The sequence below is a fragment of the Streptomyces sp. NPDC033270 genome, assembly GCF_055576575.1.
In genome coordinates, this window is sequence record NZ_JBVIRA010000035.1 from 26,356 (window position 1) to 77,073 (window position 50,718).

Annotated in this window: 46 protein-coding genes and 1 pseudogene; 27 read left to right on the forward strand and 20 right to left on the reverse strand. The window is 71.8% G+C overall.

The window, feature by feature from the left end; all coding sequences use genetic code 11:
• Nucleotides 1-109: 109 nt before the first annotated feature.
• From mmpB to ACZ5XZ_RS34800, 5 genes are all read left to right on the forward strand, one after another.
• Entirely contained in the window at nucleotides 110-238 is a 129-nt protein-coding gene (gene mmpB / locus ACZ5XZ_RS34780; RefSeq protein WP_468985634.1) for a morphogenic membrane protein MmpB, read from the forward strand.
• A gap of 213 nt (nucleotides 239-451) precedes the next feature.
• Nucleotides 452-1,936 (forward strand): peptidoglycan D,D-transpeptidase FtsI family protein, encoded by a 1,485-nt coding sequence (locus tag ACZ5XZ_RS34785; protein WP_468985636.1) that lies wholly within the window; start codon nucleotides 452-454, stop codon nucleotides 1,934-1,936.
• 35 nt (nucleotides 1,937-1,971) lie between these two features.
• A complete protein-coding gene (locus tag ACZ5XZ_RS34790) occupies nucleotides 1,972-2,607 on the forward strand; it encodes a nucleoside triphosphate pyrophosphatase (RefSeq protein ID WP_384492200.1) in 636 nt (211 codons plus the stop codon).
• A 20-nt stretch (nucleotides 2,608-2,627) separates the two neighbouring features.
• Nucleotides 2,628-3,458, forward strand: coding sequence for an MOSC domain-containing protein (locus ACZ5XZ_RS34795; protein WP_468985639.1), 831 nt, complete (start codon nucleotides 2,628-2,630; stop codon nucleotides 3,456-3,458).
• Between the two features lie 71 nt (nucleotides 3,459-3,529).
• Complete coding sequence (locus ACZ5XZ_RS34800; RefSeq protein WP_468985642.1) at nucleotides 3,530-4,096, forward strand: DJ-1/PfpI family protein; 567 nt, start codon at nucleotides 3,530-3,532, stop codon at nucleotides 4,094-4,096.
• A gap of 146 nt (nucleotides 4,097-4,242) precedes the next feature.
• Here the strand turns inward: ACZ5XZ_RS34800 and ACZ5XZ_RS34805 are convergent, their stop codons facing one another.
• The 4 genes from ACZ5XZ_RS34805 to ACZ5XZ_RS34820 all read right to left on the reverse strand — a co-directional run bounded on the left by ACZ5XZ_RS34805 (nucleotide 4,243) and on the right by ACZ5XZ_RS34820 (nucleotide 10,229).
• The gene (locus tag ACZ5XZ_RS34805) at nucleotides 4,243-6,351 is read right to left on the reverse strand and encodes a protein kinase domain-containing protein (RefSeq protein ID WP_468985643.1); all 2,109 of its coding nucleotides are present in this window, start codon (nucleotides 6,349-6,351) and stop codon (nucleotides 4,243-4,245) included.
• 98 nt (nucleotides 6,352-6,449) lie between these two features.
• Nucleotides 6,450-8,678 carry a protein kinase domain-containing protein gene (locus ACZ5XZ_RS34810; RefSeq protein ID WP_468985646.1) on the reverse strand — a complete coding sequence of 743 codons (2,229 nt, stop codon included), beginning with the start codon at nucleotides 8,676-8,678 and terminating at the stop codon, nucleotides 6,450-6,452.
• A 7-nt stretch (nucleotides 8,679-8,685) separates the two neighbouring features.
• Complete coding sequence (locus ACZ5XZ_RS34815; RefSeq protein ID WP_468985648.1) at nucleotides 8,686-9,627, reverse strand: protein kinase family protein; 942 nt, start codon at nucleotides 9,625-9,627, stop codon at nucleotides 8,686-8,688.
• Nucleotides 9,628-9,764: 137 nt separating this feature from the next.
• Nucleotides 9,765-10,229 carry a hypothetical protein gene (locus ACZ5XZ_RS34820; RefSeq protein WP_468985651.1) on the reverse strand — a complete coding sequence of 155 codons (465 nt, stop codon included), beginning with the start codon at nucleotides 10,227-10,229 and terminating at the stop codon, nucleotides 9,765-9,767.
• Nucleotides 10,230-10,666: 437 nt separating this feature from the next.
• Between ACZ5XZ_RS34820 and ACZ5XZ_RS34825 the strand changes: the two genes are divergently transcribed.
• Nucleotides 10,667-12,436, forward strand: a complete 1,770-nt coding sequence (locus ACZ5XZ_RS34825) for an acetyl/propionyl/methylcrotonyl-CoA carboxylase subunit alpha (protein WP_468985653.1) — start codon at nucleotides 10,667-10,669, stop codon at nucleotides 12,434-12,436.
• 98 nt (nucleotides 12,437-12,534) lie between these two features.
• Here the strand turns inward: ACZ5XZ_RS34825 and ACZ5XZ_RS34830 are convergent, their stop codons facing one another.
• Nucleotides 12,535-13,719, reverse strand: coding sequence for an alpha/beta hydrolase (locus tag ACZ5XZ_RS34830; protein ID WP_468985655.1), 1,185 nt, complete (start codon nucleotides 13,717-13,719; stop codon nucleotides 12,535-12,537).
• A 437-nt stretch (nucleotides 13,720-14,156) separates the two neighbouring features.
• On the opposite strand from ACZ5XZ_RS34830, the gene ACZ5XZ_RS34835 reads away from it, so the two are divergent.
• The gene (locus ACZ5XZ_RS34835) at nucleotides 14,157-14,717 is read left to right on the forward strand and encodes a TetR/AcrR family transcriptional regulator (RefSeq protein ID WP_468985736.1); all 561 of its coding nucleotides are present in this window, start codon (nucleotides 14,157-14,159) and stop codon (nucleotides 14,715-14,717) included.
• A gap of 59 nt (nucleotides 14,718-14,776) precedes the next feature.
• Here ACZ5XZ_RS34835 and ACZ5XZ_RS34840 read toward each other — a convergent pair whose 3' ends face one another.
• Both ACZ5XZ_RS34840 and ACZ5XZ_RS34845 read right to left on the reverse strand, forming a co-directional pair.
• Nucleotides 14,777-15,730 carry a DeoR/GlpR family DNA-binding transcription regulator gene (locus tag ACZ5XZ_RS34840; RefSeq protein ID WP_468985739.1) on the reverse strand — a complete coding sequence of 318 codons (954 nt, stop codon included), beginning with the start codon at nucleotides 15,728-15,730 and terminating at the stop codon, nucleotides 14,777-14,779.
• 344 nt (nucleotides 15,731-16,074) lie between these two features.
• Nucleotides 16,075-17,520, reverse strand: coding sequence for an NAD(P)H-quinone dehydrogenase (locus tag ACZ5XZ_RS34845; RefSeq protein WP_393489535.1), 1,446 nt, complete (start codon nucleotides 17,518-17,520; stop codon nucleotides 16,075-16,077).
• 140 nt (nucleotides 17,521-17,660) lie between these two features.
• On the opposite strand from ACZ5XZ_RS34845, the gene ACZ5XZ_RS34850 reads away from it, so the two are divergent.
• The 3 genes from ACZ5XZ_RS34850 to ACZ5XZ_RS34860 all read left to right on the forward strand — a co-directional run bounded on the left by ACZ5XZ_RS34850 (nucleotide 17,661) and on the right by ACZ5XZ_RS34860 (nucleotide 21,144).
• Entirely contained in the window at nucleotides 17,661-18,098 is a 438-nt protein-coding gene (locus ACZ5XZ_RS34850; RefSeq protein WP_468985658.1) for a gamma-glutamylcyclotransferase family protein, read from the forward strand.
• Between the two features lie 201 nt (nucleotides 18,099-18,299).
• The gene (locus ACZ5XZ_RS34855) at nucleotides 18,300-19,121 is read left to right on the forward strand and encodes a purine-nucleoside phosphorylase (protein ID WP_468985661.1); all 822 of its coding nucleotides are present in this window, start codon (nucleotides 18,300-18,302) and stop codon (nucleotides 19,119-19,121) included.
• 328 nt (nucleotides 19,122-19,449) lie between these two features.
• Nucleotides 19,450-21,144 carry a phospho-sugar mutase gene (locus tag ACZ5XZ_RS34860; RefSeq protein ID WP_468985663.1) on the forward strand — a complete coding sequence of 565 codons (1,695 nt, stop codon included), beginning with the start codon at nucleotides 19,450-19,452 and terminating at the stop codon, nucleotides 21,142-21,144.
• Nucleotides 21,145-21,222: 78 nt separating this feature from the next.
• On the opposite strand, the gene ACZ5XZ_RS34865 is transcribed toward ACZ5XZ_RS34860, so the two are convergent.
• Nucleotides 21,223-21,432 carry a DUF397 domain-containing protein gene (locus tag ACZ5XZ_RS34865; RefSeq protein WP_468985665.1) on the reverse strand — a complete coding sequence of 70 codons (210 nt, stop codon included), beginning with the start codon at nucleotides 21,430-21,432 and terminating at the stop codon, nucleotides 21,223-21,225.
• Nucleotides 21,429-22,316 (reverse strand): helix-turn-helix domain-containing protein, encoded by an 888-nt coding sequence (locus ACZ5XZ_RS34870; protein WP_468985667.1) that lies wholly within the window; start codon nucleotides 22,314-22,316, stop codon nucleotides 21,429-21,431. Before ACZ5XZ_RS34870 ends, ACZ5XZ_RS34865 begins: the two co-directional genes overlap by 4 nt.
• A 157-nt stretch (nucleotides 22,317-22,473) precedes the next feature.
• Here ACZ5XZ_RS34870 and ACZ5XZ_RS34875 point away from each other — a divergent pair, with 157 nt between their 5' ends.
• The 3 genes and pseudogenes from ACZ5XZ_RS34875 to ACZ5XZ_RS34885 all read left to right on the forward strand — a co-directional run bounded on the left by ACZ5XZ_RS34875 (nucleotide 22,474) and on the right by ACZ5XZ_RS34885 (nucleotide 24,702).
• The gene (locus tag ACZ5XZ_RS34875) at nucleotides 22,474-22,950 is read left to right on the forward strand and encodes an ATP-binding protein (RefSeq protein WP_468985669.1); all 477 of its coding nucleotides are present in this window, start codon (nucleotides 22,474-22,476) and stop codon (nucleotides 22,948-22,950) included.
• A gap of 229 nt (nucleotides 22,951-23,179) precedes the next feature.
• Nucleotides 23,180-24,065 (forward strand): annotated as a pseudogene (locus tag ACZ5XZ_RS34880) (helix-turn-helix domain-containing protein).
• Nucleotides 24,066-24,114: 49 nt separating this feature from the next.
• The gene (locus tag ACZ5XZ_RS34885; RefSeq protein ID WP_468985672.1) at nucleotides 24,115-24,702 is read left to right on the forward strand and encodes a Uma2 family endonuclease; all 588 of its coding nucleotides are present in this window, start codon (nucleotides 24,115-24,117) and stop codon (nucleotides 24,700-24,702) included.
• A gap of 9 nt (nucleotides 24,703-24,711) precedes the next feature.
• Here ACZ5XZ_RS34885 and ACZ5XZ_RS34890 read toward each other — a convergent pair whose 3' ends face one another.
• The gene (locus ACZ5XZ_RS34890; protein ID WP_468985674.1) at nucleotides 24,712-25,344 is read right to left on the reverse strand and encodes a PH domain-containing protein; all 633 of its coding nucleotides are present in this window, start codon (nucleotides 25,342-25,344) and stop codon (nucleotides 24,712-24,714) included.
• A 129-nt stretch (nucleotides 25,345-25,473) separates the two neighbouring features.
• On the opposite strand from ACZ5XZ_RS34890, the gene deoC reads away from it, so the two are divergent.
• The 4 genes from deoC (at nucleotide 25,474) to ACZ5XZ_RS34910 (ending at nucleotide 29,216) form a co-directional block, all read left to right on the forward strand.
• Nucleotides 25,474-26,478, forward strand: coding sequence for a deoxyribose-phosphate aldolase (gene deoC, locus ACZ5XZ_RS34895; RefSeq protein ID WP_468985741.1), 1,005 nt, complete (start codon nucleotides 25,474-25,476; stop codon nucleotides 26,476-26,478).
• Nucleotides 26,479-26,480: 2 nt separating this feature from the next.
• On the forward strand, nucleotides 26,481-27,917 hold the full coding sequence (locus tag ACZ5XZ_RS34900; protein WP_468985676.1) for an aldehyde dehydrogenase family protein: 1,437 nt from the start codon (nucleotides 26,481-26,483) through the stop codon (nucleotides 27,915-27,917).
• Nucleotides 27,910-28,770, forward strand: coding sequence for an aldehyde dehydrogenase family protein (locus ACZ5XZ_RS34905; protein WP_468985679.1), 861 nt, complete (start codon nucleotides 27,910-27,912; stop codon nucleotides 28,768-28,770). Before ACZ5XZ_RS34900 ends, ACZ5XZ_RS34905 begins: the two co-directional genes overlap by 8 nt.
• A 107-nt stretch (nucleotides 28,771-28,877) precedes the next feature.
• Nucleotides 28,878-29,216, forward strand: coding sequence for a hypothetical protein (locus tag ACZ5XZ_RS34910; protein ID WP_468985681.1), 339 nt, complete (start codon nucleotides 28,878-28,880; stop codon nucleotides 29,214-29,216).
• A gap of 68 nt (nucleotides 29,217-29,284) precedes the next feature.
• Here the strand turns inward: ACZ5XZ_RS34910 and ACZ5XZ_RS34915 are convergent, their stop codons facing one another.
• Entirely contained in the window at nucleotides 29,285-29,716 is a 432-nt protein-coding gene (locus ACZ5XZ_RS34915; RefSeq protein ID WP_468985684.1) for a hypothetical protein, read from the reverse strand.
• A 150-nt stretch (nucleotides 29,717-29,866) separates the two neighbouring features.
• Between ACZ5XZ_RS34915 and ACZ5XZ_RS34920 the strand changes: the two genes are divergently transcribed.
• Nucleotides 29,867-30,496, forward strand: coding sequence for a uridine kinase family protein (locus tag ACZ5XZ_RS34920; RefSeq protein ID WP_468985686.1), 630 nt, complete (start codon nucleotides 29,867-29,869; stop codon nucleotides 30,494-30,496).
• A 215-nt stretch (nucleotides 30,497-30,711) separates the two neighbouring features.
• Here ACZ5XZ_RS34920 and ACZ5XZ_RS34925 read toward each other — a convergent pair whose 3' ends face one another.
• The gene (locus ACZ5XZ_RS34925; protein ID WP_468985689.1) at nucleotides 30,712-31,500 is read right to left on the reverse strand and encodes a SigE family RNA polymerase sigma factor; all 789 of its coding nucleotides are present in this window, start codon (nucleotides 31,498-31,500) and stop codon (nucleotides 30,712-30,714) included.
• 308 nt (nucleotides 31,501-31,808) lie between these two features.
• Between ACZ5XZ_RS34925 and afsQ1 the strand changes: the two genes are divergently transcribed.
• The 5 genes from afsQ1 to ACZ5XZ_RS34950 all read left to right on the forward strand — a co-directional run bounded on the left by afsQ1 (nucleotide 31,809) and on the right by ACZ5XZ_RS34950 (nucleotide 35,757).
• Nucleotides 31,809-32,486: a two-component system response regulator AfsQ1 gene (gene afsQ1 / locus ACZ5XZ_RS34930; protein WP_026169550.1), complete on the forward strand. Its 678-nt coding sequence runs from the start codon at nucleotides 31,809-31,811 to the stop codon at nucleotides 32,484-32,486.
• On the forward strand, nucleotides 32,483-34,222 hold the full coding sequence (locus ACZ5XZ_RS34935; protein WP_468985691.1) for an ATP-binding protein: 1,740 nt from the start codon (nucleotides 32,483-32,485) through the stop codon (nucleotides 34,220-34,222). Before afsQ1 ends, ACZ5XZ_RS34935 begins: the two co-directional genes overlap by 4 nt.
• Complete coding sequence (locus ACZ5XZ_RS34940) at nucleotides 34,219-34,839, forward strand: hypothetical protein (protein WP_468985693.1); 621 nt, start codon at nucleotides 34,219-34,221, stop codon at nucleotides 34,837-34,839. The genes ACZ5XZ_RS34935 and ACZ5XZ_RS34940 overlap by 4 nt, the downstream gene beginning before the upstream one ends.
• Nucleotides 34,840-34,943: 104 nt before the next feature.
• Entirely contained in the window at nucleotides 34,944-35,498 is a 555-nt protein-coding gene (locus tag ACZ5XZ_RS34945; RefSeq protein ID WP_468985695.1) for a VanZ family protein, read from the forward strand.
• Nucleotides 35,499-35,544: 46 nt separating this feature from the next.
• Nucleotides 35,545-35,757, forward strand: a complete 213-nt coding sequence (locus ACZ5XZ_RS34950; RefSeq protein WP_468985698.1) for a PspC domain-containing protein — start codon at nucleotides 35,545-35,547, stop codon at nucleotides 35,755-35,757.
• Between the two features lie 114 nt (nucleotides 35,758-35,871).
• On the opposite strand, the gene ACZ5XZ_RS34955 is transcribed toward ACZ5XZ_RS34950, so the two are convergent.
• Nucleotides 35,872-36,135: a hypothetical protein gene (locus ACZ5XZ_RS34955; protein WP_468985700.1), complete on the reverse strand. Its 264-nt coding sequence runs from the start codon at nucleotides 36,133-36,135 to the stop codon at nucleotides 35,872-35,874.
• Nucleotides 36,136-36,280: 145 nt separating this feature from the next.
• On the reverse strand, nucleotides 36,281-37,441 hold the full coding sequence (locus ACZ5XZ_RS34960; protein WP_468985702.1) for an adenosine deaminase: 1,161 nt from the start codon (nucleotides 37,439-37,441) through the stop codon (nucleotides 36,281-36,283).
• Between the two features lie 103 nt (nucleotides 37,442-37,544).
• On the opposite strand from ACZ5XZ_RS34960, the gene ACZ5XZ_RS34965 reads away from it, so the two are divergent.
• Nucleotides 37,545-38,309, forward strand: a complete 765-nt coding sequence (locus tag ACZ5XZ_RS34965; protein WP_468985705.1) for an alpha/beta fold hydrolase — start codon at nucleotides 37,545-37,547, stop codon at nucleotides 38,307-38,309.
• A gap of 42 nt (nucleotides 38,310-38,351) precedes the next feature.
• Here ACZ5XZ_RS34965 and ACZ5XZ_RS34970 read toward each other — a convergent pair whose 3' ends face one another.
• On the reverse strand, nucleotides 38,352-39,380 hold the full coding sequence (locus ACZ5XZ_RS34970) for a LysR family transcriptional regulator (protein WP_468985708.1): 1,029 nt from the start codon (nucleotides 39,378-39,380) through the stop codon (nucleotides 38,352-38,354).
• 62 nt (nucleotides 39,381-39,442) lie between these two features.
• On the opposite strand from ACZ5XZ_RS34970, the gene ACZ5XZ_RS34975 reads away from it, so the two are divergent.
• On the forward strand, nucleotides 39,443-40,762 hold the full coding sequence (locus tag ACZ5XZ_RS34975; protein ID WP_468985710.1) for an MFS transporter: 1,320 nt from the start codon (nucleotides 39,443-39,445) through the stop codon (nucleotides 40,760-40,762).
• A 79-nt stretch (nucleotides 40,763-40,841) separates the two neighbouring features.
• On the opposite strand, the gene ACZ5XZ_RS34980 is transcribed toward ACZ5XZ_RS34975, so the two are convergent.
• The 5 genes from ACZ5XZ_RS34980 to tgmA all read right to left on the reverse strand — a co-directional run bounded on the left by ACZ5XZ_RS34980 (nucleotide 40,842) and on the right by tgmA (nucleotide 47,703).
• Entirely contained in the window at nucleotides 40,842-43,637 is a 2,796-nt protein-coding gene (locus ACZ5XZ_RS34980; RefSeq protein WP_468985712.1) for a type 1 periplasmic-binding domain-containing protein, read from the reverse strand.
• A gap of 162 nt (nucleotides 43,638-43,799) precedes the next feature.
• Entirely contained in the window at nucleotides 43,800-45,077 is a 1,278-nt protein-coding gene (locus tag ACZ5XZ_RS34985; RefSeq protein ID WP_468985714.1) for a thymidine phosphorylase, read from the reverse strand.
• A 150-nt stretch (nucleotides 45,078-45,227) separates the two neighbouring features.
• Nucleotides 45,228-46,403 carry a methyltransferase domain-containing protein gene (locus ACZ5XZ_RS34990; protein ID WP_468985718.1) on the reverse strand — a complete coding sequence of 392 codons (1,176 nt, stop codon included), beginning with the start codon at nucleotides 46,401-46,403 and terminating at the stop codon, nucleotides 45,228-45,230.
• Nucleotides 46,400-47,368 carry an ATP-grasp ribosomal peptide maturase gene (gene tgmB / locus ACZ5XZ_RS34995; protein WP_468985721.1) on the reverse strand — a complete coding sequence of 323 codons (969 nt, stop codon included), beginning with the start codon at nucleotides 47,366-47,368 and terminating at the stop codon, nucleotides 46,400-46,402. The genes ACZ5XZ_RS34990 and tgmB overlap by 4 nt, the downstream gene beginning before the upstream one ends.
• On the reverse strand, nucleotides 47,368-47,703 hold the full coding sequence (gene tgmA / locus ACZ5XZ_RS35000) for a putative ATP-grasp-modified RiPP (protein ID WP_468985723.1): 336 nt from the start codon (nucleotides 47,701-47,703) through the stop codon (nucleotides 47,368-47,370). Before tgmA ends, tgmB begins: the two co-directional genes overlap by 1 nt.
• Before the next feature lie 896 nt (nucleotides 47,704-48,599).
• Here tgmA and ACZ5XZ_RS35005 point away from each other — a divergent pair.
• Nucleotides 48,600-49,961, forward strand: a complete 1,362-nt coding sequence (locus ACZ5XZ_RS35005) for a tetratricopeptide repeat protein (RefSeq protein WP_468985726.1) — start codon at nucleotides 48,600-48,602, stop codon at nucleotides 49,959-49,961.
• A gap of 1 nt (nucleotide 49,962) precedes the next feature.
• Nucleotides 49,963-50,496, forward strand: a complete 534-nt coding sequence (locus ACZ5XZ_RS35010) for an NUDIX domain-containing protein (RefSeq protein ID WP_468985744.1) — start codon at nucleotides 49,963-49,965, stop codon at nucleotides 50,494-50,496.
• Nucleotides 50,497-50,718 lie beyond the last annotated feature (222 nt).

Here is a 50,718-nt window from a genome sequence, read left to right on the forward strand (position 1 = left end):
GCCTCTTTCTGGATCGCTGTTTGCGTCACTCCTCCTCCCCTCCCCCCCCCCCCCCCCCCCCCCCCCCCCCCCCCCCCCCCCGCGGGCGCGACGGGCACAGGATCGATACATGCTGTGGTCCGACCCGCCCGATGAGCCGCCCGAGGAGCTGCGTGATGTGCAGGCCAAGCTCCGCCGGATGGGCATCGTGCTGGCCGTGGCCGTGGTGGTGCTGATGTTCCTGCTCTCCGGGAGATGACGGCGCCGCGCCACTCCCGCCGGCCGCTCCCGTAGGCCGCCCCCATCCGCTGTTCCCGTGCCGCGCGAGGCAACCCTCACAGTTCCCGTCTGCAACCACAGCCGCCGGAATCTCATCTTTCACTCTCGAAGAGCCGCAATTCGGGCGTAGCGCGGTCGGGGCGCCGATCCGCCCGGACCGGCGCAGCCGATGGGGAGTGGGAGTGGGAGAGCGATGAACAGGCCGCTGAGGCACATAGCCGTCTTCTGCGGGGTGCTGGTACTGGCCCTGCTGGCCCGCGCGACCTGGGTCCAGTTCGTCCAGGCCGACGAGCTGGCCAACGACCCCCACAACCGCCGGGTGAAGATCGAGGCGTTCTCCTACCCCCGCGGCAACATCATCGTCGGCGGACAGCCGATCACCGGCTCCGTGGCGACCTCCGGCGACTTCAAGTACAAGCGGACGTACAAGGACGGCCCCATGTACGCCCCGATCACCGGCTTCGCCTCGCAGGCCCAGGGCACGACCCTCCTGGAGGGCATCTACAACAAGGTGCTCAGCGGCAAGGACGACCGGCTCGCGCTCAAGCGCGCCCAGGACATCCTGACCGGTGAGAAGCCGCGCGGCGGCGATGTGATCACCACCATCGACCCCAAGGCGCAGAAGGCCGCCTACAAGGGCCTGACCGACCTCAACGCCAAGGGCGCGGTGGTCGCCCTCGACCCGCGCAACGGCAAGGTCCTCGCGCTGGCCTCCACCCCCTCCTACGACCCTTCGGTCTTCGCCGGCATCTCCAACGCCGAGAGCCGGAAGTTCAAGGCGCTGGACGACGACAAGACCAAGCCGCTGAGCAACCGGGCACTGCGCGAGACCTACGCCCCCGGCTCCACCTTCAAGATCCTCACCGCGGCCGCCGCCCTGGAGCACGGCGTGGTCAGCGACATCGACGCCCCCTCGGGCGCCCCCGCCCCCTACCAGCTGCCGCTGAGCTCGACGAAGATCGGCAACGACGTCGTGGGCGCGCCCTGCGACAAGGCCTCCCTCAAGACCGGCATGCAGTGGTCGTGCAACAACGTCTTCCTCGACACCGCGCTGAAGGTCAGCAAGGACAAGATGCGCGAGACCGCAGAGAAGTTCGGCTTCAACTCCGACGTCTACGACAAGGACTTCGGCGACCTGCTGGCCACCAAGAGCCTCTACCCGGACAAGCTCGACAAGCCGCAGACCGCGCTGACCGGCATGGGCCAGGGCAGCCTGACCAGCACGCCGATGCAGATGGCGATGGTGGTCGCGGCGCTCGCCAACGACGGCAAGCTGATGATGCCGCACCTCGTCGACGAGGTGCGTGGCTCCGACCTGTCGACGATCGAGAAGATCGAGCCGAAGGTGAAGTCCCAGGCCGTCTCCGCCGACACCGCGAAGAAGGTGCAGGAGATGATGGAGTACACCGTCGAGAAGGGCACCGCCGACAAGGCCAAGATCGACGGCGTGACGGTCGGCGGCAAGACCGGCACCGCCCAGCACGGCGCCAACGTCAACGACGAGCGCCCCTACGCCTGGTTCGTCTCCTACGCCAAGCAGAGCGACGGCTCCTCCCCGGTGGCGGTCGCCGTCTTCGTCGACCCCAAGGACATGGACATCCCCCGCTCCGAGATCGCCGGCGGCAAGCTGGGCGGCCCCATCGCCAAGCAGGTCATGCAGGCGGTCCTGGGCAAGTAGTCCGGCCGCACCCGGGCCGGCGGCGGCTCCGTACGATGGCGCCCATGACCGAAGAGCAGCCCCACTCCCCCGCCCGCCCCCGCCGCCTCGTCCTCGCCTCCCAGTCCCCGGCCCGGCTGGCCCTGCTGCGCCAGGCCGGGCTGGCGCCCGAGGTCATCGTCAGCGGCGTCGACGAGGACGCGCTGACCGCGGCCACGCCCGGCGAGCTGGCCCGCGTCCTGGCCGAGGCGAAGGCCGCGGCCGTCGCCGCCCGCCCGGAGGCCGCGGGCGCACTGGTCGTCGGCTGCGACTCGGTCCTGGAGCTGGACGGCCGGGCGCTCGGCAAGCCCGCCGACGCCGAGGACGCCACCGCCCGCTGGAAGTCCATGCGCGGCCGCTCCGGCGTCCTGCAGACCGGCCACTGCGTCATCGACACCGCGACCGGCCGCGAGGTGTCGGCCACCGCCTCCACCACGGTCCGCTTCGGCGAGCCCACGGACGACGAGATCGCCGCGTACGTCGCCAGCGGCGAGCCGCTCTTCGTCGCCGGCGCCTTCACCCTCGACGGCCGCTCCGCCCCCTTCATCGACGGCATCGACGGCGACCCCGGCAACGTCATCGGCCTCTCCCTGCCGCTGCTGCGCCGGCTGCTCGCGGACCTGGACGTGGCGATCACCCAGCTGTGGACCTGAGTCCCTCATAGGCTGCCCGCATGGCAACCGTCGTCGAACTGATCAGCTACCCCGTCAAGGGCTGTGCCGGCACTCCGGCGCCCTCGGCGGAGCTCACCCGGGCCGGCCTCGCCCACGACCGCAGCTTCATGGTCGTCGGCGAGGACGGCGTCTTCCGCAGCCAGCGCACCGCCCCCGCCCTTGCGGTCATACGCCCCGAGGTCGGCCCCCAGGGCACCGAACTCACCCTGTCCGCACCGGGAATCGCTCCCCTGACGTACGAGATCGCCCACGGCGCCGGGTCCGCGGCCCGGTCCGACGTCGAGATGTTCGGCGCGCCCTACCGCGCCGTCGACCAGGGCGAGGCGGCCGCCGGCTGGCTCTCCGAGGTGCTCGGCACGCCCAGCCGGCTCGTCCGGGTACCGCCGGAGCACGACCGGATCACCGACGGCCACACCCCCGGCACCTCCGGCTTCGCCGACAGCAGCCCTGTCCACGTCCTGTCGCTGGCCTCCCTCGCCGACCTCAACGCCCGTATCACCGCCGCCGGACGCGCCCCGGTCCCGATGGAGCGCTTCCGGCCGAACATCGTCGTCGGCGGATGGGACGAACCCCAGACCGAGGACCGGGCCCGCCGGATCACCATCGGCGACGGCGAACTGGGCTACGCCAAGCTCGCCGTCCGCTGCGCCGTCACCCTCGTCGACCAGCGCACCGGCACCAAGGCCGGGCCCGAGCCGCTGCGCACCCTGGCGTCCTACCGCCGCATCCCCGAGGGCGGCGTCGCCTTCGGCGCGAAGTTCTCCGTACTGCGCACCGGAAAGCTCGCCGTCGGCGATGCATTCAACGTCACGGCGTGGGGAACCGATTGATCCGATACGGCCTGATCGACCGGATCAGCCCGATCACACCGGTCCGCCCTGCCCCACGAGGAGTGCGCAGCATGCCCAAGATCCTGCTCATCGCCGGCGACGCCACCGAGGACCTGGAGTTCTTCTACCCCTACCAACGGCTGCTGGAGGAAGGCTACGAGGTCCACATCGCCGCCCCGTCGCGCAAGAAGCTGCAGTTCGTCGTGCACGACTTCGTCGACAACTTCGACACCTACATCGAACGCCAGGGCCACTCCTGGCCGTCCGACCTCGCCCTGTCCGAGGTCGACCCGGCCGAGTACGCCGGGCTGGTGCTCCCGGGCGGCCGGGCCCCCGAGTACCTCCGCAACGACGCCGACTACCGCCGCCTCGTCACCCACTTCTTCGACGCCGACAAGCCGGTCGCCCACATCTGCCACGCGGCCACCACCCTCGCCCCCCTCGGCGTCCTCAAGGGCCGCCGCACCGCCGCCTACCCGGCGTGCGCACCGGACGTGGAGATGGGCGGCGGCGAGTTCGTCGACGACTCGGCGGTGGTCGACGGCAAGGTCGTCTCCGCCCGCGCCTGGCCCGACCACCCGGACTGGATGCGCGCGTTCATGGAGGTGCTGCGGGCGGACGGTGCGGTGAAGGGCTGAGGCCCCGGGCCCGGGGCAGACGTCCCGGGCCCGCTGACTGCTCATCGCCGTCAGCAATGAGCAGCCGATGTGTGCGGGTTGGATCTACGGATGATCAATTCAAGATACCCGCGTAGCGCCACTGAGGGCTCGCGAAATACCCCGGATCAGAACACCGGCAGGGCGTACAGCGATGTTCCGTTCATGATGAAGACCCGGTTGCCATCGGCCGCCAGCCAGCGGCGCTCCGCTTTGGGCAGCGCGAAGGACCAGGCGGGGTAGCCGGTGCGCTGATCCACCGCGTTGACCTGGTTCCAGATGTCCTCGTCGATGAACCACACCCCGTTTCCCTGGACGAGCACCGGGCGGGTGAGGTCGGCCGTCCCGCGGCACTCCAGGATCTTGCTGCCGTCGCTGCGCTTGATCTTGCGGGCCCAGTTGCCGTGCGTGGCGTAGAGCAGATCGTCGTCGTAAGGGGTCGCAGGGCCCCAGTCCTGGTGTCTGTGCCAGGCCGCGTCCCGCGCCTCGACCTTCCACAGCTCCTTGCCGTCGGCCAACCTCAGGGCCCTGAGCGTGCTGCCGTTGAGGTAGACCGTCGAGCCGTGAACTGCCGGGCGGATCGCGCCGTCCCACTGCTTGCGCACATTCCAGACCCGGTGCCCGTCAGAGGTGGCAAAAGCCAGCACATCGCCCTTGTCGGTGGAGACGACCAGCCGGCCTTCGGCAGCGACACCGGGCGGGGTGAGGGCGCCGCGGAAGTCGCCGGTAGGCCGTACCGTCCACCGGACCCTCGCGTCCGAGCGCCCCACCGCGCGCAGTCGGTGGTCCTTGGTCACGAGGTAGACCGCCTCGTCGTCGGCGGCCAGCAGTTGCTCGGCGTCGGCGGCGGCGGTCCAGCGGGGTTCGCCGGTGGAGGCGACGAAGGTGCGAAGGGTGCCGCCGGCGTCGACGGCGGCTATCAGGCGGTCGGAGAGGGAGAGGTAGCGGCCGGTCGCCTTGATGTCGCGGACGGCCCAACGGCGTTTGCCGTCCACCACGTTGTGGGCCGCGATCCCGCCGCCGGCTGCGCCGAAGACGATGACGTCCCGTACGGGCAGCGGCGCCGGGGTCTGTGCGTCGAGCACCTCGATCGGGCCCCAGAGCTCCTTCGGCGACCCGCCGACGATGAAGTCGCCGTCGTCCGCGTTCAGCACGTGCGCCGTCGGGGTCTTCACGGCCGGCGGGAAGGCGAAGAGGTCGGTCTTCTTCTTCGCCGTCGGGGTGCGGGTGGGCGGCCACAGCGCGACGGCCGCGCCGCCGCCCGCTGCGAGGACCACTCCGCCCGCGGCCAGGCCCATCAGGAGCCGGCGCCGGGTCACCGGGTTCGGGGAGCCGGCGGCCTCCCCCGCGATCAGCGTGGTCAGCTCGTGGATCCGGGACTCCCGCTCCTTGATCGCGGCAGCCACCCGGCCACGCCGCCAGGCTCGTTCGGCGCCCTTGGGCGCGGCGAAGGCCGCGGCGATCTGGGCGGGCGTGGGGCGGGCGGCCGGGTCCTTGGCGAGGCAGGGGGCGATGAGCGGCCGCAGCTGCTCCGGGACGCCGTCGAGGTCGGGCTCGTCGTGGACGACCTTGTACTGGAGGGCGGCGATGTGGGTGGCGTCGAACGCGCGGTGGCCGGTGGCCGCGTACACCAGGACCGCGCCGAGGGAGAAGACGTCGGCGGGGGAGGCGACCCGGCGGCCCAGGACCTGTTCGGGGGCGCCGTAGCCGGGCGTCACCGGGACCTGCCCGGTGGTGGTCAGGGTCAGGCCGTGCTCCGGGCGGGCGATACCGAAGTCGATGACGCGCGGTCCGGTCGAGGTCAGGACGATGTTCGGGGGCTTGAGGTCGCGGTGGATCAGGCCCGTGGCGTGGATGTCCCCCAGCGTGCGGGCGATCGAGGCGGCGAGGGCGCGTACGGCCGCGTCGTCGAACGGGCCGTACGCCTCGACGGCCTCGTCGAGGGTCGGTCCGGCCAGGAACTCGGTGGCGATCCACGGCCGGCCGCCCTCGGTCTGCGCGCCGAGCACCCGCGCGACGCCCTTGCTGGTCACGGCCTGTGCCGCCTGCGCCTCGCGAACGAAGCGCTGGACGAGGTTGGTCTCGCCGGTGAGTTCGGGCCGGAGCACCTTGACCGCGGCGACGGTGCCTTCGGCGTCCTGCCCGACGTAGACCTTGCCCATCCCGCCTTCGCCGAGCACGCCGAGCAGGCGGTACGGGCCGAGGCGGAGCGGGTCGCCGGTGCCGAGGGGGTTCATGGTGGCGGCTTTCTGCGGAGGTCGAGGGGGGCGAGGGCGGTGTGTGAAGTGGGCTGTCCGAGGGGGCCGAGGGGCCGGCGGGTGGTCCGGCCCTGGCCTTACTGAAGGGGGAAGCCGGCGAGGAAGTGCTCGCCCGACGCCATGATCATCTTGCTCTGCTCGACGGCGGTGAAGCGGTCCCCGTTGGCCTTGTAGAGGTGGGCGGTGGTGCGCGAGGCGAGATCGATCGCCCGCAGCGCCCCCTCGCTCTTGCTGTACGTGTACGCGTACCGGGAGCCGATGACGGGGCGGGAGGTCGCCGACGCCTGCGCGCCGTCGCCGCCCTTCTCCGTCCAGCGCGGTTTCCCGCCGGCGGCGTCGGTCCCGACGAGACCGAGGCCCTTCTGCACCGCGTAGACCACGCCGTCCTTCAGCACCGGCGGCCCGTAGCTCTTGCCCGCGGCCGATTCCCACGCCTGCCCACCGTCGCTCAGCCGCAGCGCCCGCAGCCGTCCGGCGCCCAGGTACAGGTGCTTGCCGTCGGCCGTCAGCGGGTGGTGCGCGGCGGCCGGCTCGACGTCCCAGGGCTTGTCCCAGACGACCTTGCCGGTGCGGGTGTCCCGGGCGACGACCCGGACCTTGCCGTCGTTCATCTCCTGCAGGAGCAACAGGCGGTCGCCGACGACCTTGGCGGCGAGGAAGTGCCACTGGTCGGACTTCGCCGACCGGAACGGCAGCGGCTCGGTCCACGGCCGGCGCGCCGAACCGAGATCCACGGCGGTCACGGCCCAGGGGATCTGCCGCTGGTACATCTTGACCTTGCCCTGGGAGATGGCCAGGTAGGCGGTGTCGCCGGCGACCGCCAGCAACTGGCTGTCGATACCGCCGAAGTTCGCGTCGGTGATCTCGGCGAGGTGCTTGCCGGCCTTGCCCGTGGCGAGGTCGACGCGGGCGAGGAACCGGTCGACGGTGCGCGGGATCCCGCTGTTGGCGTCGTCGTAGTGCGCGACCCTGACGTTCTGGTAGAGGCGCTCGCCGTCCGAGGCGACCTGCCAGGTGCCGTCGATGTCGGCGGTCCACTTCACCGCGCCGGACGCCGGGTCCATGCGGTAGATCTGCGTGTTGCCCACGACGACGGGCACGCCTCCGGGGACGAAGGGGGCATCGGGCGACTCGTCGTCATAGGTGCCGCCGTTCTGGATCTGCCACACCGAGTCCAGCTTTTTCTTCTTCTGCGCGCTGACGCTCGGACCGGGCGTCGGCTTCTTGTACGGCGCCGCCGGCCCCGGCGCGGATGAGTCACCCTGCCCCAGCCACGCCCACACCCCGGCCCCGGCCCCGGCCACGCCGAGCACCGACCCCGCGCCGGCCATCAGCAGCCCCCGGCGGGAGAGACCCCGCGCCGCGGGCACGTCGGCGGACGGCACGGTCGCCGGCACATCGGCCGGCGGGGCCAGCCGCTGCGGCACGATCTGCCAGACCTCGCTCGCCCGCCGCCCGATCTCGGCGAGCACCGTGTCCGGCAGCAGGTCGGCGAACTCGCCGCCGCCGTCGTGCAGCTGGGCGGACAGCTCGGCGGTGGTCGGGCGCCGGGCGGGGTCCTTGGCCAGGCAGCGGGCCAGGATCGGGGCGAGGGCGGCGGGGGTGCCGGTGAGGTCGGGTTCGCCGTAGGTGACCCGGTACAGCAGGTCCGCGGGCCGGCCGTCGCCGAAGGGGCCGTGGCCGGTGGCGGCGAAGACCAGGACCCCGGCGAGCGCGAAGACGTCCCCGGCGGGGGTGTGTTCCCCGCCGGTCGCCTGCTCCGGCGACATGAACGCGGGGGTGCCGACCGCGGCGCCCGTGTGCGTCAGCCGGTCGTCGCCCAGCGCGCGGGCGATGCCGAAGTCGATGACCTTGGGGCCGTGCGCGGTGACCATGATGTTCGACGGTTTGAGGTCGCGGTGCACGACGTCGGAGTGGTGCAGCTGGCCGAGCGCGGCACACAGCGCCGCCCCCAGGGCCCGTACGGATGCCTCGGGCAGCGGGCCGGCCAGCTCCACCGCCTCGTCCAGCGGCGGGCCGAGGACGTACTCGGTGGCGATCCAGGGGGTTTCGGCGAGCGGATCGGCCTCGACGACCTGGGCGCCGTGGCGTGGGCCGATGACCCGGGCGGCGTCCGCCTCCAGCCGGAACCGGGTGCGGAAGGCGGTCTCGGTGGCGATCCGGGCGTGCATGGTCTTGACCGCCACGGTCCGGCCGCCCGGCGAGCGCGCCAGGTAGACGGTGCCCATACCGCCACTGCCCAGCCGGGCGATGAGGCGGTAGGGGCCGAAGCCGTGCGGGTCGTCGTGGGTCAGGGCGGAGGGCATGGCGGCATTAGTCCTGGCGTGCGGCGGGCGGAGGCGGAAGGGTCGCGGCGAGCAGGCCGGCCGACTGGCGGGCCAGGGCCGCGATGATCCGGCCGGGCAGCCAGCCGGGGCCGAGCGCGGCGGCGGCCCGCTCGGCGGGGTTGCCGGCGGTGTCGGGGCCCGCGCCGGGGTGCGCGGCGATCGGGCTGAGCGCGTCCAGCAGCTCGGCCGGGCGCGGCCGGGCGGCCGGATCCCGGGACAGGCAGGCCGTGATGACGGACCGCAGGGCGGCCGGCAGTTCCTCCCGTTCCGGCACGGTGTGGCCGGTCGCGGCGTAGGCGAGGGTCGCGCCCAGGGCGTAGACGTCACCCGCCGGCTGCGGGTGCCCGCCGCTGGCCTGCTCCGGCGGCAGGCTTCCGGACTCCAGGCCCGGCAGCCCGGAGCGCGCGGTGCCGTCGGCGGCCGCGGCGCGTACCGCCCCGAAGCAGGTGAGCCGGGGCCCGTCCGCCGCCAGCAGTACGGCCGCCGGCGAGATGCCGGCGTGCGTCAGTCCCTGCCCGTGGCCGATGATCACGGTCTCCACGAGGGCCGCGCCCAGGGCCCGTACGGTGCGTTCGGGCAGCGGGCCGCCGTACACGGCGAGGGCGGACGGCATCGGGAGCACCGGGAGGTAGGGGCGGGCGTGCCAGGCAACGTCACCGGGCGCGGCCAGCTCGGCGACCGGGGCGGACCACGGTCCGAGCAGATAGCGGGAGGCCTCCGCCTCGGCCAGGAACCGGCCGGGGTCGGCCCCCGCGAGCGGCAGCCCGATCAGCACCGTGCGGTCGCCGTCCGCGCTCCGCCCGATGAACCGCTGCTCGGGTACGGGTACCGGGGACGCCTCGTCGTCCAGCCGGCCCAGCACCGTGTACGGGCCGATCGCGACCGGCGCGCCCGTTCGCGCTCCGGCACCGGCAACTGACGCCTGCATGCGCACCATCCCCCGTCGACGACACAGCGCGCAGAGCCTAACCCGGGCGTGTCGGGGGGCCTTCGGCGGAGTCGACCGGGGTCGGGGAGCGGGGAGTTCGGGTGGGGGGGCGGGTGCCGGTGCGGGTGCGGGTGCTTTCAGACCGTGCCGGGCGCCGCCGCCGGACCGTTCGGCGCGCCCTCGGGGGCGCCGTCGCTCTCCTGCCCGCTACGGCCCTCCCCGTACGCCACCAGCGTCAGCACGATCAGGCCCAGCACGACGCTCATCGCGAGGAAGGCGATCCAGCCGACCAGGCCGACGGCGAAGGCGCCCAGCAGGCCGTGGACCACGGCGGCGCTGATCAGGGCGATCCGGGCGAAGCCGCCCGGGGCGCGGTCGACCGCCGCGGTGCGGATCAGAACGGCGGCGCAGAACAGGAGATAGAGCCCGAAGAGGATGCCGCCTATCCAGGAGCCGGCGGACATCGCGCGGGGCTCCAGACCGGCCAGCGACATCTGCTGCCGGTCCACGACGATGCTCAGGATCCAGTTGAGCAGCACGATCCCGAAGGCCTCCAGGATCAGTACCACCGCCGCGGCCGCCGCCACCGGTCGTCGTGCCATCACCCCGCCCACCCACTTCCGGAAGACATCCGTTACCGCGAGTACAAAGACATCGGGCACGCTACTAATGGGTAACAGCAAGGGCAAGGGTTCTGCGCGAGTGGGTGCGGACATCTGCGGGCGACGGTCCGGCGGCACGCCGACGGACGGAGCCGGCGGCAAAGTTTTCTTCGCCCATTCGTAGGGACTCCACAAAGAATTGACGATCCACTGGATGCCGGAAGTGCGAGACCTAGGCCACACCGCGTCTCGAGCCGGAGCCCGTGAATCCGGGCCTACCCTGGGATACCAGGGGGCTTAGGTCCCTCACTGGCGCTCCGGGCACACTCCGTGTGGGAAAGCTCACCCCAGGGAACGGGTCGGCACGCGGTGTCGCCAGTCCCTAAAATCGCCGCATCCCTATTGTTGCGGCGAAGCGCCAAGGAAGGACCCCCATCGTGCGCAAGGTGCTCATCGCCAACCGTGGCGAAATCGCTGTTCGCGTTGCCCGTGCATGCCGGGACGCGGGGATCGGCAGCGTAGCCGTCTACGCCGACCCCGACCGGGACGCTGTGCACGTACGCGCGGCAGACGAGGCTTACGCCCTGGGCGGTGACACTCCTGCCACCAGTTACCTGGACATCGCCAAGGTCCTGGCCGCCGCCGCCGATTCGGGCGCGGACGCCATCCACCCCGGCTACGGCTTCCTCTCCGAGAACGCCGAGTTCGCCCAGGCCGTCCTGGACGCGGGGCTGACCTGGATCGGCCCTCCCCCGCATGCCATCCGCGACCTCGGCGACAAGGTCGCGGCCCGGCACATCGCCCAGCGCGCCGGTGCGCCGCTGGTCGCCGGCACCTCCGACCCGGTCTCCGGCGCGGAGGAGGTCGTGGCCTTCGCCAAGGAGCACGGCCTGCCGATCGCGATCAAGGCGGCCTTCGGTGGCGGCGGCCGCGGCCTGAAGGTCGCCCGCACCCTCGACGAGGTCCCCGAGCTGTACGACTCGGCCGTCCGTGAGGCGGTCGCCGCCTTCGGCCGCGGCGAGTGCTTCGTCGAGCGCTACCTGGACCGCCCGCGGCACGTCGAGACCCAGTGCCTGGCCGACAAGCACGGCAACGTGGTCGTGGTCTCCACCCGCGACTGCTCGCTGCAGCGCCGCCACCAGAAGCTGGTGGAGGAGGCCCCCGCGCCGTTCCTGACGGACGAGCAGAACGCCGAGCTGTACCGCGCGTCCAAGGCCATCCTCAAGGAGGCCGGCTACGAGGGCGCCGGCACCTGCGAGTTCCTCGTCGGCCAGGACGGCACGATCTCCTTCCTGGAGGTCAACACCCGTCTGCAGGTCGAGCACCCGGTCACCGAAGAGGTCACCGGCCTGGACCTGGTCCGCGAGATGTTCCGGATCGCCGACGGCGAGGAGCTCGGCTACGACGACCCGGCGGTGCGCGGCCACTCCTTCGAGTTCCGTATCAACGGTGAGGACCCGGGCCGCAACTTCCTCCCGGCGCCCGGCACGGTCACCCGCTTCGACGGCCCCAGCGGCCCCGGCGTCCGCCTGGACGCGGGTGTGGAGTCCGGCTCGGTCATCGGCCCGGCCTGGGACTCCCTGCTGGCCAAGCTGATCGTCACGGGCGCCACCCGCGAGCAGGCGCTGCAGCGCGCCGCCCGTGCGCTGGCGGAGTTCCAGGTGGAGGGCATGGCCACGGCCATCCCCTTCCACCGCGCGGTCGTCAAGGACCCGGCGTTCGCCCCCGAACTGACCGGCTCCGCGGACCCGTTCACCGTCCACACCCGCTGGATCGAGACCGAGTTCGTCAACGAGATCGCGCCGTTCGCCGCGCCCGGTGCGGAGGAGGCCGAGGCCGACACCCGTGAGACGGTCGTCGTCGAGGTCGGCGGCAAGCGCCTGGAGGTCTCGCTGCCGTCCTCGCTCGGCATGCCGCTGGCCCGCGCCGCGGTCGCCGGTGGCGCCAAGCCCAAGCGCAAGGCGGCCAAGAAGGCCGGCAGCGCCGCCTCCGGCGACGCGCTCGCCTCGCCGATGCAGGGCACCATCGTCAAGGTCGCCGTCGAGGAGGGCCAGCAGGTCACCGAGGGCGAGCTGGTCGTCGTCCTGGAGGCGATGAAGATGGAGCAGCCGCTGAACGCGCACCGCTCCGGCACCATCAAGGGCCTGACCGCCGAGGTCGGCGCGGCGCTCACGTCCGGCGCGGTGATCTGCGAGATCAAGGACTGACCCGGTAGTTCCGAAACCTTCGAGGGGCTCGTGGCGGTGGACCGCCGCGAGCCCCTCGAACATGTCCGGGACCTTCCGCGCCGCAATCGGCGCACCCGCTACGAGTTGCCCACCACGTCCTCCGGGAACGTCAGCCGCTTGCCCATCCACTCCAGCGCGGAGGGCACCTCGCGCCGCCAGGTGGCGAAGTTGTGGCTGCCGTGGTCGAGGACGACGGCGTCGGCCTTCATCGGCGCTCGCACCGCGGCCAGGAAGGCCTGCGCTGCCGGGTAGTTCTTCTCGCCCGTACGGCTCGTCCCCACCAGGACGCTCACCTGCGGGGCCGGCAGGTGCCGCAGCCGCCACAGCAGATCGTGCTCCTGACGGCGGCGCACCCGGTCCCGGCCGTCGCCGAAGAGGTTGCCGGTCGTGGGGTCGTTGCTGACCTTGTAGTCGGGCGAGAGAGCGGCCGCCGCGGTGTAGGTGCGGTCGTGCCGCATGGCGAGCTGGAGGGCGCAGGAGCCGCCCGAGGAGTAGCCCAGCACGCCCCAGCCGCCGGGGTCGTGGCCGATCCGGTAGTGCGACTTCAGGGCGTCGGGGACGTCGCGGGCGAAGAAGGTCTCGGCCTGCGGGCCGCCGGGCACGTCGACGCACTGGGTGTCGCGCGGCGGCGCGATGGTGGGCCGCAGCATCACGATGACGGTCGGCTGCATCCGGCCGGCGCGGATCAGCCCGGCGGCGGTCTGCGGCAGCCGCAGATGCTGGGCCAGCAGGAACGTGCCGCCCGGGTAGCCGCTGAGCGCGACGATGACGGGGAAGCGCTGGCGGGCGTACTGCGGCTGGAAGTACTGCGGCGGCAGATAGACATAGGCCGGGTCCACCGCCCGGGTCCGCTTGCCGACGATCCGTACCGCCTCGACCTTGCCCGCCTGGTCCGGCGGGCCCTTCGGCAGGCCGTGCACCTTGTCCAGGCCGTCCGGGCCCGAGGTCTGGACCAGGCCCTTGGACGGGTCGCCGGCCGGGCCGGCCATACCGCCCTCGCCCCACTTCCCGGCGGCGGCCGGCGCGTCGTCGTACAGGCCGAGCAGCTCGCGCCAGGAGCCGTAGAACTGGAAGTTGGCGTTCACCGCGAGGCCCAGCGCCGCCACGATGGTCAGCTGGGTGGCGGCGATCGAGCCGAGCCGCCCCAGCAGCGCCCGCGGCCCGCGCCCGGCGAACCGCGGCCACAGCCAGAGCGTGAGTCCTACGCAGACCACGGCGACCGCGGCCATGGCGTACAACAGCGACCGGCTGGTCAGTCCCATGACGTTTTCCCCAGATGTCCGGCGCCGCGCACCGCTCCCCGGCGGCCTGGCACGGCGTCTTCCCGGGTCTCCGGAACAGCCCGGAAGACCTCATTGCGCCAGGTTTGATGTCTCTTGACGGCGCGGCGTTGCGGCCCGCCCGAGGTGTTCGACCGCGCGACCACCGCGGTATGCCGCGACTTCACGCCCAGGCCGCCGGCCGTCCACCGGGCGGGGCGCGGGAGCACCCCCGAGACAACAGGAGGGCACCTCCGGCATTCCTTGCATACCGCACCGGATCACCCCGCGATCGGGCAATGGCATCCTGGATCCACCGGGCCGCAAACCGGCCGGGTCGAGGAAGGACGGCGATGGCGACGGAGACGGCAGGGCAGCAGCGGCAGGCGGTGCGAGGTCCGGTGCCGGCCGCACCGACGCGGGCACATGACGTGCGCCCCATGCGGGCCGACGCCCGCCGCAATTACGACCGGCTGCTGACCGAGGCCCGTACGGCCTTCACCGAACACGGCACGGACACCTCACTGGAGGACATCGCACGCCGCGCCGGTGTCGGCATCGGCACCCTCTACCGGCACTTCCCCAACCGCACCGCCCTGATGGGCGCGGTCTTCCAGAGCGAGGTGGAGGCCCTGCTGACGTACGCCGGCCAGCTGGCCGACGCACCCCAGCCGTGCGCCGCGCTGGTCGACTGGCTGCGTGCGATCATCACCCACGCCAGTACCTACCGTGGGCTGTCGCGGGCCCTGATGACCGCCTCGGCGGACGAGAGTTCGGGCATGGCGCGGTGCAGCGTGCCGATGCGGGAGGCCGGCGGCGCGCTGCTGGCCCGCGCCCAACAGGCCGGTGCGGTGCGTCCGGATGTGAGCATCGGCGATCTGATGCAGCTGACCAACGGCATCGCGCTGGCCGTCGAGGAGTCCCCGGACGATCCGAAGCTCGCCGATCGGCTGCTGAGGCTCACCCTGCGCGGGCTGAAGCCGGAGAGCGGCTCCGGCTGAGAAGGCGCGCTGCCGGCAGGGCGCCTTCCCCGGGCCCGGCCGCCCGCCCGGGCAGCCGCTCAGCGCCGCCGTGGCGCCAGATCGGCGACCCGGCCGCCGCCCGGTGACTCGCTCAGCGACGCCGCCGAGCGCAGCTGCGGCGCACCGCCCGTGGCGCCCGGCGCATGGCTGCGCCGCTGTCCCGGCAGCGGGACGTCCCGCCGCGGGCTCCGGCGGTCGCCGGCGGCACCGTCCAGGCCCGGCTGGCCCGTCGCGTGCCCCGCGCCCGGACCGCCGGCGACGGCGATCTGCACCCCCTGGTCGGCCAGCGCCTGGAGTTCGGTGGCGGCGCGGTCGTCATGGGCCGGTGGCTCGTCCGTGACCAGGCGGGTGATCACGTCCGTCGGCACGGTCTGGAACATCGTGTCGGAGCCGAGCTTGGTGTGGTCGGCGAGCACCACCACCTCCCCCGCCGCCTGGACCAGCGCCCGGTCGACGCTGGCGGAGAGCATGTTGGAGGTGGACAGGCCGCGCTCGGCGGTCAGCCCGCTGCCCGACAGGAAGGCGCGGGAGACCCGCAGGCCCTGAAGGGACTGTTCGGCACCGCTGCCGACCAGTGCGTAGTTGGAGCCGCGCAGGGTGCCGCCGGTCATCACGACCTCGACGCGGTTGGCATGGGCCAACGCCTGGGCGACGAGCAGGGAGTTGGTGACGACGGTGAGTCCGGGGACCCGGGCGAGCCGGCGGGCCAGCTCCTGGGTGGTCGTTCCCGCGCCGACGACAATGGCCTCGCCCTCTTCGACGAAGCCGGCCGCGAGATCGGCGATGGCCGTCTTCTCCGCGGTCGCTAGATGGGATTTCTGCGGGAATCCGGATTCCCTGGTAAAACCTCCCGGCAGGACCGCACCGCCGTGCCGGCGGTCGAGCAGTCCCTCTGCCTCCAGCGCCCGCACATCCCGCCGTACGGTTACTTCGGAGGTCTGGACGACGCGGGCGAGCTCCCGGAGCGAAACCGCTCCGTTGGCGCGCACCATTTCAAGGATCAATTGGCGACGTTCTGCAGCGAACACGAAACTGACAGTAACGCCAACGACCGTCTGTTTTCAGCAGGTTGCACCAATTAACGGAAGTTGTTCACAGCGTGCAGCCCGACGTGGTATGCGGCGCGCATATGTCGCGCATACCTCGAACTGCCGCGCGGCACCGCGCGCTTGCTGCCTGGTCAGCCGCCCTGACGGCCGGCGCGGCGGCGACTCGCCGCCGCAGCCGGGCCGCCGGCCCATGCAGGCACGTTTCATCCCCAGTGCTCACTGGGGGCACAAAGTTTTCAATCGCCAATGGGCGCCGGGGTGTCGCTTCTTTATCGGTTGTCCGCCGGTTACTCGCCCGCGGTCTTACGGGAGTGCAACTGGCGGGCGACCTCGGCGATCGAGCCGGACAGCGACGGGTAGACCGTGAAGGCGCTGGCGATCTGCTCGACGGTCAGATTGTTGTCGACCGCGATCGAGATGGGGTGGATCAGCTCGCTGGCGCGCGGGGAGACCACCACACCGCCGACGACGATGCCCGTGCCCGGACGGCAGAAGAGCTTCACGAAGCCGTCGCGGATGCCCTGCATCTTGGCGCGCGGGTTGCGCAGCAGCGGCAGCTTCACGACCCGGGCGTCGATCCGGCCGCTGTCGACGTCGGCCTGGGAGTAGCCGACGGTGGCGATCTCGGGGTCGGTGAAGACGTTCGCGGAGACGGTCTTGAGGTTCAGCGGGGTCACCGCGTCACCGAGGAAGTGGTACATCGCGATCCGGCCCTGCATCGCGGCGACGGACGCCAGCGCGAAGACGCCGGTGCAGTCGCCGGCCGCGTACACGCCGGGGGCGGTGGTGCGCGAGACCTTGTCGGTCCACACGTGGCCGGAGTCCTTGAGCTTGACGCCGGCCGCCTCCAGTCCGATGCCCTCGGTGTTGGGGATCGAGCCGACCGCCATCAGGCAGTGCGTACCGGAGATCGTCCGGCCGTCGGCGAGGGTGACCTCGACGCGGTCGCCGACGCGCTTGGCGGACTGTGCCCGCGAGCGCGCCATGACGTTCATGCCGCGGCGGCGGAAGACGTCCTCCAGCACGGCGGCGGCGTCCGGGTCCTCGCCCGGCAGCACGCGGTCGCGGGAGGAGACGAGGGTGACGCGGGAGCCGAGCGCCTGGTAGGCACCGGCGAACTCGGCGCCGGTGACACCGGAACCGACCACGATGAGCTCCTCGGGCAGCTCGTCGAGGTCGTAGACCTGCGTCCAGTTCAAGATCCGCTCGCCGTCGGGCAGCGCGTCGGGGATCTCGCGGGGGTGCGCGCCCGTGGCGATCAGCACCGCGTCCGCGATCAGGCCCTCGGACGTGCCGTCGGCGGCGGTCACCGTCACCTTGCGCGAACCGTCCGGCGCCTGGCCCGGCTCCAGCCGGCCGCGGCCGCGCATGACCCGGCCGCCGGCGCGGGTCACGGAAGCGGTGATGTCATGCGACTGGGCGAGCGCCAGGCGCTTGACGCGCCGGTTGACCTTGCCCAGGTCGACGCCGACGACCCGGGCCGGCCGATCGATGTGCGGCGTGTCGTCCTCGACGATGATGCCCAGCTCCTCGTACGAGGAGTCGAAGGTCGTCATCACCTCGGCCGTGGCGATGAGGGTCTTCGACGGCACGCAGTCGGTCAGCACCGACGCCCCGCCCAGACCGTCGCAGTCGACGACGGTCACCTCCGCGCCGAGAGAGGCCGCCACCAGGGCCGCTTCGTATCCGCCGGGTCCGCCACCGATGATCACGATCCGAGTCACGTACTCCATTGTCCCGCACGCCCGAAGCTCCCTCTCGCCCGGGGGCTCCGTGTGCGCCCCGCAGCCGCCCGGACGCCCTCCGCAGCGCCCCGTCGTACGAACCTCCGGTACCACGAGCCCGGCGGGCAACCTCCCGTACCCTCGGAACCATGTCGCTCTACGCCGCGTACGCCGGCAACCTCGACGCGCGGCTGATGTCCCGCCGCGCACCGCACTCGCCGCTGCGCGGCACCGGCTGGCTCAACGGCTGGCGGCTGACCTTCGGCGGCGAGCAGATGGGCTGGGAGGGCGCGCTGGCGACGGTCGTCGAGGACCCGGCATCCCAGCTCTTCGTCGCGCTCTACGACGTCGCCCCCATGGACGAGGAGTCCCTGGACCGCTGGGAGGGCGTCGGCATGGAGATCTACCGGCGGATGCGGGTGCGGGTGGACACCCTCGAAGGCGACGAGACGGCCTGGATCTACGTGCTCAACGGCTACGAGGGCGGACTGCCCTCCGCCCGCTACCTGGGCGAGATCGCGGATGCCGCGGAGTCGGCCGGCGCGCCGCACGACTATGTGATGGAGCTGCGCAAGCGGCCCTGCTGAGGAGCGGCCGGGCGGGCCGGTACCGCGGTGCGCCCGGGGCCGGGGCCCGAATGCGGCCGGGGCCGGTCCCGGAATGCGGCCGTACGGGTGTCGCGACGCGCCCGGGCGACGGGCGTTTGGCAAATGCCACAAGACAACGATCCCAGCACCGTGGGCAGCGACATCTACGCGCGTAGGGGATTACCGGCTACCCTCGTCCGCGTGAACGCATCTGTTACCCCCGACATCGCGCGCGACCCGCAGGGCGCCGCCGCCGACGCCGCCGCCCGCCTGCGGGAGCTGACCGGCGCCGAGACCCACGACGTCGCCCTGGTGATGGGCTCCGGCTGGGCCCCGGCCGCCGAGGCCCTGGGCGCGCCCGAGCACGAATTCCCCGTCACCGAGCTGCCCGGCTTCCCGCCCCCGGCCGTCGCCGGCCACGGCGGCAAGATCCGCTCCTACCAGGTCGGCGCCAAGCGGGCGCTGGTCTTCCTGGGCCGCACCCACTACTACGAGGGCCGCGGCGTGGCCGCCGTCGCGCACGGTGTCCGCACCGCCGTGGCGGCCGGCTGCAAGACCATCGTGCTCACCAACGGGTGCGGTGGTCTGCGCGAGGGCATGCGCCCCGGCCAGCCGGTCCTGATCAGCGACCACCTCAACCTCACCGCCACCTCCCCGATCGTCGGCGCCAACTTCGTCGACCTGACCGACCTGTACTCGCCGCGGCTGCGCGCGCTGTGCAAGGAGGTCGACGCGAGCCTGGAGGAGGGCGTCTACGCCCAGTTCCCCGGCCCGCACTACGAGACCCCGGCCGAGATCAAGATGATCCGCACGCTGGGCGCCGACCTGGTCGGCATGTCCACCGTCCTGGAGGCCATCGCGGCCCGTGAGGCCGGCGCCGAGGTCCTCGGTCTGTCGCTGGTGACGAACCTCGCCGCCGGTATGACGGGCGAGCCGCTCAACCACGAGGAGGTGCTCCAGGCCGGCCGCGACTCCGCGACCCGGATGGGCAGCCTGCTCGCCCAGGTGCTCGGCAAGCTCTGAGCCACCGCGGCGCCGTGAGCGCCACGGCCACGGACACGGCGGGGGGGGGGGGGGGGGGGGGGGGGGGGGGGGGGGGGGGGGGGGGGGGGGGGGGGGGGGGGGGGGGGGGGGGGGGGGGGGGGGGGGGGACGTACGTACGCGTCCGGCTGATCGCGCAGATCAGCCGGACGCACCACCCGCGCACCGCCCGCCTCCGCGACCCGCCGATGGCCGGTTCTGCGGCTCCCTTCCCGCACGTACGGGGTAAGCGTGACGAGCCGGGACCAGCCCCCGCTCACGGGCCCCCCGCAGCGCGCCCCCCACCCGTATCCACCGTCAGGAGCATCACGTGGCTACCGATCCCGCGGAGCTGATCAACCGGGCCCAGGCATGGCTGGCCGAGGACCCCGACCCGGAGACCCGGGAGGAGCTGTCCAAGCTCATCGAAGCCGCCGACGACGCCGACATCGCGACGGAGCTGGCCGCGCGGTTCGCCGGCACCCTGCAGTTCGGCACCGCCGGGCTGCGCGGTGAGCTGGGCGCGGGCCCGATGCGGATGAACCGCTCGGTGGTCATCCGGGCCGCGGCCGGCCTCGCCGCGTACCTCAAGGCCAAGGGCCAGGGCTCGGGACTGGTCGTCATCGGCTACGACGCGCGCCACAAGAGCGCCGACTTCGCCCGCGACACCGCCGCCGTGATGGTCGGCGCGGGCCTGCGCGCCGCGCTGCTGCCCCGCCCGCTGCCCACGCCCGTACTGGCCTTCGCGATAAGGCACCTGGGCGCGGTCGCCGGCGTCGAGGTCACCGCCAGCCACAACCCGCCGCGCGACAACGGCTACAAGGTCTACCTGGGCGACGGCTCGCAGATCGTGCCGCCCGCGGACGGCGAGATCGCCACCGAGATCGCCGCGATCCGCTCGCTGGCCGACGTACCGCGCCCCGAGTCCGGCTGGGAGACCCTCGACGACGCCGTGCTCACGGCCTACCTGGCGCGCACCGACGCCGTGCTGACCCCCGGCTCCCCCCGGGACGTGAACGTCGTCTACACGCCGATGCACGGCGTCGGCCGGGACACCCTCCTCGCCGCCTTCGACCGGGCCGGCTTCCCGGCCCCCGCGGTCGTCGCGGAGCAGGCCGAGCCGGACCCGGACTTCCCGACGGTCGCCTTCCCCAACCCGGAGGAGCCGGGCGCGATGGACCTCGCGTTCGCCACCGCCCGGTCCCAGGGCGCCGGCGAGGTGGACATCGTCATCGCCAACGACCCCGACGCGGACCGCTGCGCGGTCGCCGTCCCGGCCCCCGGCACCCCCGAGGGCTGGCGGATGCTGCGCGGCGACGAGGTCGGCGCCCTGCTCGCCGCCCACCTGGTCGCCAAGGGCGCCTCCGGCACCTTCGCCACGACGATCGTCTCCTCCCAGCTGATGTCCCGTATCGCCGCCGGCGCCTCGCTCCCGTACGAGGAGACGCTGACCGGCTTCAAGTGGCTGGCCCGGGTGGACGGTCTGCGCTACGCCTTCGAGGAGGCGCTCGGCTACTGCGTCGACCCCGAGGGCGTACGCGACAAGGACGGCATCACCGCCGCCCTGCTGATCGCCGAACTGGCCGCGGAGCTCAAGCAGGCCGGCCGCACGCTCGGCGACCTGCTGGACGACCTCGCGGTGCGGTTCGGGCTGCACGCCACCGACCAGCTCTCGGTCCGCGTCGAGGACCTGTCGCTGATCTCCGACGCGATGCGCAGGCTGCGCGAGCAGCCGCCGACCTCGCTGGCGGGCCTGACCGTGCAGCGCGCCGACGACCTGAACGAGGGCACCGAGGCACTGCCGCCGACCGACGGCCTGCGCTACTACCTGTCCGGTGCGCCGGAGGCCGGCATCGAGGCCGCCCGCGTCGTCGTCCGCCCCAGCGGCACCGAGCCCAAGCTCAAGTGCTACTTGGAGGTCGTGGTCCCGGTGGAGTCGGCGAACGGCCTGCCGGAGGCCCGCGGCCGGGCGGCCGGGACGCTGGCTGCCCTCAAGGGGGATCTGTCGGCGGCGGCCGGGATCTGAGAGCTTTCTGCTCTTCTCACGCCATGCGCCCCGCTCCCGGGTTCACCGGAGGGCGGGGCGCGTTGCGTTGGGTCGTCTTCAGCGCTCGACCACGTACGTCACGAAGTCGGCCCACGCGGTCGGCGTGAAGCCGAGGCGGGGCCCCTGGGCGTTCTTGGAGTCACGCACGTGGATCGTGCCGGGGGTGGTCGCGACCTCGACACAGTCGTTGCCATCGCCACTGCTGCTGTAGCTGCTCTTGAACCATTCCAGCTCGGAAGCATCCCCAGCAGAGGACTTCTCGATCATGTCTCTCCCAGCACTTGCTCGATGAAGGCCAGTGACTCCCGTGGCGTAAGAGCCTCAGCCCGGATCATCCCGTAGCGCAACTCAAGGATCCTGAGCTGCTTCGGATCGGAGACCGGGCGGCCACTGAATGCGCCCTCGGAACGCCCCACCGCGGTGCCGTCGGGGAACTTCAGCACCTCGATCAACCCACCGGTCCCGGGGTGCTCCTCGCAACTGGTAGGAATCACCTGGATCGCCACATTCCGCAACTTCCCGACCTCCAGAAGGCGTTCGAGCTGTCGGCGCCACACCATTGTGCCTCCGACCGGACGGCGAAGCGTCACCTCTTCCTGCACGAAGCTGAGCGCCGGGATGGGATCCCGCTCGAAAATGGATCGCCGGGCCATCCGTGCAGCCACCATGCGATCCATCTCGCCTTCCGTGTAAGCGGGCAACCACGCCGCAAACAGGGCCCGCATATGCTCCTCGGTCTGCAACAGGCCATTGATGTTGTGGTGGTGATACGCCGCCACCTCAACAGCCTTGGCCTCCAACTTCGCCAAGTCCCGTACCTTCTTCGGATACCGGGCCTCCGCCACATCCCGCTTCATGGCGGCCAGCTTTCCGCCCGCCCCCAGCACCTCGTCCGCCCTGTCCAGGAACTCCGGCCGGGGGATGCGCCGCCCGCCCTCCACCTTGTAGATCAGGTCCTCCCCGTACCCGATCGCCGCCCCGAACTCGGCGGCCCGCAGTCCGGCCGCCTCGCGCCACGCCTTGAGCTGGCGGCCGACCGTCGCCACCACCGCCGCCCCCGACTCGTCGTCCGGATCGACGTCCCAGCCCGGCTCGTCCGCCCCCGTCTCCCCGGTCTCCCCAGTCCCCACGCCCTCGCCGTCCAAGGTCATCCGCGCCCACCTCCGAGATCCGTTCCTGGTCAACGCCCCGACTCACCGCGATGTCACTCCGGACAGCCGGGACAGCACCGGACAAGCCCGGGACAGGCTCCGTACGCAAGGGCGCCACCGCTGTGCACGGTACGCACGCATCGCCACGCTGAGTGACATGAACCGAGGAATCCCCCAAACCGACCCCCGCACACGGCAGTTCGCGGTCCAGCTCTCCGCCACCCGTCGAGGCGCCCGGCTCGCGAGGCTGCTCGCCACCGAGCAACTCCGTTCCTGGGGGCTCCCCATGGACACCGCCGCCCACGTCATCGCCGAACTCGCCGCCAATGCCGTACTCCATGGGCGCGTACCGGGGCGGGACTTCCGGCTCATGCTGACCGTGCACGGCGACACGCTGCGCATCGAGGTGATCGACGCGCGGGCCGAGCGGCTGCCCGTCCCCGCCGAGCACCCGGAGCGCCCGGCCGACAGCGAGTCGGGCCGCGGACTGCTCCTCGTCGGGGCGCTCGCCGACCGTTGGGGAGTCGCCCCGGGACCCGTCCCCTGCAAGACGGTGTGGGCGGAAATCTCCCTGGTCACCGCATCGTTCACCGCATCGCGCCTGCCGCGACCCGGTGGAACACGACGCGGGTGACCACGACGCGGCGCACCACGACATCAAGGCTTAAAAGACCGGGGGAATCCCCCTCCCAACCCCTCCAGCCTCCCGTCACTCACACAGGTGACATCGCCCAACTGGGCTGGATTTCCAGCCAGTTCACCGGCATATGCTCGCCGCAACAACTCCAGACATGCGACGGCCCCCGGCCGGGACTGCGAATCCCGATCGAGGGCCTGACCACCCAGGAAGTTAGGGCTTCCCGATGGCTTTGCAGCACCCTAGCGCGCCCTCGTGCACCACGTCTCCCGTTCCCCGCCCGACCGCCCGATCCGGTGTCATCCACGTCAACATCCGGCACACCACCCGCTACACGGTCGTCGGCAACCACCTCGCCCAACACCGCGAGCTCTCCCTCCTCGCGATCGGGCTCGCCGTTCACATCCAGTCGCTGCCCGTGGGCGCCCTGGTCGGCATCAAGTTCCTGTCGGCCCGCTTCCCCGAGAGCGAGCACCGCATCGCCGGAGCCCTGCGGGAGCTGGAGGCCCACGGTTACCTGGCACGCACCCGGGAACGACTCCCCGGCGGCAAGGTCGTCACGCGCACGGTCTCGTACAACCAGCCGGAGTCGATGGCCACTACGGTGCCCAGGCCGTCCCACACGCCTCAGCGGCCTCAGCGGCCGACACCGGCCGCCCCGAAGCCCACGCCAGAAGCCACCCGACCCCCAGCGCCCGCCCCCACTCCCGTACCTCGGGAACCGCTCCCCGAGCCGCACACCCCCCGCCCCGGAGCATCACCGCACCGCCGCCGCCCTCCTCGCGGAGTTGCACCGCCATGCACCACGGCTGCTGCTCGCCGAGCGGGACGTACGCCACCTGACTCCGGCAGTGGCCGCCTGGCTGGAGCGCGGAGCCGCCCCCGATGCCGTACGACGCACCCTGACCGCACGCCTCCCCGACGACCTGAAGCACCCGGCCGGCCTGCTCGCACACCGCCTCACCGCGCTGCTGCCGCCACCCCTACCGGCCCTCCCCGTCGTGACCCGCCGCGACCAGTTCCAGAACTGCGAAGGCTGCGACCGCGCCTTCCGCGCCCCCGGACCGGGCCGCTGCCGCGATTGCCGATCCGACCACCGAAAGGTTGCTTAGCATGACTGTGACGACCCTTGCACTTGAGCACAGACAGGGAGCGCACGCCATGACCATCGCCCCGGACGACGCACGGCAGGCCTCCCGCCACTACCGAACTCTGCGCGACATCGTCGAGCAGATGCAGGAGAGCGCTCCTGGAAGGTTCGAGATCACCAAGGAAGGGATCGTCCACGACATGATGGCGCCTGTCGGGCATCATGAGCTGACCGCGCTACGCATCCGGAAGCGCCTCGAAAAGGTGATGCCGGAAGCCATCGTGGCCCACACGGGGACACCCGATGTCGAGGACGAGCCGGGTGGAATCCTCCGCCACCCTGACATCGTGGTGATCGCCGAGGCAGACATGGACGTCAAGGGCTCATTGGCCCCACGCACCCTGATCGCCGCCATCGAAATCGTCTCCCGCTCCAACCCGGACAACGACTGGGTGGGCAAGTTGCGGGACTACCCGCTGCTCGGCATCCCCATCTACGCGATCTTCGATCCGCGCACGGGGGAGGGAGCGGTCCTGTCCGACATCCACGCCACCCCTGACGGCCCCCGCTACGCCACGCGCAAGGAATTCGTCTACGGCGAGGACGTCACCATCGGCGAGTGGACGATCTCGACGGAGGAACTGCCCCGCTACGAGTAGCTCAGGCCCTCACAGCGCGATCATCACCGCAAGCCCAATAACCCCCACCACGCACGGCACGAGCACCTCATACGCCCACCGCACCACCGGCGCCCCCTGAGCGCCCTCCCGCCCCGCCGCCCGTTCCTTCAGCTCGCGCAGCTCGTCGAGCGACTGGTCGGCCATCGCGCGCGGCACCGGGCCGCCGGCGTCGGCGTTCGGCCCGAACCGGGGGCCGGCCGCGCCCGCGCCGCGCATCGCCTGGCGGTTGGCCTTCTTGCGCTGGCGCAGCGAGACCGGGATGGCCCACAGCTGGTACTTGCCACCGCCGGTGGTGGCGACCTCGGTGGAGAAGGAGGCCCGCAGCCCCTCCACGGCGCCCCACGGCAGCGTGATCGTGCGGAACGGATTGCGCACCAGCAGCCGGTCCTCGTCCGCGCGTACCAGCGGCCGCAGCGTGTAGGCGGCCACCAGCGGCACGCCGAGGAGCAGCGCGAACAGCGCGGTCAGCCGGGTGTGGCCATCGCCCCGCAGCAGCGCGTCGCCGCCCAGCCACAGGCCGAGGAGCAGGAGCAGCACACCGCCGACGAGGGACGCCGGGGAGCGGTAGCTGCGCTCGGCGTACTGCTGCTGCGGCGGGGTGGAGCGTTCCTGGCTCGTCATGTCGCCGATTCTGCCCGACCGTCCGGATGCCGGACATTGCGTTACGGCATCATTCGGACGCGGGGCGGGATTCGGCCCTCAGGGGGGATGACATTGCGCTACGCGCGTAGATATGCTCCCCTCGTGACCATGCCCATCACTGTTCCCGCATACGGCAAGGAAGCCGCGGGGCGTCTGGCGTCAATGGCGGACGTGACCGCCGACGACGGTGCGCTGCGCCGCTTCCTCCACGGCCTCCCCGGCGTCGACGCGGTCGGCCTCGAGGCCCGCGCCGCCACCCTCGGCACCCGCTCGATCAAGACGACGGCGAAGGCGTACGCCATCGACCTCGCCATCTCGATGATCGACCTGACGACCCTCGAAGGCGCGGACACCCCGGGCAAGGTCCGGGCGCTGTGCGCCAAGGGCATCCACCCCGACCCCACCGACCGCACCGCCCCCAAGGTCGCGGCGATCTGCGTCTACCCCGACATGGTCGCGACGGCCAAGGAGGCACTGCTCGCCGGCGGTGCTCCGGACATCCATGTCGCGTCCGTGGCCACCGCCTTCCCGGCCGGCCGGGCCGCGCTGCCGGTCAAGCTCGCCGACACCCGTGACGCGGTCGCGGCCGGCGCCGACGAGATCGACATGGTGATCGACCGGGGCGCCTTCCTCGCCGGCCGCTACATGGCGGTCTTCGAGGAGATCAAGGCCGTCAAGGAGGCGTGCGCCCGTCCCGACGGCAGCGCCGCCCACCTCAAGGTCATCTTCGAGACCGGCGAACTCCAGACGTACGACAGCGTCCGGCGGGTCTCCTGGCTGGCGATGCTGGCCGGCGCCGACTTCATCAAGACCTCGACCGGCAAGGTCGCGGTGAACGCCACCCTGCCGGTCACGCTGCTGATGCTGGAGGCGGTGCGCGACTTCCACGCCGCCACCGGCGTCCAGGTCGGCGTGAAGCCGGCCGGCGGTATCCGTACGACCAAGGACGCGGTCAAGTACCTGGTGACGGTCAACGAGACGCTCGGCGAGCCCTGGATGACCGCCGACTGGTTCCGCTTCGGCGCCTCCAGCCTCCTCAACGACCTGCTGATGCAGCGCCAGAAGCTCAGCACCGGCCGCTACTCCGGCCCCGATTACGTCACGGTGGACTGACCATGGCCAATCTCTTCGAGTACGCACCGGCGCCCGAGTCGCGCGCGGTCGTCGACATCGCACCGTCCTACGGCCTGTTCATCGACGGCGAGTTCGCCGAGGCCGCCGACGGCAAGGTCTTCAAGACCGTCTCGCCGTCCACCGAGGAGGTCCTCTCCGAGGTCGCGCAGGCCGGCGCCGCGGACGTGGACCGCGCCGTGAAGGCCGCCCGCAAGGCGTTCGAGAAGTGGTCGGCGCTGCCCGGCGCCGAGCGCGGCAAGTACCTCTTCCGGATCGCCCGGATCATCCAGGAGCGCTCCCGCGAGCTGGCCGTCCTGGAGACCCTGGACAACGGCAAGCCGATCAAGGAGACCCGCGACGCGGACCTCCCCCTGGTCGCCGCGCACTTCTTCTACTACGCGGGCTGGGCCGACAAGCTCGACCACGCGGGCTTCGGCCCCAACCCGGCGCCGCTGGGCGTCGCGGGCCAGGTCATCCCGTGGAACTTCCCGCTGCTGATGCTGGCCTGGAAGATCGCCCCGGCGCTCGCCACCGGCAACACGGTCGTGCTGAAGCCCGCCGAGACCACCCCGCTCTCCGCGCTCTTCTTCGCCGACATCTGCCGCCAGGCGGGCCTGCCCAAGGGCGTCGTCAACATCCTTCCCGGGTACGGGGACACCGGCGCCGCCCTCGTCGCCCACCCGGACGTGAACAAGGTCGCCTTCACCGGCTCCACGGCCGTCGGCAAGGAGATCGCCCGCACGGTCGCCGGCACGGACAAGAAGCTCACCCTGGAGCTGGGCGGCAAGGGCGCCAACATCGTCTTCGACGACGCGCCCCTCGACCAGGCCGTCGAGGGCATCGTCACGGGCATCTTCTTCAACCAGGGCCAGGTCTGCTGCGCGGGCTCCCGCCTGCTGGTCCAGGAGTCGATCCAGGACGAGCTGCTGGAGCGCCTCAAGCGCAGGCTCTCCACCCTGCGTCTGGGCGACCCGCTCGACAAGAACACCGACATCGGCGCCATCAACTCCGCCGAGCAGCTGGCCCGGATCACCGCGCTCGCCGAGACCGGCGAGGCCGAGGGCGCCGAGCGCTGGTCCCCCGCCTGCGAACTGCCCACCTCCGGCTACTGGTTCGCCCCGACGCTCTTCACGAACGTCACCCAGGCGCACACCATCGCCCGCGACGAGATCTTCGGCCCGGTGCTGTCGGTGCTGTCCTTCCGCACGCCCGACGAGGCGGTCGCCAAGGCCAACAACACGCAGTACGGCCTCTCCGCCGGCATCTGGACCGAGAAGGGCTCCCGCATCCTCGCCGTCGCCGGCAAGCTGCGCGCGGGCGTCGTCTGGTCCAACACCTTCAACAAGTTCGACCCGACCTCGCCGTTCGGCGGCTACAAGGAGTCGGGCTCCGGCCGCGAGGGCGGCCGCCACGGCCTGGAGGCGTACCTCAATGTCTGATCGTCTCAGTGTGCTGAAGACCTACAAGCTGTACGTGGGCGGGAAGTTCCCGCGTTCCGAGAGCGGCCGGGTGTACGAGGTGACCGACTCCAAGGGCAAGTGGCTGGCCAACGCTCCGCTCTCCTCCCGCAAGGACGCCCGTGACGCGGTCGTGGCCGCGCGCAAGGCGTTCGGCGGCTGGTCGGGCGCGACCGCGTACAACCGCGGCCAGGTCCTCTACCGCGTCGCCGAGATGCTGGAGGGCCGCAAGGACCAGTTCGTACGGGAGGTGGCGGACGCGGAGGGCCTCTCCAAGTCCAAGGCCGCGGCCCAGGTCGACGCGGCGATCGACCGCTGGGTCTGGTACGCGGGCTGGACCGACAAGATCGCCCAGGTCGTGGGTGGGGCGAATCCGGTCGCGGGCCCGTTCTTCAACCTCTCGACCCCCGAGCCGACGGGCGTGGTGGCCGTCCTGGCCCCCCAGGACTCCTCCCTCCTCGGCCTGGTCTCGGTGATCGCCCCGGTCGTCGCGACCGGAAACACCGCCGTGGTCGTCGCCTCCGAGAAGGCCCCGCTCCCCGCGCTCTCGCTGGGCGAGGTGCTGGCCACCTCGGACGTACCGGGCGGCGTGGTCAACGTGCTGTCCGGGAAGACCGCCGAGATCGCGGCCCCGCTCGCCGCGCACCAGGACGTCAACGCCCTCGACCTCACGGGTGCGGACGCCGACCTGGCCCGTGACCTGGAGGTCGCGGCGGCCGACAACCTCAAGCGCGTCCTGCGTCCACAGCCTGTGGACTTCACCGCCGACCCGGGCACCTCCCGCCTGACCGCCTTCCTGGAGACGAAGACGGTCTGGCACCCGATGGGCGTCTAGAGCCGGGACATACGGACCGGTGCCCGATCGGCGCCGGCGAACCGGCGGTGCGGGGCCTCACCTCTTGCGGGGTGGGGCCCCGCACCGCTGTCCGCGTCGTACACGCGATGTACGGCAAGCCCATGGAGGGCGGCTGGACGAGCCTGGCCGGGCGCTTCCTCGTCCAGCTCACCAACGCCGGCGGCGAGCCCCGCCACCAGGCGGTCACCGACCGTCGGCTGATCGTCGTCACCGACCACGCCACCGGCCGGCGGGAGCGGGCGCCGGAGCTTCAGATCGCGGTGGAGGTGCCGCGCACGGACATCGCGCAGCTGCGGCCCAAGCCGCGCACGACGTTCCCGCGGGGCCGGTTCGACCTGGTCTTCACCGACGGCTCGTGGATCGCGCCCAGTTGTTCCTTCCAGCGGGACATGGAGACGCTGGTGGGGGCCTTCTACGGGCGCTGAGCACGGCCTTGGCCGGGTGCCGGGCACGCCGTGGCCGGGTGCCGAGGAGGGCACCCGGCCGAGGGGTCTCAGCCCGGCAGCACCCGGGTCGCCCGTCCCACCACCGGCAGGTTCTTGAGCGCGCCGCCGTTCGACAGGGTGCCGGTCACCTGCTTGGTGCTCATCGGCTTGAAGTCGGCGACCTTGGTGGCGACGGCGTTGTCGAGCGGGTTGACGGAGGTGTCCGCCAGGGGGTTCAGCCTGAGGTCCTTGACCGGGCGGAGGCCGCCGCCCGCGGACTGCACCGTCGCACCGGTCAGCGCCGTGGTCATGGCGCCGGTGTCGGTGCCGCTCGACGGGACGAACGACGGGGTGGACGAGGGGGTGAACGCCGGGACGGCCGCGCTCGCCGTCCCCGCACCGCCCGCGGTGATCGCGGCGCCGGCCGCTGAGACCGCCAGGCCGACGCGAAGCAAGGTGCGCGGGGCGCGGCCGGGCTTGGGACGTACCGGGAAGAGCATGTTGTGCCACCTGCCTATGGATCGAAAGGCTGCACGAGCATGTGCGCTCGGTAACCAACTAGTTTCGCAGCGTAGTTGAGGGCCGGGTTCCCGATCCACCTCGCGCGCCAGGGGTAGCCCACACAGCGCAATACGCGACAATGGCTGCCCGTGAGCTCCCACTCCCCCGCCCGCGTCGTCCTGCTGACCGGCCCCTCCGGCTCCGGCAAGACGTCCCTGGCCGCACGCAGCGGCCTGCCCGTCCTCAACCTCGACGACTTCTACAAGGAGGCAACGGACCCGACGCTGCCCCAACTCCCCGACGGCGGCGGCGCCGACTGGGACTCACCGCTCTCCTGGGACGCCGACACCGCCGTCGCGGCCATCGCCGCACTGTGCCGTACGGGACGCTGCGACGTTCCCGTGTACGACATCTCCGCCAGCGCCCGGGTCGGCACGGCCCGGCTCGACCTCGGGGGCGCCGGGCTGTTCATCGCGGAGGGCGTCTTCGCCGCCGACGTCATCGCCGCCTGCCGCGCGGCCGGCCTGCTGGCCGACGCCCTGTGCCTGCGCGGCCACCCGGCCACCACCTTCCGCCGCCGGCTGGTCCGCGATCTGCGCGAGGGCCGCAAGTCCGCCCCGTACCTGGTGCGCCGCGGCCTGCGCCTGATGCGCGGCGAACGCTCCATCGTCGCCCGCCAGACGGCCCTGGGCGCCCACGCCTGTGCCAAGCCGGAAGCCCTGGACCGCATATGGGCGGCCGGGGCGGTGGACCCGGCGGGCGCGGCCGTCGGCTCCTGACCCGGCGGCCGGACACCACGTACGGCGGTCGCGGAACACGCGGAAGCGGGCTCGGGCAGACCCCCCGGCCGCCCGAACCCGCTTCCTTCCCCCGTGCTCCCCCGTATCCCCCGATACGCCCGGCTCCCGCGGATCGCTCCGCCCGAGCCGGTTCCCCCGTATCCCCTCTATCCCCCTCGGGCGTTTCCCGTTCCCCCTCGGGCTCCCCCGGTCCTTCAGGCCACCAGCTCGCCGAAGGACTCCTCCTCGTCACGGCCGAAGCTGAGGACCTCGTCCTCACGCAGCCGGCGCAGGGCGCGCCAGATGCTCGACTTCACCGTGCCGACACTGATGTTGAGAATGTCCGCGATCTCCGGGTCCGTGCGGCCCTCGTAGTAGCGCAGCACCAGCATGGTGCGCTGCGTCTCGGGCAGCCGCGCCAGCGCCTGCCACAGCACGGCACGCAGCTCGGTGCCGCGCATCGCGTCCACGTCGCCGGCCGTCTCCGGCAGCTCCTCAGTCGGGTACTCGTTGAGCTTGCGGCGGCGCCAGGCACTGATGTGCAGATTCGTCATCGTGCGCCGCAGATAGCCGCCGAGCGCCGCCTTGTCGCTGATCCGGTCCCAGGCGCGGAACGTCGAGAACAGCGCGCTCTGCAGCAGGTCCTCGGCCTCGTAACGGTCGCCGGTCAGGTGGTAGGCGGTGGCGTACAGGGAGGCGCGGCGCTCCTGGACGTAGGCGGTGAAGGCCGCTTCGGCCTCGGCCGCCTCCGACGCGGAACGCCGTTCCCCCGTGGCCTCCCCGTACTCCGCTCCCCCGTGGGCCGCGTCTCCCCCGTGGCCCGTGTTTCCCCCGTCGACGGCCACCTTCGTGGCGTCGATGGCCACCATGAACGGCAGCCGCTGACGCCCGGTGCCGCGAGCGCACCCCCGCCCGCTCACGACACCGGACTTCTCCGTGGTCCGTACGACGTCGTGAAGTCGCGTGATAACTGCGCTGGAAGCCGTGCCGTGCAGTGTGTTCATCTCGCGCCCCCCGTCGTAGAGCCAGCTCGTTCGGTGTCCCCCGGGTGTTGATCTCTCCCGGTGCCCAAAAGACTGCCAAGCCAGTTTCATCGCGTTGTCCGCCGACTGTCACAGACCTGTCACAGGGCCCGGCACCCCGCATACAGGCGCCCCCCACTCCGACCGCAACCACCCACGGCTCCGCCCCGGCCCGGCACGACGTACCCGAGACGGCACGACCCACCCGAGACGGCACGACGCACCCGCGGCAGCACGACGCACCCGCGGCAGGTCGATGTCCAGGCGTCCCATGGGACAGAATGGCTGCCGTGCCCTTCCTGTTGCTGATCGAGGACGACGACGCCATCCGCACGGCCCTCGAACTCTCGCTGTCCCGCCAGGGTCACCGTGTGGTGACCGCGGCGACGGGCGAGGACGGCCTGAAGCTGCTGCGTGAGCAGCGCCCGGACCTGATCGTGCTGGATGTGATGCTGCCGGGCATCGACGGCTTCGAGGTGTGCCGGCGGATCCGGCGTACGGACCAGCTGCCCATCATCCTGCTCACCGCACGCAACGACGACATCGACGTCGTGGTGGGACTGGAGTCCGGCGCCGACGACTATGTCGTCAAACCGGTCCAGGGACGGGTGCTGGACGCCCGCATCCGGGCCGTGCTGCGCCGCGGCGAGCGCGAGTCCAGCGACTCGGCGACGTTCGGCTCGCTGGTCATCGACCGGTCGGCGATGACCGTCACCAAGAACGGCGAGGATCTGCAACTGACCCCGACCGAGCTGCGGTTGCTGCTGGAGCTGAGCCGCCGGCCCGGCCAGGCGCTGTCCCGGCAGCAGTTGCTGCGGCTGGTGTGGGAACACGACTACCTGGGCGACTCCCGCCTGGTGGACGCCTGTGTGCAGCGGCTGCGCGCCAAGGTCGAGGACGTACCGTCCTCGCCGACGCTGATCCGCACGGTCCGCGGCGTCGGCTACCGGCTGGACTCCCCGCAGTGACGGAACGTTCCCACAGCGGCGGGAGGCCGAACGACGCCGCGGACACCCCGGCCGCGGCCGCATCCGCCCGGAAGGTGCCGCGACTGCTCGGCCGGGCCTCGGGACTGCTGCGCTGGACGAGCCTGCGGCTGCGGCTGGTCGTGGTGTTCGCGCTGGTGGCGCTGACCGCCGCGGTCTCCGCGTCCGGCATCGCCTACTGGCTCAACCGCAACACCGTCTTGGACCGCACCCAGAACGCCGTCCTCAAGGACTTCCGCAAGTCGCTGGAGGACAGCACGCGGTCGCTGCCGCTGCGCCCCCGGTGCACCGAACTGCAGGATGCGGCGCGGCAGATAGCCGGCGGGCCGCAGAACTACGCGGTGCTGCTGATCGGCGTGGACCGCGAGGGCAAGGACTGCGCGGCGACCACGGACAAGGACCTGCTGACGCTGCGCAGCGTGCCCGACGCGCTGCGCGGCGCGGTCAACGAAGTGCGTCCGGTCGACGAGTCCAACCCCTCCGCGCACCATCTGTACTGGCAGCGCAAGCAGGTCGGGGACACCCCCTACCTCGTCGCCGGCGCCAAGGTGATCGGCGGCGGACCGACCGGCTACATGATGAAGTCGCTGGCCGCCGAGCGGCAGGACCTCAACTCGCTGGCCTGGTCGCTCGGCATCGCCACCGCGCTGGCGCTGGTCGGCTCCGCGCTGCTGGCCCAGGCGGCCGCGACGACCGTGCTGCGGCCCGTACAGCGGCTGGGGCATGCGGCGCGGCAGCTGGGCGAGGGGCGGCTGGAGACCCGGCTGCGGGTGACCGGCACCGACGAACTCGCCGACCTGTCGCGTACGTTCAACCGTACGGCGGAGCGGCTCCAGCAGCGGGTCGAGGAGCTGAGCGCCCGCGAGGCGTCCTCCCGCCGTTTCGTCGCCGACATGTCGCACGAACTCCGCACGCCCCTGACGGCGATCACCGCGGTCTCCGAGGTGCTGGAGGAGGAGGCCGACTCCCTCGACCCGATGATCGCGCCCGCCGTCCAGCTGGTGGTCAGCGAGACCCGCCGGCTCAACGACCTGGTGGAGAACCTCATGGAGGTCACCCGCTTCGACGCGGGGACGGCCCGGCTGGTGCTGGACGACGTCGACGTCGCCGACCAGGTCACCGCCTGTATCGACGCGCGGGCCTGGCTGGACGCGGTGGACCTGGACGCCGACCGCGGCATCGTGGCCCGGCTGGACCCGCGGCGCCTCGACGTCATCCTGGCGAACCTCATCGGCAACGCCCTCAAGCACGGCGGGTCGCCGGTGCGGGTGTCGGTCCACACGGAGGACGGCGGCGGCGAGCAGCGCGTACGGGACGCGGCCGACGAGGACGAGGCCGGCGGTGCGGCCGTGCCCGGCACGGCAATGGCGCCCGAGGGCGCCGCCGACGGGCCCGCCGAGCAGACCGAGGACACCGGCCGGCCCGGCGGCGGCGAGCTGGTGATCCGCGTACGCGATCACGGGCCCGGCATCCCGGAAGAGGTCCTTCCGCACGTCTTCGACCGCTTCTACAAGGCGAGCGCGTCCCGCCCGCGGTCCGAGGGCAGCGGCCTGGGCCTGTCGATCGCGTTGGAGAACGCGCACATCCACGGAGGCGAGATCACCGCGGCCAACCTCCCCGAAGGCGGCGCGGTCTTCACCCTGCGGCTGCCGATGGACGCCTCCCGGCTGGCCGGCGGCGACAGCGCCCCGGCCCGGGGCACGGAGGACGAGCGATGACACCGACCGGTCGGAGGTGGCGGCGCGCCGCCGGTGCGGCGGCACTCGCGCTGGCCGCCGCGGGCTGCGGGATCCGGGGCACGTCCGTGCCCGTCGACGCGGGCGGCGCGCCCTCGCGGGTGAGCTGCAAGGCGCCGGGCGAAGCGTCGCCGGGCACGACCGGCGGCGCGCAGACCGCCGTCTATCTGGTGTGCGGTTCGGCGCTGGTGCAGGTCGAGCGGACCACGCCGGCGAAGGACACGTCGGCCGCCGATCCGCGGCTGCGGGCCGCCCGTACGCTCCTGGTCGAGCTGCAGCGCACGCCGTCGGCGGACGAGGAGACGGCCGGGTTCAGCAGCGCGCTGCCCCAGGGGCTGAAGGTCGACGGGCCGCGCCGCAGCGACCCGTCGGAGGCGCTGCGGCTGAGCATCCGGCCGGACGACCTGCCGTCCTTCGCGCTGGCGCAGCTGGTGTGCACCTACGGCGCGAGCCCGGCGCTGGGGCGTACGCACGCGGCCGTGCTGGGCGGGCCGGGCGACGACACCGCGCACCGCTACGACTGCTCCGCCGATGTGCTGGCCCACCCGGACATCGCGGAGCACGCCGGGTGGGGGGACCCGCTGTCGCAGCGGGACTGAAGCGAGCCGGCGGCCGGCCACGACGGGCGCGGCCGGACCGGGGGCGGCCAAGACGGGTGCAATGGGGCGGAACCGCGGCCCCCACTACCGGCGTCCTGGCCTTTGTGCAGCGTCATGGCCCCGGCACCACCGCCGCCCCCCGTATGCGCGTCACCGGACTCCTTCTCCTCGTGGCGCATCTGCTGACCGTCGGCTGGCTCACACTGCGTCCTCGTTCGGTGCCATGGGTGTCCGCCGCGAACCTTCAGCCGCTGGCGACGATCAGGGCCGAGCTGGCACACGGCCTGACGTGGGAGGCGGTGGGGCACCTGGGCGGCCCGGTGCTGCTGCTGGCGCCGCTGGGGGTGCTGCTCCCGCTCTCGGCCGGGCGGCTGAACGTCTCACCGCTGGTGTCGCTGACCCGTACCGTCTTCGCCGGCGCGATGATCGCGCTGGCCATCGAGCTGCTGCAGTCAGGGGTACCCGGACGGGTCCCCGACGTCGACGCGGTGCTGCTGAACACCCTCGGAGTGGCACTGGTGCACCTGCTGGTCGTTCCTGGGGCCCGGTCCCGGCTCCGCCGTCGGTACGAGGAACTCGGGGGTGCGACCCCGAGGATCCCCAGGGTCGGACTGGCTCCGCAGGCTGACGCGCTGTCGGGCGGCCGGACCTACCTTTGAGACATCGGGGCAAACGCCCCACGAAGTCGAAAAGGAGTCGCCCATCATGGCCGCCGCACTGGTCCGCCCGAGCAACAACCGAATGATCGCCGGAGTGTGCGCGGGCCTGGCCCGTCGCTTCGGTACGACCCCGACGACGATGCGCGTGATCTTCCTGGTGTCGTGTCTGCTGCCCGGCCCGCAGTTCCTGCTCTACCTCGCGCTGTGGATACTCCTGCCCTCGGAGCGGAAGGCCGCCGCCGGCGCCGCCGGCTGGTAGTCGGCCGCAGCGGCGCCCGGCCCGGACATGACGGCGCCCCGGCCGTATCTGCGAGGGCATACGGCCGGGGCATGGCACGTCACGCGTCCCTGGAGGACGGAGCGGGGAGCGGGATCAGCTGCCCAGGGCCTTGGAGACGGCGTTGGTCGGCAGACCGCCCAGCAGGTTGCCCTGGGAGTTCAGCGGCGTCTTGACGTTGCCGACCGGCGTCTTGGTGCCCTTGAGGACCTTGCCGGTGTCCTTCACCGGCAGGTTCTTGAGCACGCCCTTGGCGTCCGGGGTGCCCACCTGCGCGGCGCTGGCGGCGCCCGCCGCGGTGACGGCGATGGCGGCACCGACAGCGGCGGCACCGAGAGTCTTGATGGTTCCCTGCTTCATCGAATTACGTCCTCAATTGATGGGGGCTTGACCGGCAAATCAACCTAGTGAGGCGGCAACCGGCGCCGCAAACAGCCACGAGGAAAACAAAAACGGCCGGTGGACATGCCACCGGCCGTTACGCTATAGACTCGCGCTATCAGCGTTACTCGGAGTCAGAACCGCTGCTCACAGGCGAGGTCGTGGACGCCGGGCGGAAGAGCCATTCGGCCCGCAGTTCCGCGTAACCGGGCTTGATGACGTCATTGATCATGGCGAGACGTTCATCGAAAGGAATGAACGCTGATTTCATCGCATTGACCGTAAACCACTGCATGTCGTCGAGCGTGTATCGGAATGTCTTGACCAGGTGCTCGAATTCCCGCGACATGGTCGTGCCGCTCATCAGCCGGTTGTCGGTGTTGACCGTGAGCCGGAACTGCAGCCGGCGCAGCAGGCCGATGGGGTGCTCCGCGTAGGAGGGCGCCGCGCCGGTCTGGAGGTTGGAGGTGGGGCACATCTCCAGCGGGATGCGCTTGTCCCGTACGTACGAGGCGAGCCGGCCGAGCTTGACCGAGCCGTCGTCGGCGACCTCGATGTCGTCGATGATCCGGACACCGTGGCCGAGGCGGTCGGCACCGCACCACTGCAGCGCCTGCCAGATCGACGGCAGGCCGAAGGCCTCACCGGCGTGGATGGTGAAGTGGTTGTTCTCGCGCTTGAGGTACTCGAACGCGTCGAGGTGGCGGGTGGGGGGGTAGCCGGCCTCGGCGCCCGCGATGTCGAAGCCGACGACGCCGCCGTCGCGGTAGCGGTTGGCGAGTTCGGCGATCTCCAGGGCGCGGGCGGCGTGCCGCATGGCGGTCAGCAGGGCGCCGACGCGGATGCGGTGGCCGTTCTCGCGGGCCCGCCGCTCGCCCTCGCGGAAGCCCTCGTTGACCGCCTCGACGACCTCTTCGAGGGTCAGCCCCTGCTCCAGGTGCTGCTCGGGCGCGTACCTGATCTCGGCGTAGACCACGCCGTCGGCGGCCAGGTCCTCGGCGCACTCGGCGGCCACCCGGGCCAGCGCGTCGCGGGTCTGCATGACGGCGCAGGTGTGCGCGAAGGTCTCCAGGTAGCGCTCCAGCGAACCGGAGTCGGCCGCCTCACGGAACCAGATCCCGAGCTTCTCCGGATCGGTTTCGGGCAGTCCTTCGTAGCCGTTGGCGCGGGCCAGCTCGACGACCGTCGCGGGGCGCAGGCCGCCATCGAGGTGGTCGTGGAGCAGCACCTTGGGGGCTCGGCGGATCTGTTCAGGGGTCGGAAGGGTGGTGGTCTCGCTCGTCATTTCGGCACTCTAGCCCCTACGCGCGTAGATCTCACCGAACGATACGTAACAGTGACCCGTACACAGGGTGGCGCGCACGCCTCCTTCTGCCATCGTTCTCGTCATGGCTCAGCAAGCACTGCCGACGCGCGAGGCCCGGCTGGGAAGACCGCTAGCGGGCGGGACTGCGAAGGCGGTGAGCGGGGTCGCCCTCTTACTGCCCGGAGGAGGCCCGACCGGGGTGCGGCGCCCGTCACCGGTCTCCGCACTGGCGGTACGCCCGCTCGCGGCCCGGCTGGCGAAAGCGGGCCGCAGCGAGGGCCTGACCGCCCATGTCGTGCACTACCGCTGCCGCGGCTGGAACGGCACCGAGGCCCACCCCGCATGCGATGCCACCTGGGCCCTGGAGGAGGTGGTGCGCCGCTACGGCGACGTCCCCGTCTGCCTCGTCGGTACGGGCATGGGCGCCCGCGCCGCCCTGCACGCCGCGGGACACCCCGCCGTCAACTCCGTGCTGGCGATCGCCCCTTGGCTGCCCGACCCCCGCCGGCACCACGGGCAGCCCGATCCGGTGAAGCAGCTCATCGGCCGTCAGGTCCTCCTCGTCCACGGCACCAACGACGAGCGCCACGACCCCGACCTGTCGTACCGCTACGCCGAGCGCGCCAAGAAGGTCAACCGCGACACCTGCCGCTTCGAGGTCCACTCCGACGGCCACTCACTGCACCAGCACCGCACCGAAGTCCACGCCCTGGCCGCCGACTTCCTGCTCGGCTCGCTCTTCACCCGCGACTACGCCCGCCCGATCAAGGACGCCCTGGCCGCACCCCCTCCCCTGGGCCTGCGGATGCCGCTGGCCTCGGGCTTCGGGGCGTCGCTGAGACATTGAGCGGGGTGACCTGCCGGGTCGGCGCCCGGCTTCCCTCTGGGGTCAGCGGGGAAGGAGTTTTCCGCGGCGGCTCAGGAGGAACTTCTTGAACTCGGCCACCGGTGGGGTGTCGGGGTGGCCGTCCAGCCAGGCCACCCCGATTTCCCGGACCGCGCGGGGGGCCGTCACGGTCAGTTCGACGACGCCGGGGCGCGGTACGGCGGGCGGTGGCAGCAGGGCGACGCCCAGGCCGGCCGCCACCAGGCCGCGCAGCGTCTCGGCCTCCTCGCCCTCGAAGGCGATCCGCGGGGTGAAGCCCGCCTCGGTACACAGCGCATCGGTGATCCGGCGCAGTCCGTAGCCCGGTTCGAGGGTCACGAACAGCTCGCCGGCGGCCTCCGCGAGCCGGATGCGCTTGCGCGCGGCCAGCGGATGCTCGTCCGGTACGACCAGGCGCAGCTTCTGCTCGTCGAGCCGGCGGGCGACCAGATCGGGGTAGTCCGGGACCGGCGAGGTCAGGCACAGGTCGAGGTCGCCGGCGCGCAGCCGCTCGATCATCGCCTCGCCGTAGTTCTGCACGAGTTGGAAGCGCACCCGCGGATGGTCGGCGCGGAAGCTGCGGATCAGGCCGGGGACGGTCTCCGGCCCGAGGGTGTGCAGGAAGCCGAAGGCGACCTTCCCGGCCGCGGGGTCGACGTCGGCGCGTACGGACTCCGTCGCGCGCTCCAGATCCGTCAACGCCCGCTCGGTGGAGGCGAGGAAGGCCCGGCCGGCCGGGGTGAGGGAGAGGGTGCGGCCGTGCCGGGCGAAGAGCGCGACGCCGAGGTCGTCCTCCAGGCGGACGATGGCGCGGCTGAGCGTCGGCTGCGGCATGCCGAGCTCCTGCGCGGCGCGGGTGACGTGCTCGTGCCGGGCGACGGCGGTGAACTGGGCGAGCCGCGGGGCGAGGAGCGTCGCCCACGAGTCGCCGCCCAGTTCGGCGGCCTCCCCGGTGTCCGCGCCGGCTTCCGCGCCGGGGCGCTTGTCCCCCGGCACTTCTTTTCTGTTGCGACCTTGCAACAGCGACCCCTGCGACCTGCGCTCATGCATCACAGAATCGATTATGCAGTTTCCATGCATTGGACGCATGAACTGGCCGGGCCTACCTTCGAAGCATGCCTCCCGCTGATACCGGGGCGTCCGTCACCGACCGTGCGGCCGCCTCTCCCCAGTCGTCCACAGACTCCTCTTCCTCCGCCGCCGCGCCCGACCCCGAGTCGGGCAAGCTGCGGCCGGGCGGCCCCGGCTACCGCCGGATGAGCTTCGCCCTCTTCGCCGCCGGAGTGGCCACCTTCGCCCTCCTGTACTCCACACAGGCGCTGCTGCCCGCGATCTCCAGCGACCTCGGGGTGAGCCCGGACCAGGCGAGCTGGACGGTGTCCGCGGCCACCTTCGGCCTGGCGCTCGGGGTGATCCCGCTCAGCGCCGTCTCCGAGCGGTTCGGGCGGCGCACGCTGATGACCGTGTCCCTTTCGGTGGCCACGCTGATCGCGCTGCTGGTGCCGTTCGCGCCGTCGATCGGCGCGCTGATCGCGCTGCGCGCCGTCCAGGGCGTCGCGCTGGCCGGGCTGCCGGCCTCGGCGATGGCTTTCCTGGCGGAGGAGGTACGCGCCAAGGCGCTGGTGGGTGCCATCGGTCTGTTCGTGGCGGGCAACAGCATCGGCGGGATGTCCGGCCGGATCGTGACCGGCTGGGTCGCCCAGGCCTGGGGCTGGCGGGCCGCGCTCGGCGCGGTGGGTGTGATGGCGGTGCTGTGCGCGGTGGCGTTCCGGCTGCTGGTGCCCAGGGCCCGGCACTTCACGTCCCGTTCGGTGGGGCCGCGGGCGCTGGCCCGTACGCTGGGCGGTCACCTCTCCGATCCGCTGCTGCGCCGGCTCTACGGCATCGGCGCGCTGTTCATGACGGTCTTCGGCGCGGTCTACACGGTCATCGGCTACCGCCTGGTGTCCGAGCCGTTCCACCTCCCGCAGGGCATCGTCGGTTCGATCTTCGTGGTCTACCTGGTCGGTACGGTCTCCTCGGCCGCGGCCGGCCAGCTGGTGGCCCGGGTCGGCCGGCGCGGCGCCCTCTACCTGGCGGTCGGCACCACGTCGACGGGTCTGCTGCTGACGCTGACCGACTCGGTGGCCGCGGTGCTGGCGGGCCTCGTTCTGATCACCGCCGGTTTCTTCGCGGGCCATGCGGTGGCCTCGTCCGCGGTCAGCCGTACCGCCAAGACGGCCCGCGCCCAGGCGTCGGCGCTCTACCAGTGCGCGTACTACGTCGGCAGCAGCCTGGGCGGCGCGCTCGGTGCCGCCGCCTTCCACGCGGTCGGCTGGGACGGCACCGTCGTCCTGGGGCTGGCCGCGATGCTGGGCGCCGCCTCGATCACGCTGTACGCCACGCGCAAGGCGGTCGCCGAGCGCCGGCTGCTCCACTTGGGGAAGGCCGCGTAGCGACCGCTCCATGAGCCGGAGGGCCCGCCCCGCCACCTGTCCTGGTGGGGCGGGCCCTTCGCGTACCGGCGCGGGCGGGTCAGTTCGGGTCGTCCTGGGGGCAGGGGTACTGCCCGTCGGGGCCCCAGCGCGTCACGGGCCCCTGGTCCTGCCGGAAGGCGCCGCAGTACAGCACGAGCTTCTGGCCCTCGCGGGTGTGGTGGAGCATCACCAGCGCCTTGTCCAGCGGGGGCGCGGACCCGTGCCGGGGCGGGATGCGGATGTCGCCGCTGACGCCCTGGAAGTGCACGCCCTCGTCCAGCTTGGACTTGACGGCCTTCGCGGTGACGTCCCGGGTGCTGGCGTACTCCCGGTCCGCCGCCAGGGACAGCAGCCACAGCGCGTCGTGGGCCAGCGCCTCGTGGCCGTCGTTGATCCAGGGGTCGTGGGCGGTGTACGCCCTGATGTAGTCGGCGATGAACTGCCGTGCCTGGTCGTTCTCCTGCGGATGGCCGTCGGGCAGTACATGCACGGTGTGGTAGAGCCGCAGCCGGACGTTGTCCAGGTACTGGCCGCCCAGTGCGGCGCTGGTGAGTTCGTTGCCTCCGATGACGGTCAGCGCTCTTCCGGAGCAGCCCGAGTCGGGGCCGTAGGAGTTCATGAAGGAGGTGAAGGCGTCGACCCTGGAGGTCCAGTAGACGACGGTGCGCGGGTGGGTGTGGAGCAGGTCGCAGATCCGCTCGGCGGTGTCCTGGGCGGTGGTGCCGGTGCGTGGGCGGCCCGGGAACTCCAGAGTGGTCTGGCCGGCGCCGAAGGCCTGCGCGAACTTGGCCCCGAGTTCGTTGCTGTAGAGGTCGCCGGGGTCCTTCACCACCACCGCCCGGTCGGCGGTCCGGCACTGGCCCGGCCCGGTCTGGATGATGCGCCCCTGGCGGGCGAACTGCGCGGCGATCCGGGATTCCCGGCTGTTGTCCGGGGACATCGCCCGGTAGAAGTCGCCGGCGCTCTGCATGGCGTCGGCGGTCGCGGTGGTACCGATGACCGGGACCCTTCCGTCGCTGAGCACCTTCGCCGCCGCCTGGGTCGACTGCCGGCTATCCCGGAATCCCACGACGCCGACGACGGTGTCGCTGCCGGCCTCGTCGCGGTGCGCGGCGGCCTGGCGGACCACGCTGCGGGCCTGGTCGACGACGTGCTCGAAGTGCTTGCCGGTGTTCCGTACGTCGACGTACAGCAGCACCCGGTGGGGGTCTGTCATCGCGTCCTGGTTCCGCTTGGCCTGGGCCAGCCAGATGCCGCGCAGTTCCGGGATCGCGCCGTTCATCACCACGAGGTCGGGGTCGTCGGCCACACCGCTGCCCAGATAGACGACCCGGCGCACCGGTTTGTGGTGGGTGCGCTCGGCGTACAGCGCCTTGCGGTTGAGGCGGCCGATGGAGCGAACGACGTCGTCGTACTGCTCGCGGGGCGATTCGCCGTGCGTCCCGGCGGGCCCGGGCCGCGGTGGGGTCTGCCCGGTCACCACCGCCCCGTCCAGGCAGTCCGGGGCCGGCGGGAAGAGCACCGGCCACAGGAGGTTCGCCAGCAGCCCCAGCGCCAGGCAGCCGGCGACGAGCTCGCAGCCCAGTTCGGTCGCCGGCCGGCTCCGGAACTCCGGCGGTTCCACGGGGTGGACCAGCATCCCGTCCCGGGTGAAGTCCTGCTGCGGCAGCGCGCCGACCAGCGGCTGCGGCGCCGGCCCGGCGCCGGCGGACAGCTCGCGCGCGGTCTCCTTGAGGTCGCGGCAGCGGCGCCATCGGGCGTCGGCGTAGTCCGTCGCCGCGCCGGCGCCGACGACCAGCAGGGAGGCGCTGCCCGCGATGCCCTGGACGGCCTGGCAGGTGTCGAGGAAGCGGCGGGTCGCCGCCTTCGCGGGCGTGTCGGCGGCGGGGAGGTCGAGCAGCACCACCCGGCGGGTGCGCCGGCGGCGGCGCCAGGGCAGCAGACGGCCGGGACCCGCCCGGTGGAGGTCCGCCAGCAGCGCCCGCAGCAGCAGCTCCTCGAAGTCGCGCAGGGCCGCCCGCCGCGCCGCCGGGTCGTCGGGCTTGCGCAGCCGAACGATCTGCCGCCGCAGGAACTGCGCCGCCTTGTCGAAGAACGAGCCGGATCTGCTGACCGGGCGCCAGCGGGCGTACCAGCCCCGCTTGGAGGTGACCAGCCGCCAGCTCCACCACGTCGACCAGCACCACCTCGGCAGGCCGTACAGCAGCGGCCCCGCGAGGTGGGTCCACACCAGCTCCACGGTGGACTGCGCCGCGACGGGCCGTCCCTCGGGCAGCGCGGGGACCTGCGTGCGGCTCAGTTTGGCCAGCAGGTGCGGCAGCCCGCCGTCGGTGGCGGCGGCCCGCAGGTCGTAGAGGTGGTCGCGCAGGGTGCGCGCGGTGAGGTCGGCGTCGTCCGGTGTCTGCTGCGCCCAGCGGACCAGTTCGGTCATCAGCCGCAGGTTGCGCAGCCGCAGCCGTCCGGTCTCCGGCGGCGTGCCGGACCGCAGCAGGCTGCCGATGCGGACGGTCAGGAAGTCCGGTGCGGGCGGGCGGGCCGCCGCGGTCGGCTGGGGGCCCGCCGGTTCCTGGTCGAGCTGCGGTCTGGCGTAGGCGAGGCGTTTGTCCTCCTCGCCGCCGAGGGCGTCGGCCAGGCCCTGCAGGACGCGGTGGGCACGCCGGGCCGCGGTGTCCGGGCTGCCGCCGGTGTCCAGCAGCACCAGCGGCCACACTTCGGTCCGCAGGGTTCGCCATTCCTCGGGGACCGCCGCCTTCTTGAACGCGGCCATGAAGGCGTCCGATCCGGCCCCTTCGGGGAACGGGTACTCCCAGGTCTGCTCCGTGTGCCGCGTCGCGCCCCGGTCCTCTTCCGACACGAAAGATCACCCCGTCTCTCGCCGCACCGCCAAGGGCCCCGAGACTAAGGGTTGTTGAACAATCCTACGAGACGCCGGAGGCCGATTTGGGAATCTGGCCGAAATACGACGGTGCCCACCGCCCGGCTTCAACGGGCGGTGGACACCGAGGAGTTGGGGCCGTCAGCCGATGCGTTCCAGCACCACCGGGCCCGCGGTGAAGGCGGTGCCCTCCGGGCCGATGACGATGCCGCCGTCGAGGGCGTCCAGGGCGTACGGGATCTTCTCGGGGGTGTCGGTGTGCAGGGTCAGCAGGGGCCGGCCGGCGGTGACGTGGTCGCCGGGCCTGGCGTGGAGTTCGATGCCGGCTCCGGCCTGCACCGGGTCCTCCTTGCGGGCGCGGCCGGCGCCCAGGCGCCAGGCGGCGAGGCCGACCGCGTAGGCGTCGAGGGCGGTGAGGGTGCCGGTGGCCGTGGCGGTGACGGTGTGCTGTTCGCGGGCCACGGGCAGGGGGGCGTCGGGGTCGCCGCCCTGGGCGGAGATCATGCGGCGCCAGTGGTCCATGGCGGAGCCGTCGGCCAGCGCCTTGGCCGGGTCGGCGTCCCGGAGGCCGGCCGCGTCGAGCATTTCGCGGGCGAGCGCGAGGGTCAGCTCGACGACGTCCTTGGGGCCACCGCCGGCCAGCACCTCGACGGATTCGCGGACTTCGAGGGCGTTGCCGACGGTCCGCCCCAGGGGGGTGGCCATGTCGGTGAGCAGCGCGACCGTCCGCACCCCGTGGTCGGTGCCCAGCTCGACCATGGTGGAGGCAAGTTCGCGGGCGTCGTCGAGGTTCTTCATGAAGGCGCCGGAGCCGACCTTGACGTCCAGGACCAGGGAGCCGGTGCCCTCGGCGATCTTCTTGGACATGATGGAGGAGGCGATGAGGGGGATGGACTCGACGGTGCCGGTGACGTCGCGCAGCGCGTAGAGCTTCTTGTCCGCGGGGGCCAGGCCGTCGCCGGCGGCGCAGATGACCGAGCCGGCCTTCCGGAGGATGTCGAGCATCTCGTCGTTGCCGAGCTGGGCGCGCCAGCCGGGGATGGACTCCAGCTTGTCGAGGGTGCCGCCGGTGTGGCCGAGGCCGCGCCCGGAGAGCTGGGGCACGGCGGCGCCGCAGGCGGCGACGAGCGGGGCGAGCGGGAGGGTGATCTTGTCGCCGACGCCGCCGGTGGAGTGCTTGTCGGCGGTCGGGCGGGGCAGCCCGGAGAAGTCCATGCGCTCGCCGGAGGCGATCATGGCGGCGGTCCAGCGGGCGATCTCCTTGCGGTTCATGCCGTTGAGGAAGATGGCCATCGCCAGGGACGACATCTGTTCATGGGCGACCTCGCCGCGGGTGTAGGCGTCGATGACCCAGTCGATCTGGTCGGGGGTCAGCTCGCCGTGGTCGCGCTTGGTGCGGATGACGGAGATGGCGTCCATGGATGGTTCCTTTCGAACGGGTGGGTCCCGTTCTACACGCATCCCGTTCTACACGCATAGACACGGGGTGGCTGGACGTGGACGGACGCACGGACCGCAGCGGCCCCAGAGCCTAGGTTGCAACGCCCTGCGCCCTGTCGCCGGTGTCGGCTACATCGTCCAGCAGTGCACCTGTCCATCCGGCGCCGTATAGGCCACGGTCTGCTCGGCGGAGGTGGCTTCGATGGTGAACCACTCGCGTCGTGGCCGGTTGAGTTGCCGCCATCGCCGGTGGGCTTCTTCGATCGGTCCCCACAGGTTGCGCGGTCCCGTAGAGGTCACCAGTGGCGGCCCCTCTCTCAGGTCCTTGATGCGGGTCGCCGAGCCGTCCGCAGGGTCGTACAGCGTGGTGACGTGCAGACCGTCGTCACTCTGGCCGTATGTGCGGACGAGGCCGTGCGGCATGTGAAGCTGAGCGAAGAACGAGAACGTCCAATCGTCCAGCACGCGCCCGGAGAGCTCGGCCTCGCCGCCTGGACCGTCGGGGATCCCGGGTACTTGCACCTCCACTTCGGTGCCGCTCTTGAGCGGCATAAAGGCGGCCGGGGTGTGCAGGACGTGGCCGACCGCTGTGCCATCCGGCTGCTTCGTGAGCCGCGCGAGCATCCCCCCGGCAAGGGTGCCCTTGAAGGGGACGACCAGGATGCCGCCGACGCGGCATCGTTCCAGCCACAGGGGCGGGATGCGTCGCACAGAGGCCGTAGCGATGATGCGGTCGTACATCGCATCGGGCAGGAAGCCCCGTGCACCATCGCCATGGAGCACAAGGGGATCGAATCCGACCGCGTTGAGCCGTTCGCGGGCCAGGGTCGCGAGGGTGCAGGAGCGGTCCACGGTGGTGACGTGTTTGTCCCCAGCCAGGTGGCAGAGCATCGCGGCGTTGTAGCCGCTGCCGGCGCCGAGCTCGTACACCTCGTCCCCTTCGTTCACGTCAAGGGCATCGAGCATGTCCGCCATGAGGCTCGGAGCGGTCGAGGATGACGTGGGCACGCCGTCCACTCCGCCCGGGCCGGCGTGCTCAGCGTGTACGCCGTCCACTTCCGTGATGAGGGAGTCGTCCGTATACACGGCGGCGAGCCATGCCTCCGCGTCGCCGTCAGTGATTCTCCATGGGATGAACCGCTCTCCCTCACGCCGGTAAAAGACCGGGACGAACGGATGCCGGGGGACGTTGAGGAACGCTCCCGCCAGCCGGGACGGCAGCACCGTGCTTCCACGGTCGATCTGCTGCGTGAGCGAGACACGCGCCCGGCTCAAGCCCTGTTCGTCGTCGAGGATGTTCGTCACTGGCCGGTCCCTTCCAAGTAGTCACAGATCGCGGCCGTGATCGGCAGTCCGGTCGCCTGCTCGATGAACCCGTACTGTCCACTCGGATTCACTTCCAAGAATCGCCACTCCCCATCCGGCGTCACCACGAAGTCGAACGCGCCATATGGCAGGCCGAGCCGGTCCAGCATCCGCAGCGCTCCGGCAGCCGTCTCGGGAGGCGGGACGCAGACCGTGTAGGTGTGGCTGTCGTAGTCGCTGCGCCAGTCGATGTGGCCGGCGTCCGAGTCGGCGTGGATCTCCGCCGCGAAGATCTGGCCGTTCACGGCGGTCAACCGCACCTCGTATGCCTTGGGTACCCACTCTTGGAACATGTGGGCGGTGCTGGCTATGTCCGGATGAGGCAGGTCGTCGGGGCCGACGATGCTCGCGTACACGGCAGCAGTCTGCCCGTGTACGGTGCCTCGCACGTGAAAGAACGGCTTGTACATGACGGGTCCCCGGACCGAGTCGGCGAAGTCCTTTGCCGAGTCCGGGTCGTTGGTAATGAGGGTGCGGGGAACGCTCAGCCCCACGTCGGCCGCCACGCTCAGCTGCAGCGGCTTGTACTCGGCGTCCGCCGCCCTCCCTGGCGGAGGAAGCCACCGGCACGGTAGAGCCGTCAGCAATCCACCGAAGCCCCACCGGGCTTCGGTCTCGGCGACCTTGCGGGCTGCGGCGGCCATCTGCTCGGGGAACTTCGGGCGGGTCGGACGACGGTAGTAGACGGAGCGGACCGACGCGAGGTCGAGCGTGCGGCGGTCGTTGTTCAGCGTGCCGTGCCAGCGTTTCCCGCTGAGGCTCGCGGCAAGCGTGAGCCTCAGCGGGAACTCGGCCATATCGGCCCGGAAGACGGGCACGGCGCGCCGGTTCAACTCCTCAACCACCAGATCGCAGGTCGGGTCGAAGCGACCCGCCAGGATGAGAACTTGTCCGGCGACGGTCATCAATCGTCGCTCGGTCCGGGGTCGTCCGGCGCGTCCATCTGGCCTGTGGGTGCCGTCGGCCCGTAGGTCTTCGGCGGGTTCTTGGTCATATAGACGCCCGGCGGCATGTCCTCGTAGACGCCGGTCTGTGACTCCTCGTCGTACTCGACATCGCTCGGCAGGATGCCGCCCGTGGCCGAGACGGGGGTGAGGAACCGGAACGCGAACGGTGCCGGTCCCTCGCAGTCCGACAGCTCCGGCATGGACGCGGCCCCGTCGGTGCTCAACGGGAGCCGCAGCTCCGCCGCGTCGAGTGCCGGCCCGGCAGACCGACACTCCCCAACTGTGGTGGGCATTGCTTCCCCTTTCTCGATGGATCGTTTTTGATGGATGGGAAGTGCTTGCACGCCCCCGCCCGCGCGAGGCAGGGAAACCCTCGGATGGCCGCTACGGGAGGTAGGTGTGCGAACTAGCCACCGCCGCCCGGAACTGAGGCACGGTGAGGTCAGGCCCGGCTCCCCATCCGCCCAGTCGTCCGCACCCCTGCTTCGGGTGGGGGTGACGGCGCATCTCGATGTTGCAGTCGGTCGCTTTCGACTTGTCCCCGATGGCGAGAGCCGCGGCGCGCTGCGCAGCCAGAGCCCGGCACACATCACATCCGGCAACCGGCTCGGGGTCCCGTACCGCCACCGGTTCCCACAGGTGAACGGGGCGGCAGACGCGGGGCATCAACCCATCACCTCCGCGCCGTGAACCGAGCGCGGCCTCGCGTCGTACCCATGCAGGGTGGGCCACAGCATCTGCCGCCGACCGTGCTGCAATCGCCGCTCCCGCCGTTCCTCGGGCGTGAGGACGTACGGGCGGATCAGAGCCGAGTCCTCGCCGCGGAGCGGCCCCGGCTGCCTGACGGGGACGCGGGGAAGCATGAGCGTCGGCGCGTCCCCGTGCCTCGTGGCAGGCAGTGCACCGATGTATCGGTGGCAGCCTCGCGCGGGAAAGAGCAGCCACAACAGCAGGACTAAGAATCTCGCTGTAGCGTTGAACATGTTGTCAACTCCCAGATAGTTGATGGCCACGCCCCCGGATCGTTCGCCCGATCGCGGGGGTCTTGCGTGTGGCCTGTCGAGCCTCCCCAGGGGGTACCGCCGTTCCGGACGGCTGATGTTTAGTGAACCCGCCGTCACGCACGGTTGCTACGGTGAGGGGCAGTTGAAGCGGTATACGCGGTTTACAGCCCCGGACGGGAGACGTCGTGGCAGCGCAGAGAGAACCCAACCCCCGCCTGCGCGACACCATCGAGGCGGCCGGCTGCACATACGAGGCCCTGGCCAAGGGTGTACGGCGCGTCGCCGCAGAGAGCGGCGAGATCCTCCAGACCAACAAGTCGGCCATCTCACACTGGGTGAACGGCACCCGGCAGCCCACCGGACGCGCTGGCCAGTACCTCGCCGAGGCGCTGTCTCGCCGAGCAGGCCGCACCATCACCCAGACCGAGATTGGCCTGGGCCCAGCCGAGGCCCACGATTCGACGAAATTGGAACCGGACCCGGTCCTCGCCGCTACCGACCTTGGCCGCGCCGATGTGGAACGCCGCCGCTTCCTCGCGCTAGCCGCCTTCACCACCGCCGGCGTCGCCATGCCGCTCGCCTACGATCACGAGGCCACCGCTCGCATGCTCCGCGCACGCACCGGAGCGGCCATGGTCGGCGTGGAGGATGTGGACGTCGTACGTCAGATCACCACCGTCTTCAGTGCGGCCGACGAACGCCTCGGCGGTGGCCACGGCTTGACCACCGTCACTGCCTATCTCGCCGACACCGCAGCCCCCATGCTCCGCGGACGTTTCTCCAGCGACGCCTTACGCCGAGCCGCCTTCGGTGCGGTCGCCGAACTCGCCTACCTGGCCGGCTGGAAGCACCACGACCTCGGCCAGGAAGGCGCCGCCCAGCGCTATTACCAGGTCGGCTACCAACTCGCCTGCGAAGCCGACCCCTACGGGCATGCGGCCTGGATGATGCGCGCCCTCGCCCACCAGGCCCTCAGCCTCAAGCAGCCCCACCATTGCGTCGATCTAGCTGCCGCCGCGCTCACCCGCGGCCTCAACCGCACCGATGGCCGGACCGAAGCCCTCCTCCACATCACCCACGCCCGTGCATACGCCGCTATTGGTGAGAAGCCCGCTGCAGCCCGCGCCCTCCTCGCTGCCGAAGATGCCCTCATCCGCTACGACGGACCTCAGCCCAGCTACTCCCGCGTCAGTGGCCCGGCCGCCGGCACCGTCGCCAGCCACACCGCCCGCACCCTGACCGACCTGGCCGACCACATCGGCACCGAGCAGCAGCACCGCGACGCCCTCATCCGCTGGGACCCTCAGAAGTACAAACGCGTCCACGCCCTCACCTATGCCGACCTCGGTGACAGCCTCGCCGCCCAGGCACGCGCCGACGAAGCCGTCGCCGCTTGGTCCCAGGCCCTGAGCCTCATGGAAGGCATGACCTCCGACCGGACGCGCAAGGCGATCACCTCGCTCAGATCAACCCTTGCCGTCTACCAGCGGCGCAAAGTACCGGGCGCCACCGAACTCGCCCGCCGCGCACGAGAAGCGCTGGCCTAAGCTGCCGATCAACCGGCCGACGAAGGGATCCACCGTGGCTCAGCCGAAGACCGACGACCAGCCCAAAGCGCTCAAGCCCGCCCTCGAAGCCATGACCGTGCTGGTCGCCGCCGTCATCGTCCACGACACGGCCACCAACCGCGTCGTGCTCCTTCAGCGCAGCCAGGGCGCCAAGTTCGCACAGGGGATGTGGGACCTCCCCGTCGGCAAGAGCGAGCCCGGCGAGCCGATCACCGAAACCGCCGTACGCGAGCTGTACGAGGAGACCGGCCTGGCCGTGAAGCCCGAGGCGCTGAAGGTCGCCCACATCATCCACGGCGCCTGGGGCGTCGAAGCCCCCAACGGCTTCCTCACCGTCGTCTTCGCCGCCCACGAATGGACCGGCGAACCCGAAAACCGGGAACCGCGGAAGCATGATCAGGTGTGCTGGGTCGACGCCGATGCCATCCCCGACGAGTTCGTCGACACCACCGCCAGCGCTCTTCATCACTACCTGACCGACGGGCAACAGGTATCGCTGGACGGCTGGAGGTAGACACCGGGTCGCGAACCGCAGTTCAAAGCCGTAGCGATAGAAGGTGACGCCCCAGCAGGTCATCTGCACGGCAGGAACTGAGCGCACGTGGGGTGTGAGCGCTACGAAGCCCCGGCGTCCCCGAGGAGGCGGGGGTGGGTGGCGGGGGTGGGTGGCGGGGGTGGGTGGCGGGGGTGGGTGGCGGGGGTGGGTGGCGGGGGTGGGTGGCGGGGGTGGGTGGCG

What these genes read in the sequence shown, in the direction of transcription:
- mmpB (WP_468985634.1), top strand. Translation starts at nt 110, where the DNA reads ATGCTGTGGTCCGACCCGCCCGATGAGCCGCCCGAGGAGCTGCGTGAT.
- ACZ5XZ_RS34900 (WP_468985676.1), top strand. Translation starts at nt 26,481, where the DNA reads ATGGCCAATCTCTTCGAGTACGCACCGGCGCCCGAGTCGCGCGCGGTC.
- ACZ5XZ_RS34885 (WP_468985672.1), top strand. Translation starts at nt 24,115, where the DNA reads ATGACCATCGCCCCGGACGACGCACGGCAGGCCTCCCGCCACTACCGA.
- ACZ5XZ_RS34790 (WP_384492200.1), top strand. Translation starts at nt 1,972, where the DNA reads ATGGCGCCCATGACCGAAGAGCAGCCCCACTCCCCCGCCCGCCCCCGC.
- ACZ5XZ_RS34975 (WP_468985710.1), top strand. Translation starts at nt 39,443, where the DNA reads ATGCCTCCCGCTGATACCGGGGCGTCCGTCACCGACCGTGCGGCCGCC.
- ACZ5XZ_RS34815 (WP_468985648.1), bottom strand. Translation starts at nt 9,627, where the DNA reads ATGCAGGCGTCAGTTGCCGGTGCCGGAGCGCGAACGGGCGCGCCGGTC.
- ACZ5XZ_RS34910 (WP_468985681.1), top strand. Translation starts at nt 28,878, where the DNA reads ATGTACGGCAAGCCCATGGAGGGCGGCTGGACGAGCCTGGCCGGGCGC.
- ACZ5XZ_RS34865 (WP_468985665.1), bottom strand. Translation starts at nt 21,432, where the DNA reads ATGATCGAGAAGTCCTCTGCTGGGGATGCTTCCGAGCTGGAATGGTTC.
- ACZ5XZ_RS34870 (WP_468985667.1), bottom strand. Translation starts at nt 22,316, where the DNA reads ATGACCTTGGACGGCGAGGGCGTGGGGACTGGGGAGACCGGGGAGACG.
- ACZ5XZ_RS34955 (WP_468985700.1), bottom strand. Translation starts at nt 36,135, where the DNA reads ATGAAGCAGGGAACCATCAAGACTCTCGGTGCCGCCGCTGTCGGTGCC.
- ACZ5XZ_RS34940 (WP_468985693.1), top strand. Translation starts at nt 34,219, where the DNA reads ATGACACCGACCGGTCGGAGGTGGCGGCGCGCCGCCGGTGCGGCGGCA.
- ACZ5XZ_RS34785 (WP_468985636.1), top strand. Translation starts at nt 452, where the DNA reads ATGAACAGGCCGCTGAGGCACATAGCCGTCTTCTGCGGGGTGCTGGTA.
- deoC (WP_468985741.1), top strand. Translation starts at nt 25,474, where the DNA reads ATGCCCATCACTGTTCCCGCATACGGCAAGGAAGCCGCGGGGCGTCTG.
- tgmA (WP_468985723.1), bottom strand. Translation starts at nt 47,703, where the DNA reads ATGCCCACCACAGTTGGGGAGTGTCGGTCTGCCGGGCCGGCACTCGAC.
- ACZ5XZ_RS34965 (WP_468985705.1), top strand. Translation starts at nt 37,545, where the DNA reads ATGGCTCAGCAAGCACTGCCGACGCGCGAGGCCCGGCTGGGAAGACCG.
- ACZ5XZ_RS34950 (WP_468985698.1), top strand. Translation starts at nt 35,545, where the DNA reads ATGGCCGCCGCACTGGTCCGCCCGAGCAACAACCGAATGATCGCCGGA.
- ACZ5XZ_RS34840 (WP_468985739.1), bottom strand. Translation starts at nt 15,730, where the DNA reads ATGGTGCGCGCCAACGGAGCGGTTTCGCTCCGGGAGCTCGCCCGCGTC.
- tgmB (WP_468985721.1), bottom strand. Translation starts at nt 47,368, where the DNA reads ATGACCGTCGCCGGACAAGTTCTCATCCTGGCGGGTCGCTTCGACCCG.
- ACZ5XZ_RS34800 (WP_468985642.1), top strand. Translation starts at nt 3,530, where the DNA reads ATGCCCAAGATCCTGCTCATCGCCGGCGACGCCACCGAGGACCTGGAG.
- ACZ5XZ_RS34985 (WP_468985714.1), bottom strand. Translation starts at nt 45,077, where the DNA reads ATGGACGCCATCTCCGTCATCCGCACCAAGCGCGACCACGGCGAGCTG.
- ACZ5XZ_RS34905 (WP_468985679.1), top strand. Translation starts at nt 27,910, where the DNA reads ATGTCTGATCGTCTCAGTGTGCTGAAGACCTACAAGCTGTACGTGGGC.
- ACZ5XZ_RS34830 (WP_468985655.1), bottom strand. Translation starts at nt 13,719, where the DNA reads ATGGGACTGACCAGCCGGTCGCTGTTGTACGCCATGGCCGCGGTCGCC.
- ACZ5XZ_RS34805 (WP_468985643.1), bottom strand. Translation starts at nt 6,351, where the DNA reads ATGAACCCCCTCGGCACCGGCGACCCGCTCCGCCTCGGCCCGTACCGC.
- ACZ5XZ_RS34820 (WP_468985651.1), bottom strand. Translation starts at nt 10,229, where the DNA reads ATGGCACGACGACCGGTGGCGGCGGCCGCGGCGGTGGTACTGATCCTG.
- ACZ5XZ_RS34960 (WP_468985702.1), bottom strand. Translation starts at nt 37,441, where the DNA reads ATGACGAGCGAGACCACCACCCTTCCGACCCCTGAACAGATCCGCCGA.
- ACZ5XZ_RS34845 (WP_393489535.1), bottom strand. Translation starts at nt 17,520, where the DNA reads ATGGAGTACGTGACTCGGATCGTGATCATCGGTGGCGGACCCGGCGGA.
- ACZ5XZ_RS34925 (WP_468985689.1), bottom strand. Translation starts at nt 31,500, where the DNA reads ATGAACACACTGCACGGCACGGCTTCCAGCGCAGTTATCACGCGACTT.
- ACZ5XZ_RS34835 (WP_468985736.1), top strand. Translation starts at nt 14,157, where the DNA reads ATGCGGGCCGACGCCCGCCGCAATTACGACCGGCTGCTGACCGAGGCC.
- ACZ5XZ_RS34850 (WP_468985658.1), top strand. Translation starts at nt 17,661, where the DNA reads ATGTCGCTCTACGCCGCGTACGCCGGCAACCTCGACGCGCGGCTGATG.
- ACZ5XZ_RS34795 (WP_468985639.1), top strand. Translation starts at nt 2,628, where the DNA reads ATGGCAACCGTCGTCGAACTGATCAGCTACCCCGTCAAGGGCTGTGCC.
- ACZ5XZ_RS34810 (WP_468985646.1), bottom strand. Translation starts at nt 8,678, where the DNA reads ATGCCCTCCGCCCTGACCCACGACGACCCGCACGGCTTCGGCCCCTAC.
- ACZ5XZ_RS34890 (WP_468985674.1), bottom strand. Translation starts at nt 25,344, where the DNA reads ATGACGAGCCAGGAACGCTCCACCCCGCCGCAGCAGCAGTACGCCGAG.
- ACZ5XZ_RS34875 (WP_468985669.1), top strand. Translation starts at nt 22,474, where the DNA reads ATGAACCGAGGAATCCCCCAAACCGACCCCCGCACACGGCAGTTCGCG.
- ACZ5XZ_RS34915 (WP_468985684.1), bottom strand. Translation starts at nt 29,716, where the DNA reads ATGCTCTTCCCGGTACGTCCCAAGCCCGGCCGCGCCCCGCGCACCTTG.